This is a genomic window from Thauera butanivorans NBRC 103042, from assembly GCF_001591165.1.
GTDB lineage: Bacteria > Pseudomonadota > Gammaproteobacteria > Burkholderiales > Rhodocyclaceae > Thauera > Thauera butanivorans.
The window spans coordinates 1-40,577 of the sequence record NZ_BCUG01000049.1 but is presented as its reverse complement, the minus strand read 5'-3'; the positions used below and the strand labels follow the sequence as shown (position 1 = coordinate 40,577).

47 protein-coding genes and 1 pseudogene are annotated in these 40,577 nt (G+C 66.0%); 10 read left to right on the top strand and 38 right to left on the bottom strand.

The genetic code is table 11. The annotated features are described in order from the left end of the window. From TBU01S_RS17460 to TBU01S_RS17440, 5 genes are all read right to left on the bottom strand, one after another. Positions 1 to 1,008, bottom strand: a 1,008-nt coding sequence (locus TBU01S_RS17460; protein WP_068638461.1) for an XrtA/PEP-CTERM system-associated ATPase, incomplete at its 3' end; no start/stop codon positions are given. 11 nt (positions 1,009 to 1,019) lie between these two features. After that, positions 1,020 to 2,504, bottom strand: a complete 1,485-nt coding sequence (locus TBU01S_RS17455; RefSeq protein ID WP_245650965.1) for a TIGR03016 family PEP-CTERM system-associated outer membrane protein — start codon at positions 2,502 to 2,504, stop codon at positions 1,020 to 1,022. A gap of 7 nt (positions 2,505 to 2,511) precedes the next feature. Further along, positions 2,512 to 3,450 carry an XrtA-associated tyrosine autokinase gene (locus tag TBU01S_RS17450; RefSeq protein WP_068638457.1) on the bottom strand — a complete coding sequence of 313 codons (939 nt, stop codon included), beginning with the start codon at positions 3,448 to 3,450 and terminating at the stop codon, positions 2,512 to 2,514. 14 nt (positions 3,451 to 3,464) lie between these two features. Then, on the bottom strand, positions 3,465 to 5,012 hold the full coding sequence (locus TBU01S_RS17445) for an XrtA system polysaccharide chain length determinant (protein ID WP_068638455.1): 1,548 nt from the start codon (positions 5,010 to 5,012) through the stop codon (positions 3,465 to 3,467). 79 nt (positions 5,013 to 5,091) lie between these two features. Next, complete coding sequence (locus TBU01S_RS17440) at positions 5,092 to 5,670, bottom strand: XrtA/PEP-CTERM system exopolysaccharide export protein (RefSeq protein WP_245650966.1); 579 nt, start codon at positions 5,668 to 5,670, stop codon at positions 5,092 to 5,094. A 290-nt stretch (positions 5,671 to 5,960) separates the two neighbouring features. On the opposite strand from TBU01S_RS17440, the gene TBU01S_RS17435 reads away from it, so the two are divergent. Continuing rightward, the gene (locus TBU01S_RS17435; RefSeq protein WP_068638454.1) at positions 5,961 to 6,782 is read left to right on the top strand and encodes an N-acyl amino acid synthase FeeM domain-containing protein; all 822 of its coding nucleotides are present in this window, start codon (positions 5,961 to 5,963) and stop codon (positions 6,780 to 6,782) included. Here TBU01S_RS17435 and TBU01S_RS17430 read toward each other — a convergent pair. Together TBU01S_RS17430 and TBU01S_RS17425 are read right to left on the bottom strand one after the other, a co-directional pair. Next, positions 6,755 to 8,080, bottom strand: a complete 1,326-nt coding sequence (locus TBU01S_RS17430) for a DUF1302 family protein (RefSeq protein WP_068638452.1) — start codon at positions 8,078 to 8,080, stop codon at positions 6,755 to 6,757. The two genes, TBU01S_RS17435 and TBU01S_RS17430, sit on opposite strands and share 28 nt — an antisense overlap. A gap of 8 nt (positions 8,081 to 8,088) precedes the next feature. Next, entirely contained in the window at positions 8,089 to 8,838 is a 750-nt protein-coding gene (locus TBU01S_RS17425) for an ABC transporter ATP-binding protein (RefSeq protein ID WP_068638450.1), read from the bottom strand. Positions 8,839 to 8,883: 45 nt separating this feature from the next. Here TBU01S_RS17425 and TBU01S_RS17420 point away from each other — a divergent pair, with 45 nt between their 5' ends. Next, positions 8,884 to 9,699, top strand: a complete 816-nt coding sequence (locus TBU01S_RS17420; protein WP_245650964.1) for an outer membrane lipoprotein-sorting protein — start codon at positions 8,884 to 8,886, stop codon at positions 9,697 to 9,699. A 67-nt stretch (positions 9,700 to 9,766) separates the two neighbouring features. Continuing rightward, positions 9,767 to 11,176: an MBL fold metallo-hydrolase gene (locus TBU01S_RS17415; RefSeq protein WP_068638446.1), complete on the top strand. Its 1,410-nt coding sequence runs from the start codon at positions 9,767 to 9,769 to the stop codon at positions 11,174 to 11,176. 3 nt (positions 11,177 to 11,179) lie between these two features. Here TBU01S_RS17415 and TBU01S_RS17410 read toward each other — a convergent pair whose 3' ends face one another. The 3 genes from TBU01S_RS17410 to TBU01S_RS17400 are packed head-to-tail and all read right to left on the bottom strand — an operon-like array spanning position 11,180 to position 14,500. Further along, complete coding sequence (locus tag TBU01S_RS17410; protein WP_068638444.1) at positions 11,180 to 12,586, bottom strand: sigma-54-dependent transcriptional regulator; 1,407 nt, start codon at positions 12,584 to 12,586, stop codon at positions 11,180 to 11,182. Continuing rightward, entirely contained in the window at positions 12,583 to 14,151 is a 1,569-nt protein-coding gene (locus tag TBU01S_RS17405; protein WP_068638467.1) for a sensor histidine kinase, read from the bottom strand. The genes TBU01S_RS17410 and TBU01S_RS17405 overlap by 4 nt, the downstream gene beginning before the upstream one ends. A gap of 1 nt (position 14,152) precedes the next feature. After that, positions 14,153 to 14,500, bottom strand: a complete 348-nt coding sequence (locus TBU01S_RS17400) for a PP0621 family protein (protein WP_245650963.1) — start codon at positions 14,498 to 14,500, stop codon at positions 14,153 to 14,155. Between the two features lie 113 nt (positions 14,501 to 14,613). Between TBU01S_RS17400 and TBU01S_RS17395 the strand changes: the two genes are divergently transcribed. The 3 genes from TBU01S_RS17395 to TBU01S_RS17385 are packed head-to-tail and all read left to right on the top strand — an operon-like array spanning position 14,614 to position 17,561. Further along, complete coding sequence (locus TBU01S_RS17395; protein WP_068638442.1) at positions 14,614 to 15,783, top strand: pyridoxal phosphate-dependent aminotransferase; 1,170 nt, start codon at positions 14,614 to 14,616, stop codon at positions 15,781 to 15,783. A 24-nt stretch (positions 15,784 to 15,807) separates the two neighbouring features. Further along, entirely contained in the window at positions 15,808 to 16,875 is a 1,068-nt protein-coding gene (gene mtnA / locus TBU01S_RS17390) for an S-methyl-5-thioribose-1-phosphate isomerase (protein WP_068638440.1), read from the top strand. Continuing rightward, a complete protein-coding gene (locus TBU01S_RS17385) occupies positions 16,872 to 17,561 on the top strand; it encodes a class II aldolase/adducin family protein (protein WP_068638438.1) in 690 nt (229 codons plus the stop codon). Before mtnA ends, TBU01S_RS17385 begins: the two co-directional genes overlap by 4 nt. Positions 17,562 to 17,692: 131 nt before the next feature. Here TBU01S_RS17385 and TBU01S_RS17380 read toward each other — a convergent pair whose 3' ends face one another. Next, positions 17,693 to 18,553, bottom strand: coding sequence for an NAD(P)-dependent oxidoreductase (locus TBU01S_RS17380; RefSeq protein WP_068638436.1), 861 nt, complete (start codon positions 18,551 to 18,553; stop codon positions 17,693 to 17,695). A 10-nt stretch (positions 18,554 to 18,563) separates the two neighbouring features. Next, on the bottom strand, positions 18,564 to 19,445 hold the full coding sequence (locus TBU01S_RS17375; RefSeq protein ID WP_068638434.1) for an NAD(P)-dependent oxidoreductase: 882 nt from the start codon (positions 19,443 to 19,445) through the stop codon (positions 18,564 to 18,566). Between the two features lie 78 nt (positions 19,446 to 19,523). Here TBU01S_RS17375 and ybiB point away from each other — a divergent pair, with 78 nt between their 5' ends. Further along, positions 19,524 to 20,447: a DNA-binding protein YbiB gene (gene ybiB, locus TBU01S_RS17370; protein WP_068638433.1), complete on the top strand. Its 924-nt coding sequence runs from the start codon at positions 19,524 to 19,526 to the stop codon at positions 20,445 to 20,447. A gap of 75 nt (positions 20,448 to 20,522) precedes the next feature. Here the strand turns inward: ybiB and TBU01S_RS17365 are convergent, their stop codons facing one another. Further along, on the bottom strand, positions 20,523 to 21,398 hold the full coding sequence (locus TBU01S_RS17365; RefSeq protein WP_068638431.1) for a pirin family protein: 876 nt from the start codon (positions 21,396 to 21,398) through the stop codon (positions 20,523 to 20,525). A gap of 122 nt (positions 21,399 to 21,520) precedes the next feature. Continuing rightward, a complete protein-coding gene (locus tag TBU01S_RS17360) occupies positions 21,521 to 22,120 on the bottom strand; it encodes an FMN-dependent NADH-azoreductase (protein ID WP_068638429.1) in 600 nt (199 codons plus the stop codon). 171 nt (positions 22,121 to 22,291) lie between these two features. Between TBU01S_RS17360 and TBU01S_RS17355 the strand changes: the two genes are divergently transcribed. Both TBU01S_RS17355 and TBU01S_RS17350 read left to right on the top strand, forming a co-directional pair. Further along, on the top strand, positions 22,292 to 23,188 hold the full coding sequence (locus tag TBU01S_RS17355) for a LysR family transcriptional regulator (protein WP_068638427.1): 897 nt from the start codon (positions 22,292 to 22,294) through the stop codon (positions 23,186 to 23,188). A 69-nt stretch (positions 23,189 to 23,257) separates the two neighbouring features. Continuing rightward, complete coding sequence (locus TBU01S_RS17350; protein ID WP_068638425.1) at positions 23,258 to 23,773, top strand: disulfide bond formation protein B; 516 nt, start codon at positions 23,258 to 23,260, stop codon at positions 23,771 to 23,773. A gap of 36 nt (positions 23,774 to 23,809) precedes the next feature. On the opposite strand, the gene TBU01S_RS17345 is transcribed toward TBU01S_RS17350, so the two are convergent. From TBU01S_RS17345 to TBU01S_RS17320, 6 genes are all read right to left on the bottom strand, one after another. Next, a complete protein-coding gene (locus TBU01S_RS17345; protein WP_068638424.1) occupies positions 23,810 to 24,124 on the bottom strand; it encodes a hypothetical protein in 315 nt (104 codons plus the stop codon). Positions 24,125 to 24,260: 136 nt separating this feature from the next. Then, positions 24,261 to 24,632, bottom strand: coding sequence for a sirohydrochlorin chelatase (locus tag TBU01S_RS17340; RefSeq protein ID WP_068638422.1), 372 nt, complete (start codon positions 24,630 to 24,632; stop codon positions 24,261 to 24,263). Further along, positions 24,629 to 25,504 carry a tRNA threonylcarbamoyladenosine dehydratase gene (locus TBU01S_RS17335; RefSeq protein WP_068638420.1) on the bottom strand — a complete coding sequence of 292 codons (876 nt, stop codon included), beginning with the start codon at positions 25,502 to 25,504 and terminating at the stop codon, positions 24,629 to 24,631. Before TBU01S_RS17335 ends, TBU01S_RS17340 begins: the two co-directional genes overlap by 4 nt. A 10-nt stretch (positions 25,505 to 25,514) precedes the next feature. Beyond that, positions 25,515 to 26,480, bottom strand: coding sequence for an MBL fold metallo-hydrolase (locus tag TBU01S_RS17330; protein WP_068638418.1), 966 nt, complete (start codon positions 26,478 to 26,480; stop codon positions 25,515 to 25,517). Between the two features lie 115 nt (positions 26,481 to 26,595). Then, entirely contained in the window at positions 26,596 to 27,087 is a 492-nt protein-coding gene (ssb, locus tag TBU01S_RS17325) for a single-stranded DNA-binding protein (RefSeq protein WP_068638416.1), read from the bottom strand. Between the two features lie 47 nt (positions 27,088 to 27,134). After that, positions 27,135 to 28,337, bottom strand: coding sequence for an MFS transporter (locus TBU01S_RS17320; protein WP_245650962.1), 1,203 nt, complete (start codon positions 28,335 to 28,337; stop codon positions 27,135 to 27,137). 128 nt (positions 28,338 to 28,465) lie between these two features. Between TBU01S_RS17320 and uvrA the strand changes: the two are divergent. Then, positions 28,466 to 31,302, top strand: a pseudogene (gene uvrA / locus TBU01S_RS17315) (excinuclease ABC subunit UvrA). Between the two features lie 39 nt (positions 31,303 to 31,341). Here the strand turns inward: uvrA and galE are convergent. From galE to rplX, 18 genes are all read right to left on the bottom strand, one after another. Further along, positions 31,342 to 32,361: a UDP-glucose 4-epimerase GalE gene (galE, locus tag TBU01S_RS17310; protein ID WP_068638414.1), complete on the bottom strand. Its 1,020-nt coding sequence runs from the start codon at positions 32,359 to 32,361 to the stop codon at positions 31,342 to 31,344. Between the two features lie 79 nt (positions 32,362 to 32,440). Further along, on the bottom strand, positions 32,441 to 32,833 hold the full coding sequence (gene rplQ / locus TBU01S_RS17305; RefSeq protein WP_068638413.1) for a 50S ribosomal protein L17: 393 nt from the start codon (positions 32,831 to 32,833) through the stop codon (positions 32,441 to 32,443). 25 nt (positions 32,834 to 32,858) lie between these two features. Then, positions 32,859 to 33,839: a DNA-directed RNA polymerase subunit alpha gene (locus TBU01S_RS17300; RefSeq protein WP_068638463.1), complete on the bottom strand. Its 981-nt coding sequence runs from the start codon at positions 33,837 to 33,839 to the stop codon at positions 32,859 to 32,861. Between the two features lie 39 nt (positions 33,840 to 33,878). Beyond that, a complete protein-coding gene (gene rpsD, locus TBU01S_RS17295; RefSeq protein WP_068638412.1) occupies positions 33,879 to 34,508 on the bottom strand; it encodes a 30S ribosomal protein S4 in 630 nt (209 codons plus the stop codon). Between the two features lie 14 nt (positions 34,509 to 34,522). Continuing rightward, on the bottom strand, positions 34,523 to 34,912 hold the full coding sequence (gene rpsK / locus TBU01S_RS17290) for a 30S ribosomal protein S11 (protein WP_068638411.1): 390 nt from the start codon (positions 34,910 to 34,912) through the stop codon (positions 34,523 to 34,525). A 12-nt stretch (positions 34,913 to 34,924) separates the two neighbouring features. Further along, positions 34,925 to 35,287, bottom strand: a complete 363-nt coding sequence (gene rpsM / locus TBU01S_RS17285; RefSeq protein ID WP_068638410.1) for a 30S ribosomal protein S13 — start codon at positions 35,285 to 35,287, stop codon at positions 34,925 to 34,927. 53 nt (positions 35,288 to 35,340) lie between these two features. Continuing rightward, on the bottom strand, positions 35,341 to 35,454 hold the full coding sequence (rpmJ, locus tag TBU01S_RS23220; protein WP_004258276.1) for a 50S ribosomal protein L36: 114 nt from the start codon (positions 35,452 to 35,454) through the stop codon (positions 35,341 to 35,343). Between the two features lie 24 nt (positions 35,455 to 35,478). Next, positions 35,479 to 35,697: a translation initiation factor IF-1 gene (gene infA, locus TBU01S_RS17280; protein ID WP_004298457.1), complete on the bottom strand. Its 219-nt coding sequence runs from the start codon at positions 35,695 to 35,697 to the stop codon at positions 35,479 to 35,481. A 1-nt stretch (position 35,698) separates the two neighbouring features. After that, a complete protein-coding gene (gene secY / locus TBU01S_RS17275) occupies positions 35,699 to 37,024 on the bottom strand; it encodes a preprotein translocase subunit SecY (RefSeq protein ID WP_068638409.1) in 1,326 nt (441 codons plus the stop codon). Positions 37,025 to 37,038: 14 nt separating this feature from the next. Then, positions 37,039 to 37,476: a 50S ribosomal protein L15 gene (gene rplO, locus TBU01S_RS17270; RefSeq protein WP_068638408.1), complete on the bottom strand. Its 438-nt coding sequence runs from the start codon at positions 37,474 to 37,476 to the stop codon at positions 37,039 to 37,041. Position 37,477: 1 nt separating this feature from the next. Continuing rightward, complete coding sequence (rpmD, locus tag TBU01S_RS17265; protein WP_004332362.1) at positions 37,478 to 37,660, bottom strand: 50S ribosomal protein L30; 183 nt, start codon at positions 37,658 to 37,660, stop codon at positions 37,478 to 37,480. 3 nt (positions 37,661 to 37,663) lie between these two features. Then, a complete protein-coding gene (rpsE, locus tag TBU01S_RS17260; RefSeq protein ID WP_068638407.1) occupies positions 37,664 to 38,188 on the bottom strand; it encodes a 30S ribosomal protein S5 in 525 nt (174 codons plus the stop codon). 12 nt (positions 38,189 to 38,200) lie between these two features. Next, positions 38,201 to 38,554, bottom strand: coding sequence for a 50S ribosomal protein L18 (gene rplR, locus TBU01S_RS17255; RefSeq protein WP_004258249.1), 354 nt, complete (start codon positions 38,552 to 38,554; stop codon positions 38,201 to 38,203). Positions 38,555 to 38,565: 11 nt separating this feature from the next. Then, positions 38,566 to 39,099: a 50S ribosomal protein L6 gene (gene rplF / locus TBU01S_RS17250; RefSeq protein WP_068638406.1), complete on the bottom strand. Its 534-nt coding sequence runs from the start codon at positions 39,097 to 39,099 to the stop codon at positions 38,566 to 38,568. An 11-nt stretch (positions 39,100 to 39,110) separates the two neighbouring features. Next, entirely contained in the window at positions 39,111 to 39,506 is a 396-nt protein-coding gene (gene rpsH, locus TBU01S_RS17245; protein WP_068638405.1) for a 30S ribosomal protein S8, read from the bottom strand. A gap of 13 nt (positions 39,507 to 39,519) precedes the next feature. Next, on the bottom strand, positions 39,520 to 39,825 hold the full coding sequence (rpsN, locus tag TBU01S_RS17240; RefSeq protein ID WP_068638404.1) for a 30S ribosomal protein S14: 306 nt from the start codon (positions 39,823 to 39,825) through the stop codon (positions 39,520 to 39,522). A gap of 7 nt (positions 39,826 to 39,832) precedes the next feature. Beyond that, positions 39,833 to 40,372 carry a 50S ribosomal protein L5 gene (gene rplE, locus TBU01S_RS17235; RefSeq protein WP_068638403.1) on the bottom strand — a complete coding sequence of 180 codons (540 nt, stop codon included), beginning with the start codon at positions 40,370 to 40,372 and terminating at the stop codon, positions 39,833 to 39,835. A 9-nt stretch (positions 40,373 to 40,381) separates the two neighbouring features. After that, positions 40,382 to 40,577, bottom strand: a 196-nt coding sequence (rplX, locus tag TBU01S_RS17230) for a 50S ribosomal protein L24 (RefSeq protein ID WP_083953693.1), incomplete at its 5' end; no start/stop codon positions are given.

Sequence of the window (40,577 nt, the reverse complement as noted above, 5' to 3'; positions counted from 1 at the left end):
AACTGATTTGAGTACGTTCAGAGTGGCGGACACCGAATGTTCCAGACTGGTCAGGCGCGCCTCGATGCGCTGGATATCGGTGTTGGCGGCCATCTCCGCGACCTGGTTCACGAGTTCGGGCGATACCTGCAGCCGCTCGAGCGCAAGGCCCTGGGGCAGTTGCACAGGCGTTGCGGCATCCGACGGGCGCGAGGCGGCGAACTCCTCTTTCAGTTCATCGATGGTTTCGCGCACGTCGGCCTCGCTGACCGTATGGCGGTCCGCCAGATAGGCACCGAGCAGCAGCCTGTCGCACAAGGTATTGATCTTGCGCGGAATGCCTCCCGTATAGCCGTAGATTGCGGTGTAGGCGCCGGACTCGAAGATGGGGTCGCCGCTCCAGCCGACATGGCGGAGGCGATGCTCGATATAGCCCGTGGTTTCCTGCGAATCGAGTGGCCCGAGGTGGTATGAGGCAATCACACGCTGGCGCAGTTGCTGCATCCGGCCGCTTTGCATGATTTCGCGGAACTCGGGCTGGCCGATCAGAAAACTCTGCAGCAGGGCGTGGTCTTCGAGCTGGAAGTTGGACAGCATGCGCAGCTCTTCCACCGCGGCCGGCGTCAGGTTCTGCGCTTCATCGACGATCAGCAGCGCACGCTTGCCGGCTGCAGCGACCGATACCAGAAAGGTCTCGAGCGCAAGCAGCAGCCCGGCCTTGTCCAGATTGCCGGCCGGCACGCCAAAAGCCGCTGCGACCATGCGCAGCATGTCGCTGGCATCGATCTGGGTGCTGACGAGGTTGGCCGCGACGACCTGCGCCGGGTCGAGCTGTTCGAGCAGGCTGCGCACGATGGTAGTCTTGCCCGCACCGATCTCGCCGGTGATGACGATGAAGCCTTCGCTCTGGTGCAGACCATATTCCAGGTAGGCCATCGCACGCTTGTGGCCGCGGCTGCCATAAAAGAAGGTCGGATCCGGGTTGAGCTGGAAAGGCTTGCCCTTGAGCTTGAAGAATGATTCGTACATCTGCGATCCGCTCAGAAACTCATTCCGAGAGTGGCTCTGATGGAGTTCTCGGTGTAGTCGTTCGTGCCTGTTGTCTTGCTGTGACGATAATTGAGGCCGGCCGTCGTATCCGGGCTGAGCTGGCGTGTGATGCCGATATTGAAGAGCAGGCGATCGACATCGCGATTGCTGCTCCCCTGGCCTTCGGTCTTGGAGCGGGTGATCGAGCCATTCAGGTTCGACGTGCCCGTCAAGCGGTGCAGCAACATGACCGACACCGAGCGCGTATCGGTGTAATCAAACTCGGCAAAATCGTCGGTAGCGAGGAAGCCTGCCAGAGTACTCAGGCGCTCGCGTTCGGCACGCCGAACGGAGAACGACAGGGTATTGCGCGCACCACTGAAAGACACGCCGGCAGCGATCGCACGTTGCAGGAAGTAAGCATTGGTACGGATGCCGACACCGCCCGCACGCTCATAAGCGGCGCGAGCCAGCCGCATGCGCTCGGCTTCGGGCAGGCTCGGATCGGTGAGGAGATAGAAAAGCTGGAACACCGGATCCAGCACTTCTCCCCCCGCCAATTCGTCGAGAGTGGACGAGATGTCGCGACTAGCCGAGAAATTCCACGTAGACCGGGCCATGCGGTGCTGGAGTTGAACGTCGTAGCCAGTACCGAAGATCCGATCCTCGGCAATGGCGGAAATGCTGGTGCGCTCGGTCGGATACCAGTCGAAACCCGCCCCCCAGATGGAGCCTTCTTCTCCCTCGACCAGATCATAGTCGTTGGACTCATAGCCACCGATCAGCCGCAGCCTGAATTGCGGATCGATATTGACGAACAAGGTGGCGCGACCGATTTCCTGGGTGACGTCCCGGCCTGAACCTTGTTCGAAGGTCGTGTCGGTGCGCGCCAGGTCGATACCCCAGCCGAAAAGGCGTAGGGCACTTGGATCGGATACCGCCAGTGTCCAGCGCTCCTGCCGAGTATCTGCCAGGGTCCCGCTGCCGCCCTGCAGCCAGCGGGATTCATAGCCCAGGCGCCCGATGCCCGCATCACCGAACCTGAACTGGTAGCGCGGTGCGATCGACCACATGCGCGTTTCGTCAGCCTTGTCGGCACTGAGCGAATCGCCGGCACCTCGACGGCTAAATGCCGAAGTATCGGTACGGCTGATCGAGCCCGCCAGCGCGATGAACACCGCATTCTCGATGGCCTCGAATTCACCGTTGCCGCGGAAGGCTAGATAAGTCTTGTTCTTGTCGGTTTCCTGGGCGTAAACCAGATTGCGCAGGCTGGCATTCAGGTAACCGCGAAAACGCCCTGATGCACGGGATATACCGATGCCTGGCGATATCTCGGCGATCCAGTCCTGCTGGGCATCGTCCGAGGTATCGACATTGTCCGTCCATGTCAGACGGGTATCCAGACGAGGAGTGATGGTCACCGTCTGCGCCGCCACTGGCGCCGCCATGAACATGGCGAGCGCAAGTATCGACAGCGCAGGCGTCGTCCGCATACGCATCTCAGGCCGCCTGCTCACGCGGTGCTTCGCCATATCCGTAACCATAGCCATAACCATAGATCGAACCAGCCCCTTGCCCCCGGGACTTGTTCAGCACCATCAGCTTGATGGGGCAGTTCTCGATGGTGGAAAGCGCCTGCTTGACCGTGGCATGCGTGGTACGTTCGGCTTCCACCACCACGACGATCTGCCCCATGTGCGTGGCCAGTACACGTGACTCGGTGGTTACCAGCAAAGGCGGCGAATCGAACACGATGATCCGGTCCGGATAGCGGCTCGCCATCTGCTCGAGCAGGCGCGTCATGGCATCGGATGCAAGCAGCTCGGTCGCACGCTGATGCGGCATGCCCGCGGGCAGAATCGAGAGCTTCTCGATGTTGGTGCGCATCAGGACTTCGCTGAGGTCGGTGACGTCCCCGGCCAGCACGTCCATCAGGCCCTTCTCCGGCGGCAGCCCGAGTTGCCTGAGCACCGAAGGGCGCGACACGTCCGCATCGACGAGCAGGACCGTGTAGTCGAGCTCCATCGCCATGCTGATGGCGAGGTTGACCGCATTGAAGGTCTTGCCCTCGCCCGGCAAGGCGCTGGTCACCATGATCAAGTTGCCGTCGTCGATCTTGGCCGCACCGGTTGCCGTGGCATTGCGCAACAAGGGGCGCTTGATGACCCGATACTCTTCGGCGATGCTGCTGCGAGGATGATCCGGCGTCACCAGACCGAGGGAATGCAAGCGCTGCAGGTCGATCTGCGCAACCCGCGACACGACGCGGCTGAATGCATGGCCAGCAGCTGCCTTGGGCACTTCGGACGACCGGATGGCAGCCGTTTCGGCTTCGGGCTTGTCGATCGCAGGGGGTTGGGCCAGCAACTCGCTTGCGGACTCGCCCGAGGCCTGCTTCAACTGGTCAAGGCGTTGTGCCGCTTTTTCGATAAGACTCATCGTGTCGTTTCCATTCAACCCTGGATCAAGTTCAGCACTGCGACGGCAATGGCAAAGCTCGTGGCATACGCGACGACCCCCCCTCCGAACGCCGCCAGCCCACGCCGCCGCTTGTTCCTGCGCTCAGTGGTCTGCAGCATCGATACCGCCCCCAGGACCGGAAGCCCGGTGATCTCGCGCAGGCTGCGTCCGTCGGCAAATGCGGGACGCAACTGGCTGACCAGGAAAGTCAGCGCAAACCCCGCAGCCAGGCCGGCCAGTGCCGCCAGCGGCAGCAGCAGGACGCGGTTCGGCGCCGATGGCTTGGTGGGCAGCGTGGGTGGATCGATCACGCGGAAATCGGCGACCCCGCCCTGGGCATCCATCTCGACCGACATCGTGGCCGACTCACGCCGTGCCACGAGACTGTCGTAATTGGTCTTATGCACGGCGTAGTCGCGGTTGAGCTGTGCCAGTTCGGCCTCGATCTCGGGCACGCGCTTGGCAAGCTCGCGCAACTGATCCAGGCGGGCCTGGTACTCCCCGACGCGCGCGCGCATCGAGGCGACGCGGGATTCGGATTCGGCCAGGGCCAGCTTCATCTGCTGGAAAACCGGATTGGAGTTCAGCGCCCCGAACTGGGAGCCGCCGCCAAGTGCGCGCATCTCCTCGATCTGCTTGCGCTTCTGCCCTTCGAGCTCTTCGATGACGCGGCGTGCTCCGATCACATCGGGATGCTGTTCGGTGTAGCGCTGCAGCAGATCATCGAGATTGCGCTGCAGCGCATCGATACGACCATCGATCTCCGGAATCGAGACTGCAGAGCTGGGCGGCGTCTGCGGCAGCAGGACAGGCTCCTCACCCACCAGTTGGCGCTGCATCGCATCACGTGCATTTTCCGCCTCGCGCAATTCGAGCTGGGCCTGCTGAAGCTGCCCAGTGATCATGGCGATTTGCGTGACGTAATCCCTGGCACCATCGCCGAGCAACGTCATATTGCGCAGACGGAACTCCTTGACGCGATTTTCCGCCTCGACCAGTTTCTGCTCGTAGTTGCGAATCTGCTCTTCGATGAAGCGACGCGCGGCATCTGAATCCTGGCGCTTGCCACCCAGCCCTGACTCGACGAACAGTGAAACCAGGGACTGAACGACGCGCTGGGCACGTTCCGGCCGCGTATCCGAATAGGCGAGCATGAAGAGGTTGGTGCTGGCCGCCGAGCGAATCTGCAGATCCTTCATGAGCCTGCCGATCAGCGCCTCGCGCTGCTCGGGCGTACGCACGTCGAGATCCAGATCCGCCATCGTGATCAGCTTCTCGACGTTGGGCCGGCTGATCAATGTCCGGCTCAGCATGGCAATCTGCTGGTCGATGTTGGGCTGGACGGCAAGCCCGGACATCAGTGGCCTCAGCACCGACTGCGTATCGACGTGGATACGTGCTGTCGACTCGTACCTGTCGGGCATGAAATAAACAATGGCACCCGCGGCGACCCCCACGACCCATGCGAATGCCAGCCCCCACCAGCGAAAGCGCCACATACCGCGCAGGTAGCCGACGATTTGAGTTACGAGTTCTTCCATCAGACTTCTTCATCGACACGAAATCCGCCACCGAGCGCAGGCGCGCCGAGCGGACTCCGGAGGTTGGCGGACTGGCGAATCAGAACCAGCTTTGCGGGATGATCAGGACGTCGCCCGGACGCATCTCGACGTTTGCCGAGACATCGCCGCGCTTGACCAGGTCACGGATGCGGACGCTGTACTGCTTGTTGCCCTCGGCGGTACGCAGGATGGTCGCGTTGTTGCCATCGGCAAACTCCGTCATGCCGCCGACGGCGATCATGACGTCGAGAAGCGTCATCTTCTGGTTATAAGGCAGGATCTTGGGCTCGGCCGCTTCGCCGATCACCCGGATCTGCTCGCTGTAGGGGCCGACGAAACCGGTGACGATCACGGTCACCACCGGATCGCGAATGAACTTGGCGAGCTCCTGTTCGATGTCTCGTGCCAGCGTGGAGGCATCCTTGCCCATTGCAGGCAGATCCTCGACCAGCGGCGTGGTGATCTTGCCATCAGGCCGCACAGGAACCGACATCGACAGCTCGGGGTTGCGCCAGACGACGATGTTGACGTTGTCGCCCGGCCCGATCACGTAGTTGTACTCCGAGTCGGCAGCGGCAGCCGGCGCCGGCGGATACGAACTTGCGCAGGCGGAAAGCAGCGCCCCTGCAGCCAGCATGAACACAGCGCGCCACACCCAGGCGAGCACACTCGAAGACTTCCGGATCATGTTCTAGTTCCTCCCAGGATTCATAGCCCGCTATGATACGACGACAAGCCTCAGCAAAATGCTACAAAGCTGTGTAATATGTTCCGAGGAACAAATGCACACAATCCCTTACACTGCTGTGTGCGTCTGCTGGCTAGAGTGCCGGGGTTTTCGAAGAAGCAAGTCGACACCGAACATGCGCCAACCTAGGACAAGGGCGTAATCGAACGAACGAACGAACGCGAAGGATCGCACTACCCATGGACGCTTCCTCTCAGCGCCGCGCCGTTGACCTGGCGACCCGCTCACATCATGCACTCGCCCTCTTTCCCGGCACCACCCTGAATCCGGCACCGGCCTGGAAATCACAGCACCCAGCAGACTCCTTTCGCCTGAACCCCGATTTCAGGCTGATCCGGGATGGCTACGAACTCCGCATCGCCAACGGCACGGAGGCACTCAAGCGCAACACGGCTCGGCTCATCGAGCGAATGTACTCCTCACGCGGCCTTTTCCCCTACGGCCAGGGTGAAAGCCTGGACGAGCGGGACATCACGGTCGCAGCCTGCAAGGGCGATCACGCCGTCGCCACTTTGACTTTATGCCTTGACGCAGGCAGAGGTCTCCTAGCAGACACACTTTATCGCGCCGAAATCGACGCGGCACGCAAAAACGGCGGCCAAGTGTGCGAAATCACACGCTTGGCGATGGATCCCGAGCACAGTTCGCATGAAGCCCTGGCAGGCATGATGCAGATCCTGTACATCATCGCCCGCTTGACCTACCGCGTCACCGACGTGTTCATCGAGGTCCATCCGCGCCATGCCGGCTTTTATCGGCGCCTGCTGGGTTATCAGATGGTCGGCCCGGAGAAGATCTGCCCGCGAGTCGGCGCCCCTGCAGTGCTGATGCATCTCTGCCAGCAACGGCTGGATCATCTGATCGACACGCATGCCGGCCGCTCCGATGACGATTCGCGCAGCTTCTACCGGATGTTCCAGAGGCGCGCCGAACTCGAAGCACTTCAGCGCGCGCTGGTGACATCCAGCCCGATTCAGAACCAGCGCCGGACTTCCATATAAACGCGGTCCCGCTCGTCGAAGCGGCCGAACATACCCTGCTGGGGTCCGTGGAAGATGTCCATGCCCGCAGTGGCGCGCCATTCAGGCGCGAATTTCCAGCTCAGCTTGGGACGCAGCATGTAATCGCTGCGATTGAGGCTGGCTGCGGCAAGAAGCTCGAGTTCGACGGTGCTGCCGATTTCGCGCACGACCTGGAAAGTCACGCCGCGCTCCTCGCGATCGAGTTCCATCCGCTCGTCGTGCCTGTCGAGCCAGCGGGCAAAGTATTGCAGATTGAAGCGCCACACATCCCGGTACGGAACATCCACACCGAAGGCGTAGTCGAGCATGTCGGTCTTCTCCAGACCGATCCTCCCATCCTCCAGGAAGGTGTTGAGGCTGCGGCCGCTGGTATGCACGGCTTCGCCCTTGAGGACGAAGCTGCCCATGTCCTTGCTGAACGTGCCGCCGATCTGGCGAATCCGCTCATGCGTCAGTTCGAGCCCCGTCGTGGCGGGGTTCAGGCCCAGCGTGGGCGTGATGTCGCTGCTGCGATAGTAGAACGCGCTCATGTCCCAGCCGCCGATCAGCCTTGAGATCCGCAGGCCCCAATTGCTGTTCGAAAGGCTGTCCGAGGGCTCCCGTTCCTTCACCCGGGTACCGGCAGGCAGACGTGGATACATGTAGAAATCCGAACCCGGCTTGCCGATGTCGTCGTAGCTCGGACTCGGAATCCAGATCATCTCGAAATGCGTCTCCCCGCCGAAGTACTCCGCCCTCGCAGCCCATTGGGCGATGCGCATGGCCTCGAGCTCGGGCAGCAGGAAATCACGCATGTCGCGGGCGGACACCACGTCGGCAAAGAAGAAGCCGACCATCTCACCCCAGATGATGTGCTGGCGGCCGAGCCGGAACTCCCAGTCGCCCGCGCCGAAATCGACCCAGGCTTCACGCAGGATGGCATCGCGGCGCTGATCCCTGCGGACGGCGGACGGATAGTAGTCATCCTCGAGATCGAAAGCACCGTCAGCATCGGCCCGTGCGGACAGCTTCCAGCGCGCCCGCTCCCCCAGCCTGCCGCTGGCGGCCAGCTCGAGCCGGGCGCGCAGCCGCGACCAGCGCTCGTCGTCGGCATAGGTATAGGCAGCACCCAGTTCGCCGTAGCCCGATAAACGGATGCCGGAGCCGCTTTCGCTGGCGGCCCCGAGATCCAGCAAGGCATCGAGTTCGGCATCCTCCACCGCCTGCTCGGCGGCGAATCCGGACAGGGCGAAGGAGGCACAGGCGAGCGCCAGCGCGGCGCGTCGAATCACAGACATGAATACTCCTAGACTTCAGGCTCGACTTCGCCCTTGGGGCGCTGATCCTGGACGAACATCCACTGGTCGTCCGATCGCATGCCCAGCGCGGTGATTTCACCGTCCGCGATGCGCACCAGGCGGTCCGCCATGTTCATGACCTTTCGATCGTGGGTGGAAAAGACGAAGGTGGTGCCCGATTCGCGATTGATCCGCTGCATCAGCTTCAGGATGCTCGTCCCCGTCTTGCTGTCGAGGTTGGCGGTCGGCTCGTCGGCCAGCACGATCTTGGAATGCGTCGCCAGCGCGCGCGCGATCGCCACGCGCTGGCGCTGCCCGCCCGACAGCTGGTTGGGGCGGTGCGAGGCGTACTTGCTCAGGCCGACGACCTCGAGATAATGCTTCACCCGCTCCTGCCGCTCGGCCTTCGACAGCTCCTTGAGCTGCAGCAAGGGGTATTCGACGTTTTCCGCCGCCGACAGCACCGGCAGCAGATTGAAGGTCTGGAAGATGAAGCCGATGGTCCGCGCCCGCACGTCGGCAAGCTGGTCCGGCGTCCTTCCCGATACGTCGTGGCCGTCGATGATGACGCGCCCCGAAGTCGGCGTATCGATGCAACCGATGATGTTCAGCAGTGTAGACTTGCCGCTGCCGGACGGACCGGCGATGGCCAGAAAGACGCCGGGCTCGATCGCGAGCGACACATTGGTCAGCGCCTTCACGTCCTGATCACCCAGACGATAGTGTTTGCTGACGTTTTCGACCCGAACAATAGCCATCTGGATGGTGACGAATTGATGAAAACCGCCAAGAGGATAGCATCCATGAGCCAAGCGATGAATCATGAACGCCGACTGCGCCGCAGCATGCTCGGCCTGCTGGCCGGCGCCGTGCTGCTGCCTGCCTGGATGCAGGCGCATGCCCAGGATCCGGACGCACGATCGGCGGCGGCCCCCGCGGCGACGCCCGAAGCCATCGAAATGGTCAAGCATGCCGACGAAATCCGCTTCCCGCGCGAAAGCTTCCAGACCGAAATCACCATCCGCAACCTGAGCGACGGTCAGCAGACGGATCAGCGCAAGTTCCGCATCCTGTCGCGCGGCAACGAAAACACCATCGTGTTGACCACCGAGCCTGCCTCCGAGCGCGGCCAGGCGCTGCTGATGCGGGGCCGCGATCTGTGGATCTTCATGCCCAGCGTCTCCCAGCCCGTGCGCCTGTCGCTGGCTCAGCGCCTCACCGGCCAGGTGGCCAACGGCGACCTGGCCCGTGCCAACTTCGCCGGCGACTACACGCCCAGCATCATCGGCGAGGAAACGCTGGACGGGCAGCCGGCGATCGTGCTCGACCTCGTCGCGGTGGATCGCAGCGTCACCTATTCGAGGGTCAAATACTGGATCGCCGAGCAGGACAAGCGCCCGCTGAAGGCCGAGTTCTATGCGCTCTCCGGACGCCTGCTGAAGACTGCCCTCTACGAGGACTTCAAGGAGCTGGCCGGCCGCCTGCGCCCCACCCGCCTGGTGATGGAAGACGCCCTCAAGCGCGGTGAAGTCTCCATCCTCACCTACGAAACGATGAACGTCCGCGACCTGCCCGAGCGCATGTTCACACGCGAATACCTGCGCCGCCTCGAACAATGACGCCGGCGAGGCGCCGAGGGGGCCATCCCGGTGGCAAGCCGGGATTCATGACAGATGGAATCGCCGCATGAACCCCCGCATCCTCCATCACGGCGCACGGCACGGTGTCACCGGGTCCTGCCACCAGCTCTTCATCGACGGCGACCAGAGCGTCCTGATCGACTGCGGCCTCTTCCAGGGCGCGGAAACCTCTCCCGACGGCAGTGCCGGCGCAGACCGGCTCGACATTCCCTTTCCGGTGTCGAACATCGGCGCACTGGTCCTGACGCACGTCCATATCGACCACTGCGGCCGCCTGCCGTGGTTGCTGGCCGCCGGCTTCCGCGGACCGATCTTCTGCAGCGAACCCTCTGCGCGCCTGCTGCCGACCGTTCTTGCCGACGCCTTCCAGGTCGGCGTGACCCGCGACAGGGCACTGGTCGAGCGCTACCTGCAGATGGTCGAGGCGCGCATCCGCCCCCTGCCCTACCGCCAATGGCACACGCTCTACCGCGGTGCGGACACCACCTGCAGGGTCCGGCTGCAGCGTGCCGGCCACATCCTGGGTTCGGCCTACGTCGAATTCGACCTCTCCGGCAAAGCCTGGCCGCAACGGCGCCGGGTGCTGTTCTCGGGCGATCTCGGCGCGCCCCATGCGCCACTGCTGCCCGCGCCGCGCCCACCCTGGCAGGCGGATCTCGTCGTGCTCGAAAGCACGTACGGCGACCGCATCCACGAGGACAGGCGGCATCGCCGCGAACGCCTGTGCCGCGTGGTCGAACGCGCCCTGGAAGATGGCGGCACGGTGATCATCCCGGCCTTCAGCATCGGCCGCACCCAGGAACTGCTGTACGAGTTCGAGGACATCCTGCACCGCCAGCGCCGCAAGCCCGGGCGCCATGCCGCACGCTGGGAAGCGCTGAAGATCCATCTCGACTCGCCACTGGCCAGCCGTTTCACCCAGCTCTATCGCGAACTCCAGCCTTTCTGGGACGCCGAGGCGAAAGCGCGGCTACGCGCCGGGCGCCAGCCGCTGAGCTACGCACAGCTGGTGGCGATCGACGGCCACGACGCCCATCTCGCCAACGTCCAGCGCCTCGCCCGCAGCGGCGAACCTGCCGTTGTCATCGCCGCCAGCGGCATGTGCGCGGGCGGACGGGTGATGAACTACCTCAAGGCCATGCTCGGCGACGCCCGCCACAACGTCGTCTTCGTCGGCTACCAGGCGCGCGGCACGCCGGGCCACGCCATCCAGGCTTTCGGCCCGCGCGGCGGCTACGTCGATATCGACGGCCAGCGCATCGGCATCCGTGCCGGCATCGACACGCTGTCGGGCTACTCGGCGCATGCCGACCGGGACGATCTGACCCGCTTCATCACCCGCATGCGCCATCTCCCGGCCGAAGTGCGGCTGGTGCATGGCGAAGACGAAGTCCGCGCCGCCTTCGCCGCGCACCTCATCCACGCGACCGACGGCAAGGTCCGTGTACGGGCCTGAACATCACTCCATGCCCCACTTCTGCAGCCGGTAGCGCAACTGGCGCAGCGTCATGCCGAGCTTGCGCGCCGCCGCGCTGCGGTTCCAGCGTGTCTGCTCCAGCGCCTGCAGCACGCGCAGACGCTCGATCTCGCCATCAGCCTCGGGATCGTAGCCACCGACGTCAGCCATGCCCGGCTCCACTGCTGCACCAGGCCCGGACATCGCTGCAGGTACGGCCGCCACCGGCGACGCAAACTCTACCTGCAACAGGTCGATGTCCTCGACACCGATCTCGTCCCCTTCACACAAGGCGCAGGCGCGTTCGAGCAGGTTCTCCAGCTCACGCACGTTGCCCGGGAAGGAATGGCGCTGCAGCGCCGCCTGCGCCGCAGGCGACAGGCGGCGCGGTGTCGTACCCTCGCGCTCGGCGACGCGGGCGAGGATGTGTTCGGCCAGCGCGGGAATGTCCTCGCTGCGCTCGCGCAGCGGCGGAACACGCAGCGTGATCACGTTGATGCGGAAGAACAGATCCTGGCGAAAGCGGCCTTCGGCCACCAGCCGCGCCAGATCCTGGTGGGAAGCCGACAGGATGCGCACATCCACCGCCTCCTCGGCATGCGCACCAACCGGGCGCACGGCCCGCTCCTGCAGCGCGCGCAACAGCTTGACCTGCATCGACAGCGGCAGCTCGCCGATCTCGTCGAGAAACAGGGTGCCGCCGCGAGCAGCCTGGAACAGGCCTTCCTTGTCGCTGGCCGCGCCGGTGAAGCTGCCCTTGCGATGGCCGAAGAACTCGCTTTCCATCAGCTCGGGTGAGATCGCACCACAATTGACCGGCACGAACGGCCCGTTGGCGCGCGCACCGAGCGCGTGGATCAGGCGGGCGATGACTTCCTTGCCGGTACCCGACTCGCCGTGGATGAACACCGGCGCCTGGTTGCGCGCCAGCTTCTCGGCCTGGCTGCGCAGTTGCTGGAAAGCCGGCGAAGCGCCGATCAGCCTGCGTCCATCCGGCGTATCCGCCCCGGCGCCCGGTTCGAGCTTGAGCGCATGGCTGACGAGTTCGCGCAGCACCTTGAGCGCGATCGGCTTGGTGACGAAATCGAAGGCGCCGAGCTTGAGCGCGCGGATCGCGGTGTCGATGCTGCCGAACGCCGTGATCACCGCCACCGGCAGGCCGGGCAGATGCTGCTGGATGTACTCGACCAGCTCGAAGCCTTCGCCATCGGGCAGGCGCATATCGGTCAGGCACAGGCGGTAGCGCCGCTGCTCCAGGCAGGCACGCGCCTCGGCCACCGAACCGGCCGTGTCGCAGCCCAGCCCCATGCGCAGCAGCGACAGCTCCAGCAGTTCGCGGATGTCGTCCTCGTCATCGACGACGAGGACGTCGACGGATGCAGGACGGTGGCGGCGTTCGTGGATGCTCATGGTTTCTGGCGCCCTTCAAGGACGAAATCCGCACCCGGGCCGTTCGCCGCAAGTTCGAGGGTGGCGTCGTTGGCCTCGGCCAGCTCGCGTGCGATGTACAGCCCCAGGCCGGTGCCCTTGGCATGGGTCGTGAAGAAAGGTTCGAACAGATGCAGGCGCGTAGCCTCGTCGAGCCCGGGGCCATCGTCGCGCACATGCAGCGCAACGCGCTCGCCCGCCAAGGCCATCGCATGCAGGCGTACGGCCGCAGGCTTGCCCGAGCAGTAGCGCCGCGCATTCGCCAGCAGGTTGTCGAGGATCTGGTGCAGATGTGCCCGGTCGATGGCGAAACTGAGCGAGGGCTCGATCTCGATCGCATACAGATCGCGCTCGGCGGGATCGCTGAACGCCCGCGCCTCGATCACTTCGGCGGCGAACTGCGCCAGCGGCAGCGCTTCGGGCAGCGCCTGCTCGCGCCGGCCGAGCGCCAGCACGTCGCGGATCATGCGCTCGATGCGATGCGCGTTGTCGTTGATGATGCGCACCAGCCGCCCCTGCATCTCGCCGCGCTTCTCGTCGCGCAGCAACTCGGCCGCCTGGGTCACGGCCGACAGCGGGTTGCGGATCTCGTGCGCCATGCTGGCAGTCAGGCGCCCCAGCGCCGCCAGCTTGGTCTGCTGCAGCCCGCGCTGGATATCCTCGAAATCGGTCAGGTAGATCAGGAAGCCGCTCCCTTCGGCGCCCTGCTGCTCGCCATACACCACGCGGCAGCGCATCAGGCGTCCGCCCGGGCCGATGCGCAGCAGGCGGCCATCCGGATGGCGTCCGCACATCAGTTCGTCGAACACCGGATCGACGTCCAGCAGCTGCAGCCCTTCGAGCGAGCCCGCAGCGGACGCAGTCATGCCGAGCAGCACGGCCGCCTGCGGGTTCGACTGCAGCACGCGACCCTTTGCGTCGGCGACGATCACGCCATCCTGCATGTCGCGGATGATGCGTTCGTTGACCGCCTGCTGCTTGGCCAGCGCCTCGCCGCGCTCCGCCGCGAGCGAGGCATTGGCCTGCGCCCGCGAGGCGAGCAGACGGGCGATCAAGGCAATGCCGAAGAAACCGGTGCAGAAGATGCCGACCTTGAGGAAATCGACCGGCTGGTCCCCGACTGCCAGGCGCCATGCGTTCTCGATCAGCACCGCGATGGTCGCCAGCGCAGCGAAGAACAGCACCATGCGCCCTTCCGCCACCAGGCCGACGCCGGCCAGCATCACCATCATCAGCACCGGCAGGCCGCTGCCGTAGCCGCCGCTCGCCCACATCATCAGCGACAGCGCTGCGACGTCGATCACGGCCTGCAGCGCGATCGCGTGCGATTCGCCCAGATAGCCGGCCACTTCGCGGAAACCGAGCACCAGGGCGCTCGCCACGTAACCGTACGCAACGACGCGAAACACCGCCGGCATCTCGCTTCCCAACCCCAGCTCCTCGCCCGCGACGACGAACAGCCCCGCCAGCACCAGCCGGAACAGGTTGAGAAAATGCAGCGAGACGAGGCGCGAACGCTCGATGGCGATCGACGCAGCCGCGCTCATTTCACTCCCGCGGCCCGGCGAGCCGATGCGCATCGGAGCAGTAGAAGCGGCCGTGCTCGCGCACGCCTTCGGACTCGGGCACGTTGAGGCCGCAATGCGCGCACTCCAGCACGCGCTCGGCCGCGGCATCCGCCTGGCCATTCCTGCTCTTGGCCGGCTTTTTCCCGATCCGCGCCATCGCCCGCCGAATCCACCAGATGCCGGCAATGACGAGAACGAGGATCAGCAGATTGCGCACGGTAGGCAGGGCGAAAAAGGCATCGCCGGACAGGATGAAGACGCGCCGGATTCTAGCACGCCGCTCCTCGCCACCCTGCGGCGACGGCTTGCCGCCCTGGCGCTCCGGCATGGCCTGCCGGCAAGGCTCGTCGCCATGCCGGCCGTTGCAGTCTGCCGCCGCTGTGCTGCCATCCCCGTGCGCTCTTTGCGACAATGGCGGCTCCATCCGCTCTCCTGCCCACCATGCCGCACTTTCCCGCTCCGCTCGGTTCGCGCCTGCCCGCCGTCGGCACCACGATCTTCACCATCATGTCGCGCCTGGCGCAGGAATGCCGGGCGATCAACCTGTCGCAGGGCTTCCCTGACTTCAACGCCGAAGACGTCCTGTTCAAGCGCGTCGCGCACTGGATGCGTGCCGGCCACAACCAGTATCCGCCGATGGCCGGCTGCCTGCCGCTGCGCGAAGCCGTCGCCGCCAAGATCGAAACGCTGTACGGCACGCGCTACGACGTCGAGGCGGAGATCACCGTCACCGCCGGCGCCACCCAGGCATTGTTTACCGCCGTGGCGGCCTGCGTGCATCCCGGCGACGAAGTGATCGTGTTCGAGCCGGTCTATGACTCCTACGTGCCGTCGATCGAACTGGCCGGCGGCAAGGTCGTGCGGCTGCGGCTGGCCGCACCCGACTACCGTCCGGACTGGACGGCGGTGGCGGCGGCGATCACGCCGCGCACCCGCATGATCATGATCAACACGCCGCACAACCCGACCGCGACCGTCTGGCAGCGCACCGACCTCGACCGCCTTGCCGAGCTGGTTCGCGGCACCGGCATCATCATCGTCGCCGACGAAGTCTACGAACACATCGTTTTCGACGGCGTCGCCCACGCCAGCTGCGCCGCCCACGCCGAACTCGCCGAGCGCAGCTTCGTGGTCTCGAGCTTCGGCAAGACCTACCACATCACCGGCTGGAAAGTCGGCTACGTGGTGGCGCCGCGCGAACTGATGGCGGAATTCCGCAAGGTGCATCAGTTCAACGTCTTCACGGTGAATACACCGGTGCAGCTCGCACTTGCCGACTACATGGCCGACGCTTCGCGCCACGCCGGCCTGGCCGCCTTCTACCAGGCCAAGCGCGACTTCTTCCGCAGTGCGCTGGCCGGCTCGCGCTTCGAGCTGCTGCCCTCGCGCGGCACCTACTTCCAGCTCGCCCGCTACGACGCGATCTCCGACCTGGGCGACACCGCCTTCTGCGAATACCTGACCCGCGAAGTCGGCGTCGCCGCAATCCCGGTGTCCGCCTTCTTCGCCGACGGCCACGACGACAAGGTGGTGCGCTTCTGCTTCGCCAAGAACGAAGCGACGCTGGCCGCCGCCTGCGAAAAGCTCGACGCCGCCTTCGGCACAGCCTGACTCCGGCGCAAACGGGATCCCAGAATGTTCGAACAGCCCATTCCCACGCTGCGCCGCGACGGCGACGCGGCCCTCATCCTCGACCAGACGGCGCTGCCCTTTCGCAGCGAGACCCTGCGCCTCGCCACGCTGGCCGACGCCACCCGCGCCATCCGCGACATGCAGGTGCGCGGCGCGCCGCTGATCGGCGCCACCGCCGCCCACGGCGTCGCCCTCGCGCTGTTGCACGACAGCAGCGACCCGGCGCTCGAGCATGCCCTGCAGGCGCTGGCCGCCACCCGGCCGACTGCGGTCAACCTGCACTGGGCGCTGGCGCGCATGGCGACGCTGCTGCGGCCGCTACCCGCCGCCGACCGCCTGGCCGCTGCCTGGGCCGAAGCCGAAGCGATCCGCGCCGACGACGCCGCGACCTGCGACGCCATCGGCCGCCACGGCCTGACACTCATCGAAACGATCGCCGCCCGCCGCCCCGGCCCGGTGCGGCTGATGACCCATTGCAACGCCGGCTGGCTCGCGACCTGCGGCGCCGGCACCGCGCTGGCGCCAGTCTATGCCGCGCAGGCCGCAGGCATTGCCGTGGAAGTCTTCGTCAGCGAAACCCGGCCGCGCAACCAGGGTCTGCTGACTGCCTGGGAACTGGCTGCCGCCGGTGTGCCGCACACGCTGATCGCCGACAACGCCGCCGGCCTGCTGCTGATGCGCGGCGAAGTCGACCTGGTGATCACCGGCGCCGACCGCATCGCCGCCAACGGCGACACCGCCAACAAGGTCGGCACCTGGCTGAAGGCGCTCGCCGCACGGGCAAGCGGCGTGCCCTTCTACATCGCCGCGCCGCATTCGACGCTGGATTTCGGCTGCGCGGACGGGCCGTCCATTCCGATCGAAGACCGTGGCGCGGCAGAGCTCTGCGTGCTGCGCGGCATCGACGCCAGCGGCGGCCTCGCCGAACTGCGCCAGGCAGCGCCCGGCACCCGTGCCGCAAACCCCGCATTCGACATCACGCCGGCATCGCTGATCACTGCGATCATCACCGAGCGCGGCATCGCCGTACCCGGTCGACTCGCCGGCCTCTACCCCGAGGCAGCACGATGAGTGCCGCAGCTGCCGCGCAGCCGACCCCGCCGGACGCCGATGCCAGCCCGGAACTGCGCGCCGCCCTGCTCGACACCATGCGCGCGATGGGCGCCGCACGCCTGAACGTCGGCACCGCGGGCAATGCCAGCATGCGCCTGCCGTCGCCGGCCTGCATGCTGATCACGCCGAGCGGGCTGCCTGCCGAACACGGCCGGCCGGAAGACATGGCCGTCGTCGGCACCGACGGCAACTGGCGCGGCCTGTTCGCGCCTTCGTCCGAATGGCAGCTGCACCGCGACATCTACGCCGCCTTTCCCGATGCCGGCGCGATCCTGCACGCCCATGCGCCCTTTGCCACCGCGCTCGCCTGCCAGCGCATCGACATCCCGCCTTTCCACTACATGATCGCGCGCTTCGGCGGCAGCACCGTGCGCTGCGCGCGCTACGCCACCTTCGGCACCCAGGCGCTGTCGGATGCCGCCATCGCCGCCCTGCACGGGCGCAACGCCTGCCTGCTGGCGAACCACGGCATGGTGGTGTTCGGCCGCGACCTGCAGCACGCGCTGGCACTGGCAATCGAGTTCGAAACCCTGTGCGAGCAGTACTGGCGCACGCTGCAGCTCGGCCCGCCGGTGCTGCTGTCCACCGAGGAAATGGCGGAAGTCATCGAGCGCTTCCGCTGGTACGGCAAGCCGCAGGCTTAGCTTCGATACCGTTCCGTTCAAGCAGGCGTATCTTTCACCGTAGGAGCGGCTTCAGCCGCGAACAAGCGCCTTTCGCGGCTGAAGCCGCTCCTACATCAAGAGGGAAATCTCCCAAGCGAAGAGCATTGGGCTCAGCTTTCGAGCACCCGCAGCAGGCTGGCGGTGTCGTCCTGCCCCCAGCCTGCTTTCATCAGCGCATTGAGCTGCTGCCAGACCTGAGCGGCCACCGGCAGCGGCGCGCCGAGCCGGGCCGCCTCGTCCATCAGCAGGGCGAAATCCTTGTGGTGCAGCCGTGCCTCGACGCCCGCGGCGAAGTCGCGCTCGACCATCTTCGCTCCCATCACCTCCAGCACGCGCGACGCCGCCGACCCGCCCATCAGCGCGCTGCGCACCGCCGCCGCGTCCACGCCGTGCGCATTGGCCAGGCTGACGGCCTCGGCGCAGGCCTGGATGGCGGAGACCATGATCATCTGGTTGCAGGCCTTGGCCACCTGGCCGGCTCCCGGCGGGCCGATGTGCACGATGCGCTTGCCCATCGCCTCGAGCAGCGGCCGCACGCGCGCCAGCACGGCCTCGTCGGCGCCGGCCATGATCGCCAGTGTCGCCTCGCGCGCGCCCTGGCCGCCGCCGGACACCGGTGCATCGACGAAGCCGATGCCGCGCGCGGCGTAGCGCTCGGCCAGCGAACGCGCCATCGCCGGCGCGATCGTGCTCATGTCGACGTGGACGGCGCCGGGCGCGAAGCCGGCGGCCAGGCCCTGCTCGCCGAAAGCCAGCGCATCCACGTCCGCGCTGGCGGTGACGATGGTGATCACCGCTTCGCTGCGCGCCGCCAGTTCGGCAGGCGTGGCGCACACCGGCACGCCTTCGGCTGCCAGTGCTGCCGCCGACTCCGGCCGGCGCGCCCACACCGCCAGATCATGCCCCGCCGTACGCAGATGGCGCGCCATCGGCTCACCCATCACCCCCAGTCCGACGAAACCGACTTTCATGTCCGCCCCCTCACTTGCCGCTGCCGCCGCTCATGCCTTCGAGCAGCTTCAGCATCGCCACCGAGTCGTCTTCGCCCAGGCCGCTGCCGACCATGGCGTTGAACATCTGCGCCGTCGCCGCCGACGACGGCAGCGCCAGGCCGAGGCGGTGCGCCTCTTCCATGACGATGCGCATGTCCTTCTGGTGCATCCAGGCCTTGAAGCCCGGCTTGAAGTTGCGCTCGAGCATGCGCTGGCCGTGATTCTCGAGCACGCGCGAATAGGCGAAGCCGCCGAGCAGCGCCTCGCGCACCCTGGCGGCGTCGACGCCGCTCTTGTTGGCGAAGTTCAGCGCCTCGGCCACCGCCGCCACGCCGACGCCGGTCAGGATCTGGTTGCAGGCCTTGGCGACCTGGCCCGCGCCGCTGTCACCGATGCGGGTGACGGACTTGCCCATGGCCTGGAACAGCGGCAGCGCGCGTTCGAACGCCGCCGCGTCGCCGCCGGCCATGATCGTCAGCGTCGCAGCGATGGCGCCGACTTCGCCGCCGGACACCGGCGCATCGATCATGCTCACGCCGCGCTCGGCCAGGCGCGCCGCGATCGACTGCGCCGCCGCCGGCGCGATCGTGCTCATGTCGATGTGGATGTGGCCGGCAGAAGCGCCGTCGGCCACGCCATCGGCGCCGAGCGTGACCTGCTCGACATCGGGAGCATCGGCGACGATGCTGATCGTGATCTCCGCACGGCGGGCGACTTCGGCCGCACTGGCGGCGTCATTCGCGCCGGCGTCGAGCAGCGGCTGCATCGATTCGCGCCTTCTGCTCCAGACATGCACCGTGTGGCCGGCCTTGATCAGGTTCAATGCCATGGGCCGGCCCATGAGGCCGAGTCCGATGAATCCGACTTCCATTCCGTATTCGCTCCGTATTCGGGGTTGGGGCACAGGGCGGGCTGGTGAGCGGTTGCAAACATGCCCATAATCGCCGCCATGAACTACGGCCCAATCATCAAGGAAATCGGACGAGGCGCCAAGGGCGCGCGTTCACTCGACACTGCCACGGCGGCAAGCCTGTTCGGCGACATCCTCGACGGCAAGGTAGCGGACATCGAGCTCGGCGCCATCCTGATCGCCTTCCGCATCAAGAGCGAATCGCTCGAGGAACTGATCGGCTTCAAGCAGGCGATGGATGCGCGGACGGTGCAGCTGACGGTGCCCGACGGCCCGCGCTGCGTGGTGCTGCCCACCTACAACGGCGCCCGCCGCCAGTCCAACCTGATGCCGCTGGTGGCGATGCTGCTGGCGCGCGAAGGCGTGCCGGTGCTGATCCAGGGCCGGCACGATTTCGACACCCGGGTGAGCCCTTTCGAACTGCTCGCCGCCCTCGGCCTGCAGCCCGCCGCCGGTGCCGAAGATGCATCGCGGCAATTGGCGGCCGATCGCCTGGCCTGTATCGGCGCCGACAGGCTGCTGCCCGGCCTCGAGCCGCTGCTGGCGCTGCGCACGCGCATGGGCGTGCGTGCCAGCGGCCACATCGTCGCCAAGCTGCTCGACCCCTGCCGAGGCCGCAGCGTGCGGGTGGTCGCCGTCACCCATCCCGAATATCTCGAGCGCATGGACGCTTTTCTTCGCGCCGATACCAGCCCGAGCGGCCGCGCCATGCTGCTGCGCGGCACCGAAGGCGAAATCCACGCCAACCCGCGGCGCTGCCCGGAAATGAAGGTCTACCGGGACGGCATCGCGTCGATCGGCGTGGCGGGCGAGGAAGGCGGTGCGCCGCCGCTCGGCACTTTGCCGGATGCGCCGTCGGTGGCGGACAACGCGGCGCAGATCCGCGCCATGCTGGCCGGCGAAATGCCGATTCCCGCGCCGATCAGCGCCCAGGTGGCGGCGCTGAAGGCGCTCGCCGGCTGAGGCCTGGCAGCCCGCATCGCTCCTCCCCTTCTCCCTCGGCGGGAAAGCGCATTGCCGGCCCGGACACAGCCGGCTTCAGGCGCCGGCCAGCGTGCCGGCACGGTAATCGGCCAGCGCCTGGTAGATCTCCTGCTCGCTGTTCATGACGAACGGCCCGTACTGCGCGATCGGTTCGCCCAACGGACGGCCGGCAATCAGTAACGCACGCGTTCCCAGGCCGGCCGCCTCGATGACGACACCGTCGCTGCCCGCGTCATTGGCCAGGATGGCCATGCGCCCGGCGGGCACCGCCGTGCCGGCGACTGCCAGTTCCCCGCGATAGACATACAGGAAAGCGTTGTGCCCTTCGGGCAGTGCCTGGCTGAAGGGCGCACCGGCCGGCAGTTGCAGGTCGAGATACAATGGCGCAGTCGCCTCGCGCGTCACCGCGCCAGCCACACCATGGCTTTCGCCCGCGATCACCGTCACCCGCACACCGGCATCGGTGTTGAAGCACGGCAGTTCGCCACCGCTGAAATCGCGATACCAGGGCGTGCAAAGCTTGTCTCGCGCCGGCAGGTTCAGCCACAGCTGAAAACCTTCCATCCGGCCTTCCTGCTGCTGCGGAATCTCGGAATGGATCACGCCGCGGCCTGCCGTCATCCATTGCACGCCGCCGTTTTCCAGCAGACCCTCATGGCCGGCGCTGTCGCGATGCCGCATGCGGCCGGCGATCATGTAGGTGATGGTCTCGAAGCCGCGGTGCGGATGATCGGGAAAACCGGCGATGTAGTCGTCGGCCTCGTCGCTGCCGAAGGCATCCAGCATCAGGAAGGGGTCGAGCCGGCGCTGCAGCGGCTGGGTCAGTACGCGGGTGAGCTTGACGCCGGCACCGTCGGATGTGGCCTGGCCGACGACCAGGCGCTCGACGCTGCGCGGACGGAGAACGGTTTCGGCGGCACGGATGGTCATGGCGGTACTCCTGCAGAAAGGCACGCGGAATGTGGAGCGGGTGAAGACAGGGCGAAACAGGACGAAATGGCACGAAACGAGGCGAAGCTGACCGGCGGGCATGCTCGCCGGTCAGCAGGCGCTCAGCCCAGCACGGCGTCCATGTCGGCTTCGGCCTGGGCAAAACCCTGCTGCGCGGCTTCTTCGCCCATGTTCAGGCCTTCGGCATAGACGAAGCGGACGTCGGTGAGGCCGACGAAACCGAGCACGGTCTGCAGGTACGGCGTCTGCGTGTCGGCCGGCGTACCGCGGTAGCGGCCGCCGCGGGCGAAGGCGACGAACACCTTCTTGCCCTTCAGCAGCCCTTCTGGGCCGTTCTCGGTGTAGCGGAAGGTCACACCGGCGCGGGCAATGGCGTCGATCCAGTTCTTGAGCTGGGACGGAATGCCGAAGTTGTACATCGGCACGCCAAGCACGATGACGTCGGCGGCCTGCACTTCGGCGATCAGCGCATCGCTTGCGGCGACGCGGGCAGCCTGCTCCGGCGTGCGCTGCTCGACCGGGGAAAACAGCGCGCCGAGCGCAGCTTCGTCGATGATCGGCGCGGGATCGCGCGCCAGGTCGCGCAACACGACACGGGCCTGGGGGCCGGCCGCCAGCAGGCGGGCGACGATGCCGTTGGCGACGCGGGTGGAGTTCGCGCCTTCGCTGCGGGCGCTGCCGTTGATCTGCAGAATGTTCATAGTATGTTCTCCGTGGGGTCGGGATGTGGCTGGCTTCTGTCCGGAATCCGTCCAAGGCGATGCCGGGACCATGGTGTTCGAGGTCGCAGCCTTGTTCGAAGACGACGATCGGAGTTTAATCATGTCTCCGATCTTCATTAATCCCTTGAAACGAACAACATTGTCCTTTTCATGGAACAGTACAACCCCAACGATCTGCTGATCTTTGCCCGCGTGGCCGAAAGCGGCAGCTTCACCGCCGCAGCCGACCGGCTGGGCCTGCCCAAGTCCACGGTTTCGCGCCGCATCTCGCAACTGGAAGAGCAGTTGGGCGAGCGGCTGATGCTGCGCACTACGCGGCGGCTGACGCTGACCGAGTTCGGCACGGCGCTGCTGGAGCATGCGCGGCAGATGGTCGACGAGATCGAGGCGGTGAAGGCATTGGCCGAAAGCCGCCGGGCCAGGCCCAGCGGCCGCCTGCGGGTGTCGATGCCGAGCGATTTCGCCAACCTGCTGCTGGTCGACATGCTGTCGGCCTTCACCGCGATGCATCCGGCGGTGTCGCTGGAGCTGGATCTGTCGCCGCGCCGGGTGGACCTGCTGGGCGAGAGCTTCGACGTCGCCATCCGCATGGGCGAACTGCCCGACGATGCCCTCCTCGCCGCACGCCGCCTGGCGGTCTTTCCCAGCGGGCTGTATGCCTCGCCCGGCTATCTCGCCGAGCACGGCGAACCCGGGCATCCCGAGGCGCTGAACACGCACCGCGCGCTGCGTCTGCTGACGCGCAGCGGCGAAGCACTCGGCTGGACACTGATGCGGGACGATGCCCGCTGGCAGGGCACGCCGCCCGGCAGCATCACGGCCAATTCACCCGAGTTGCTGATCCGCTTTGCCCGCGCCGGCGCCGGCATCGCCGCAGTACCCGATTATTTCGCTGCACCCTATGTGCGCCAGGGTGAGCTCCGCCGCGTGATGGCGGACTGGTGCCTGCCTGCCAACACCGCCTGGGCGGTGTTTCCCGGCCGCCGGCTGATGCCGGCCAAGACGCGGGCCTTCCTCGACATGCTGCAGGCGGCGCTGGGAACCTGAAGCCGTCCGCCGCACTCCGAGGGAACATCCCCTATACAATGGGCGCCCGCCCAGCAACACCAGATCGAGATGTCCCTGTTCCAGATCCTGCTGCGCCTGCCGGCGCGCACGCTTTACCTCGCCCTGTTCGCCACCGCCATCGGCCTGCTCGGCTTCGGCCTCTACCTGCAGCATGTGAAAGGCCTCGAACCCTGCCCGATGTGCGTGATGCAGCGCTACGTCTTCCTCGCCGTGGCCTTGATCGCCCTGGTCGGCGGCCTCCATGGGCCAGCCCGCACGGGTAGCCGGATCTATGCCGCGCTGATCGGCCTGGGGGCACTGGTCGGCGGCGGCATCGCCGCACGCCAGACCTGGATGCAGCTCAATCCCCCCGCGATTCCCGAATGCGGCCCGGGGCTGGAGTTCATGCTGGAGAGCTTCCCGCTCGGCGAAGCGTTGCCGATGATCTTCCGCGGTGCGGGCGACTGCGCAGCGGTGGATTGGACTTTCCTCGGCCTGTCGATCGCCAACTGGTCGCTGCTGAGCTTTGCGGCGACGGCGGTGTTCGCGCTGTGGATGCTGCTGCGCCGGGAAGGCCCGCGCTGAGCCAGGCCCGCCGGGCAGCCCGGCGGCCATTGCGCGTCAGTCGACCACGCGCATCATGCGGCCGCCGATCTCGTAGCGGCCGTCACCCAGCGCATTGCAGCGCGTGACTTCGAGCTTGCCGACCAGCGGCGGGCGATCGGATACGGGCGAACCCTGAGGCCCGAGCACCGCGACGTCGAGGACTTCGTTCTGCTCCGGCACGTAGGCAGCATGCAGGGTCATGCCGCCGACGCCGATCTCGATGCACACCGCCTCGATACGCTGACCGCTGCGCAGGGCGATGAAAGCCGGGCAGCCGAGCGGCAGGCGCCGGTCGAGGCGCCGGTTCTGATGGGGCGGAATGTCCTTCATGTCGATAGATGTCCAAGGCTGACGGTGCGGATCGCCCGATTCTAGCCCTGCGGCTGCGCCAGGCAGCGCCGGCACCCATGCCGGACGTGTATCAGGTCACACTCCGGTGACGGTCCCGACCCGCGCCGGCACGCCTTCAGGCCGCGCAGCTGCGGGCGTATTCGGCCATCGCCGCGATCACGCCTTCGGCTTCGCCCGCAGCGACGGCGAGCGTGATCTCGCACTCCGGGTGTGCGGCGCGTGCCGCATCGAGCAGCACGGGAAGGTCGCGCTTCAGATGCCCGTTCTGGGCCAGGAAGACCGGCACGATGGCAATGCGCCGCATCCCGGCTCCGGCCAGCGCAGCGATGGCGTCGGCCAGGGTCGGCTGCATGAACTCGAGAAAGGCCAGCTCCACGCGCGGCGCGCCGGGCTGGGCCAGCATGTGCTCGCGGATCCGCTTCATCGGCCCGGCCCATCCGGGATCGCGCGCGCCGTGGCCGAACAGGATCACCGCCACGTCGCTCATGCCCCGGCTCCGATCATGGCTTCGGCCCGTTCCGCTGCACCCGCCGCACGTGTCCGGCCGGCGCTCAGCAGGTGAAGCAGCGCGCGCGAAGCACAGAACAGTCCGACGCTGGCGGTCATCGCCATGCTCGAACCGTAGCCGGCGCAGGCCAGGCCCTGCGGCCCGCGGCTCTGCCCCCCCTCTGCCTCGCAGGCCGGCGCGGGCGGATGGCGCAGTGCTTCGGTGGAAAACACCGCCTCGATGCCGAACTTCTTTTTCGGGTCGCGCGGAAAGCCGTGCTCCTTGCGCAGGCGGGCACGCACCTTGGACAGCAGCGGATCCTGCAGCGTACGGGCCAGATCGTCGATGCCGATCTGCGCCGGATCGAGCTTGCCGCCCGCGCCACCCGCCATCACCAGCGGCATCTGCCGCGTCCGGCAGAGCGCGGCGATCGCCACCTTGGCCCGCACGTTGTCGATGGCGTCGATGACGACGTCGAAACCCTGCAGCAGGCTTGCGGCATTTTCCGGCGTGAGGAAATCCTCGACCGTGTCGACCCGGCATTGCGGACTGAAGGCGGCGATGCGATCCGCCATCGCCTGCACTTTCGCCTGCCCGAGCGTGGCATCGAGCGCATGGGCCTGGCGGTTGATGTTGGACTCGGCGACGTGGTCGAGGTCGATCAGCGTCAACCTGCCCACGCCGCTGCGCGCCAGCGCCTCGACGGCCCAGGAGCCGACACCGCCGATGCCGATCACGCAGGCATGGGCGGCCGCCAGCGCATCCGCGGCCCCCCTGCCGTAAAGGCGGTCGATGCCGCCGAAGCGGCGGGCGCGGTCCACGTCCTCCACCCCCTCGTCGGCCCCGCCGCCATCCACCCGGCTCGCGTCCATCGTCCTTCCGTCAGGCCGGCTGCGGCTCGGCCACGCGCTGGCTGTCGAGCCAGATGCCCAGGCCTTGCGCGTTGAGCTCGAGGTCCATGCGCAGCAGTTCCAGCGTCTGCTCCTCGTCCAGCGCCCAGCCCTGGCGCCCAGCTTCCTCGCGGATGACCTGCTCCAGACCGGCGAGGATCTCGACGTGGCGCGCCACCTCGTCGCCCCGCGCCGCCCGAGCCACCGCGACCATGGCGTCGATCAGGCGGTGGAGGTCGGCGCCGAGCCGCGGCACGTCGGTCACGCGGCCGTAGTGGGTCAGGTACATCGCCTGCGGCTGCATGGACAGCATGCGGTCGATCGACTCGTGCATCGCCTCCGGGTCGAACTGCGTCGGCGTGGTGGTCGGCAGCACGAAGACCCGGCCATCGACGTCGAGTTCGCGGTAGGACAGGCCGAAGGTGTCGCCGGTGAAGAAGGCATGCGCGCTGTCGTCCCAGATGCAAATATGGTGGCGGGCATGCCCCGGCGTGTCGAACACGCGGAACAAGCGCTTGCCCATGCGCAGCTCCAGCCCGTCGGTCGCCGGCACGATGCGCTCGGGCGGAACCGGCACCAGCCGGCCATAGAGCTGGTAGGCGCGCTCGGCGCCATAGACGGCGGCAGTGCCTTCCCACAGCTTCGAGGGGTCGATCATGTGGCGCAGGCCGCGCGGATGCACCAGCAGGCGGGCCTTGGGCAATGCGCACATCAGGCTGCCCGCCCCGCCCGCATGGTCCAGATGGATGTGGGTCAGCATCACCCATTCCACGTTGCCGGGCTCGATGCCGAGCATCGCCAGCGCGCTCAGCACGCGGGGCACGGAATCATTGCTGCCGGTATCGACGATCGCGGCACGCCCCTCGTCGACCACGATGTGAATCGCCGCCAATTGCGGCCGGCCGTAGCCGGACTCCAGCGCATGGATGCCATCCGGATAGCTGATGAGCTCGTTCATGGAAGTCCCCTCCTCTCGTTGCTTCTTCGGGTCGAACGCCCGATCTCATGTTAGCGGTGATCCGCAGCCGCAACCCGGACGCAAGTCACGCCGCAAGAAGCGCCTGCCCCCGCCTTCAGAACGGGATGTCGTCGTCGAAGTCGCCGAAGCCGGACGAGGACGCCGCCGGAGCCTGTGACTGCGGGCGCGGCGCGGCCGCCGGTGCCGGACGCGATGCCGGCGCCGGCGCGTCGTAGCCGCTGTCCGGCGCACGCATCGGCGCGTCGCCGCCTTCGCGCCGGCCGAGCATCTTCATCTCGTCGCCGCGGATTTCGGTGGTGTAGCGATCCTGGCCGTTCTGGTCCTGCCACTTGCGCGTCTGCAGGCGGCCTTCGACGTAGATCTGGCTGCCCTTGCGCAGGTACTGGGCGGCGACTTCGGCAACGCGGCCGAAGAACACCACGCGGTGCCACTCGGTGGCCTCGCGGCGTTCGCCGCTGGTCCGGTCCTTCCAGACTTCGGTGGTCGCCAGCGTCAGGTTGCAGATCGCGTCGCCGCTGGGCGCGTAGCGCGTCTCGGGATCGCGGCCGAGATTGCCGATGAGAATCACTTTGTTCAGGGATGCCATCCCGTTCTCCTTTCAAATGAATGCCGTGCGGTGATTCATGCCCTGGTTCAGGTGCTTTCGGGCGCCGGCACCGCACGTACCGGAGGTGGGGTCATGCTCGATGCCAGCAGCAGCCAGAGAAGCGCCAGCGCGCCACAGACCAGACTGACCGCGCCGGCCCCGAAACGTTGCCCGAGCCAGCCGCCGAGCAGCCCCCCCAGGAACAGGCCGACCGACTGCAGGGTGTTGTAGACGCCCAGCGCCGTTCCCTTCGAATGTGCGGGCGCGATGCGCGAAATCCAGGACGGCTGCGTCGCCTCCAGCACGTTGAAGGAAACGAAGAACAGGGTCAGCAGCAAGGCCAGCGGCAGCAGGCCGTCGCCGAACAGCCACAGGCCGAACTGCACCAGGGCCAGCAAGCATATCGCGGCATTGAACACCGGCTTCATCAGGTTGCGCCGCTCGGCGACGATCACCGCGGGCACCATGACGACGAAGGACAGCAGCACCGCGGGCAGATAGACTTTCCAGTGTTCGGGCATCGGCAGCCCTGCGGCGACCAGCCCCACCGGCACCATGACCCACATCGTGGTCTGGATGAGGTGCAGCGCAAAGACGCCGAAATTCAAGCGCATCAACTGGCCGTCGCGCAGCACGTCGATGAAGCGGCCGCCGTTGGCGCGCGGCACCGGCGGCGCGGCCGGCACCACCCACAGCACGACGGCGATCGCCGCACAGGCCAGCGCCGCGGTCAGCCAGAAGATGCCGCTCATGCCGATCGCCGCATACAGCAGCGGTGCCGCCACCATCGACAAGGCGAACACCAGCCCGATGGACGAACCGATCATCGCCATGACCTTGGTCCGGTGCTGGTCGCGCGTCAGGTCGGCCGCCAGCGCGGTGACCGCCGCCGAGATGGCACCCGCACCCTGCAGCACGCGGCCGGCGATGATCATGTGGATGTCGGCCGCGAGCGCCGCGACCGCGCTGCCAGCGACGAACAGCAGCAGGCCGAAGACGATCACCGGCTTGCGGCCGAAGCGATCGGAGGCCGCGCCATAGGCGATCTGCAGGCAGGCCTGGGTCAGGCCGTAGGCGCCGATCGCCAGGCCGACCAGGGTCAGGTCGTCGCCCCCGGGGATGCCTTCGGCGTAGACCGCGAACACCGGCAGGATCAGGAACAAGCCCAGCATGCGCAATGCAAAGATCGCCGCCAGGCTCATGCCAGCCCGGCGTTCGGCGGAAGTCATCGGATCGTGCGGTGCGGACATGCGGGAAGATGGGCTTCGATAAAGCGATGAATTCTAGCATCGCACCGCCTCTTCCCGGCCGTTCCGGATTGGCTCGCGCCGGCGTTCTCTCTTATAGTTTCGGGTTCCCTACCGCAAGCCGTGCAGCCATGGACGAAATCCGCATCCGCGGTGCCAGGACCCATAACCTGAAGAACATCAACATCGATCTGCCGCGCAACCGGCTGACGGTGATCACCGGGCTGTCGGGATCGGGCAAGTCCTCGCTGGCTTTCGACACGCTGTACGCCGAAGGCCAGCGCCGCTACGTCGAATCGCTGTCGGCCTACGCCCGCCAGTTCCTGCAACTGATGGAAAAGCCCGACGTGGACCTGATCGAGGGGCTGTCGCCGGCGATCTCGATCGAGCAGAAAGCCACCAGCCACAACCCGCGCTCCACGGTCGGCACCGTCACCGAGATCCACGACTACCTGCGCCTGCTGTACGCCCGCGCCGGCACCCCTCACTGCCCCGACCATCCCGAGCACGCACTGGCGGCGCAGAGCGTGGCGCAGATGGTGGACCACGTACTGGCCCTGCCCGCCGAGACGCGGCTGATGATCCTGGCTCCCGTCGTCGCCGGCAGGAAGGGCGAGCAGGCCGACCTGTTCGCCGACCTGCGCGCCCAGGGTTTCGTGCGCGTGCGCGTGGACGGCGAAGTCATGGAGCTGGACGCGATGCCTCCGCTGGAAAAGGGCCGGCGGCACGACGTCGAAGTGGTGATCGACCGCCTGAAGATCCGCGACGACCTGCGCGGCCGGCTGGCGGAATCCTTCGAGACCGCGCTGACCCATGCCGACGGCCGCGCGATCGCGGTGGAGATGGATGGCGGCCGGGAACACCTGTTCTCCGCCCGCTTCGCCTGCCCGGTGTGCAGCTTCGCGCTGGCCGAACTCGAGCCCCGGCTGTTTTCCTTCAACAATCCGGCTGGCGCCTGCCCGAAATGCGACGGCCTGGGCCAGGTCGAGTTCTTCGATCCGGCGCGCGTCGTCGCCCACCCGGAGCTGTCGCTGGCCGCCGGCGCCATCCGCGGCTGGGACAGGCGCAACCAGTTCTATTTCCAGATGCTGACGAGCCTGGCCGAACACTACGGCTTCGACGCCGAGGCCGCCTACGAAACGCTGCCGGCGAAAATGCGCGACATCGTCCTGCACGGCTCGGGCAAGGAAAAGATCGCTTTCCGCTACATGGCGGACAACGGCCGCATGGTGCTGAAGGAGCACCCCTTCGAAGGCATCATCCCCAACCTCGAACGGCGTTTCAGGGAAACCGATTCGATCGCCGTGCGCGAGGAGCTGACCAAGTACCGCGCCACCCAGCCCTGCCCGAGCTGCAAGGGCAGCCGGCTGCGCAGCGAAGCGCGCCACGTGCTGATCGGCGGACGGGCACTGCACGAGATCGGCCACCTGCCGCTGGGCGAGTGCCGCGACTTCTTCGCCGGCCTCAAGCTCGAAGGCGCGCGCGGACAGGTCGCCGACAAGATCGTCAAGGAAATCGCCGACCGCCTGAGCTTCCTGATCAACGTCGGCCTCGACTACCTGTCGCTGGACCGCTCGGCCGACACCCTGTCCGGCGGCGAGGCCCAGCGCATCCGCCTGGCGAGCCAGATCGGCTCTGGCCTGACCGGTGTGCTCTACGTGCTCGACGAACCTTCGATCGGCCTGCACCAGCGCGACAACGACCGCCTGCTGGCCACGCTCGGCCAGTTGCGCGACCTCGGCAACACGGTGATCGTCGTCGAGCACGACGAAGACGCGATCCGCCATGCGGACTACCTGGTGGACATGGGCCCCGGTGCCGGCGAGCACGGCGGCCGCATCGTCGCCCACGGCACGCCGGCCGAAGTCATCGCCGACCCGGCCTCGGTGACCGGCGACTACCTGTCGGGCCGGCGCGCGATCGCCGTCCCCGGCCGCCGCACACCCCCCGACGAAACACGCATGCTGCGCATCGCCGGCGCCCGCGGCAACAACCTGAAGAATGTGGACGTCGCCCTGCCGCTCGGCCTGCTGACCTGCGTCACCGGCCTGTCCGGTTCGGGCAAATCCACCCTGATCAACGACACGCTCGCTGCCGCGGCCAGCCGCCACCTCTACAAGTCGGCCACCGAACCCGCGCCCCATGACGCGATCGAGGGCCTGGACGCCTTCGACAAGGTCATCAACGTCGACCAGTCGCCGATCGGGCGCACGCCGCGCTCGAACCCCGCGACCTACACCGGCATGCTGACGCCGATCCGCGAACTCTTCGCCGGCGTCCCCGAAGCGCGCGCACGCGGCTACGGCCCGGGCCGCTTCTCCTTCAACGTCCGCGGCGGGCGTTGCGAGGCCTGCCAGGGCGACGGCCTGGTCAAGGTCGAGATGCACTTCCTGCCCGACATGTACGTGCCTTGCGACATCTGCCACGGCAAAAGCGCTACAAACCGCGAGACGCTCGAAAATCCGCTACAAAGGGCCGCAGCATCCAGGAAGTGCTGGAAATGACGGTCGAACAGGCGCTGGCCTTCTTCGCGCCGGTGCCGGCCGTCGCGCGCAAGCTCGAGACGCTGATGGACGTCGGCCTGGGCTACATCCGCCTGGGCCAGAGCGCGACGACGCTGTCCGGCGGCGAGGCCCAGCGGGTGAAACTGGCCCTGGAACTGTCGAAGCGGGACACCGGCCGCACCCTGTACATCCTCGACGAGCCGACGACCGGCCTCCATTTCCAGGACATCGAGCTGCTGCTGAAAGTGCTGCACCGCCTGCGCGACCAGGGCAACACGATCGTGATCATCGAGCACAACCTCGACGTCATCAAGACTGCCGACTGGATCGTGGACATGGGCCCCGAAGGCGGCGCCGGTGGCGGCACGGTGGTGGCCTGCGGCAGCCCGGAAACCGTGGCGGCGAACCCCGCCAGCCACACCGGACGCTACCTGCAGAAGGCGCTTGCCGCAGCGGCACGCTGAAACGATCCGTAGGAAGCGGCTTCAGCGGGGGCGTCCGCCTCAGCTCCGATAACCCTGCGGGTTGCTGCTCTGCCAGCGCCAGGCATCTTCACACATCGCCGCGAGATCACGCTCGGCCCGCCAACCCAGCACCTCCGCCGCGCGGTTTGGATCAGCCCAGCAGGCGGCGACGTCGCCGGGGCGCCGATCGACGATGTCGAATGGCACTGCGCGCCCCGAGGCCTGCTCGAAAGCCCGCACCATCTCCAGCACGCTGTAGCCGCGCCCGGTGCCGAGGTTCAGCGTCGTCACCCCGGGCAGCGCCTCGATGCGCTCCAGCGCCTTCAGGTGGCCGAGCGCCAGATCGACGACGTGGATGTAGTCGCGCACGCCGGTTCCGTCCGGTGTCGGATAATCGTTGCCGAAGACCCTGAGGCGCTGGAGGCGGCCGACCGCCACCTGGCTGACGTAGGGCATCAGATTGTTGGGCAGCCCATCCGGATCCTCGCCGATGCGTCCGCTCGCATGCGCCCCCACCGGGTTGAAATAGCGCAGCAGCACGATGTTCCAGCGCGGATCGGACACGGCGAGATCGCGCAGGATCTGCTCGCCCATCAGCTTGGTCCAGCCGTAGGGGTTGGTCGCCATCGTCGGAAAGCTCTCGTCGATCGGCACGCTGGCCGGATCGCCGTAGACGGTCGCCGACGAACTGAACACGATCCGCCGGCACGCCGCGGCGTCCATCGCCTGCAGCAGGCGCATCAGGCCGAGCAGGTTGTTGTCGTAGTAGGCCAGCGGCTGCTCGACGGATTCGCCGACCGCCTTCTTGGCGGCGAAATGGATGACGGCTTCGACCGGATGGGTACCGAACACCGTCTCGAGCAGCGCGGCGTCCCGCACGTCGCCCTGGATGAAGGCGCGAAGCGGGCGCCCCGCCAGCGCCTCGATCCGGCGCACCGCTTCGGGAGAAGCATTCGACAGATCATCCAGGACGACGACATCGCCCCCCGCGGACAACAGTTCGACGCAGGTGTGAGAGCCGATGTAGCCGGCCCCACCTGTCACCAGGGTCACGCTCATGAATCGCTTCCTCCAGGTAGCGGAGCTGGACGAAAAAAAACCGGGCAGAGCCCGGCTTTTTTCACCGAAGCCAGCCCGATCAGGCTGCCTCGTCGACTTCCACGGCTTCGCCCTCTGGGCGGTCGAGCAGCTCGACGAAAGCCATCGGCGCATTGTCGCCGTCACGGAAGCCGCACTTCAGGATGCGCAGGTAGCCACCGTTGCGGGTAGCGTAGCGCGGACCCAGCTCGTCGAACAGCTTGACGACCATCTCGCGGTCGCGCAGGCGGTTGAAAGCCAGACGGCGGTTGGACAGATTGGGCTTCTTGCCCAGCGTGATCATCGGCTCGACGACGCGGCGCAGTTCCTTCGCCTTCGGCAGGGTCGTCTTGATCACTTCGTGGCGCAGCAGCGAGTTGGCCATGTTGCGGAACATCGCCTGGCGGTGGCTGCTGGTACGATTCAACTTGCGAAGACCATTGCGGTGACGCATTTCAATTCCTCACTTGCCCGGCGTCTCAACCGAGCTTTTCAAGCCCGGCCGGCGGCCAGTTTTCCAGTTTCATGCCAAGGGTCAGGCCGCGGGAGGCCAATACTTCCTTGATTTCGTTCAGCGACTTGCGGCCCAGGTTCGGGGTCTTCAGCAGCTCGGTTTCGGTCCGCTGGATCAGGTCGCCGATGTAGTAGATGTTCTCGGCCTTCAGGCAGTTGGCCGAGCGCACGGTCAACTCGAGATCATCGACCGGGCGCAGCAGCACCGGATCGATCGTCATCTGCTTCTCGATCGGCGCCGACACCGGCGTCCCTTCGAGTTCGGCGAACACCGACAGCTGGTCCATCAGCACGCGGGCGGCGTAGCGGATGGCCTGCTCGGGGTCGACCGCGCCGTTGGTCTCGATATCGACCACCAGGCGGTCCAGGTCGGTGCGCTGCTCGACGCGGGCGCTCTCGACCAGGTAGCTGACGCGGCGCACCGGCCCGAACGAAGCGTCCAGCACGATACGGCCGATCGTCTTGCTCTCAGCGTTGACCGGACGAACGTTGCCCGGCACGTAGCCACGGCCTTCCTCGACCTTGATCTGCATGTCGAGCTTGCCGCCCGGCGCGATATGGGCGATGACGTGATCGGGGTTGATGATCTCGACGTCGTGACCGACTTCGATGTCACCTGCCCGCACCACGCCTTCACCCGACTTCGCCAGGCGGAGCGTGACCTCGCTGCGGTTGTGCAGCTTGAACACGACGCCTTTCAGGTTCAGCAGAAGGTCGACCATGTCCTCGCGCACGCCGTCGAGCGTGGAGTACTCATGGAGCACGCCTTCGATCGACACTTCGGTCGCTGCATGACCGGGCAGCGACGACAGGAGGATGCGCCGCAGCGCATTCCCCAGCGTATGGCCGAAGCCACGCTCGAACGGCTCCATCGTCACGCGCGCCTGGACCGGCGAGCTGCTCTGGACGTCGATGATGCGTGGTTTCAGCAGTGCATTGCTTTGCATCAGCATTCCCTCGGAACTAGAAGAGGATCAGCCTCCCGATCAGCGGGAGTACAGTTCCACCACCAGGCCTTCGTTGATCGTGGGGGGCAGTTCGGCGCGCGCCGGGTAGGCCTTGAAGACACCCTTGCCGGCCTTGACATCCACTTCCAGCCACTCGGGGAAGCCACGCGACGAGGCGGCTTCCAGCGCGGCCTTGACGCGGAGGTGGGCGCGAGCACGTTCGCTCAGCTCGACCACGTCGCCCGGACGCACGACATACGACGGAATATTGACGCGCTTGCCATTGACCAGCACGCCATTGTGGCGGACGACCTGGCGAGCTTCGGCACGCGAACCGCCGAAGCCCATGCGATAGGCGACGGAGTCCAGACGGCCTTCGAGCAGTTGCAGCAGGTTCTCGCCGGTCTGGCCGCGGCGGCGGTCCGCCTCGGCATAGACCTTGCGGAACTGGCGTTCGAGCACACCGTACAGGCGGCGGATCTTCTGCTTTTCGCGCAGTTGCACGCCATAACCCGACAGACGCTGGCCCGAGCGCTGGCCGTGCTGGCCAGGCGCATAGGCGCGGCGCTCGATGGCGCACTTGTCGGTGAAACACTTTTCAGCCTTCAGGAACAGCTTTTCGCCTTCGCGACGGCACTGACGGCACTTGGGATCGAGATTACGAGCCACTTATCAACTCCTTGTCAGATACGGCGCTTTTTCGGCGGACGGCAGCCGTTGTGCGGGATGGGGGTGATGTCCGTGATGCTGGAAATCTTGATCCCCAGCGCGTTCAGCGCGCGCACGGAAGACTCGCGGCCAGGACCGGGGCCCTTGATGCGCACTTCCAGGTTCTTGATGCCGCACTCCTGCGCCACCTTGCCGGCAGCCTCGGCAGCCACCTGGGCAGCGAACGGCGTGCTCTTGCGCGAGCCCTTGAAGCCGGCGCCGCCGGAGGTCGCCCACGACAGCGCATTGCCCTGACGGTCGGTGATGGTGATGATCGTATTGTTGAAGCTCGCGTGAATGTGGGCGATGCCTTCGGCCACATTCTTCTTGATCTTCTTACGAACCTTCGTTCCAGTCTTAGCCATTATCGGTTCCTATTACTTCTTGCCGGCGATCGCCTTGCGGGGACCTTTGCGGGTACGCGCATTCGTACGGGTACGCTGACCCCGCAGCGGCAGGCCGCGACGATGGCGGACGCCGCGGTAGCAGCCCAGGTCCATCAGTCGCTTGATGTTCATCGTCACTTCGCGGCGCAGATCGCCTTCGACGACGAACTTGCCCACTTCGTCGCGCAGCTTTTCCATGTCCGACTCGGTCAGATCCTTGATCTTGATCGAGCGCACGATGCCCGCGGCGTCGCAGATTTTCTGAGCACGCGTACGGCCGATCCCAAAGATTGCGGTCAACGCGATCTCGGCGTGCTTGTGATTGGGAATGTTTACCCCAGCAATACGGGCCATCCGTCTACCCCAAAACGCTAAACATTAAATTTTAATAGCTAGAGTTGACTTAATCAACCCTGGCGCTGCTTATGCCGCGGATCGGTGCAGATGACGCGCACGACACCCTTGCGGCGAATGATCTTGCAATTGCGGCAAAGCCGCTTGACTGACGCCTGGACTCGCATGTTCTTGCTCCTGTTTCTCTATTCTCACTTGGTCCGGAAGACGATCCGGCCCTTTGTCAGGTCGTAAGGGGTGAGCTGCACCGTCACCTTGTCACCAGGAAGGATGCGGATGTAGTGCATCCGCATTTTTCCGGAGATGTGGCCGAGAACCATGTGGCCGTTCTCGAGCCTCACACGAAACGTTGCGTTGGGCAGGTTTTCCGTGACCTCGCCCTGCATCTCGATGACATCTTCCTTCGTCATGTTACCTGGTCGGGAAACCCGCCCCTTTGAAGTTCGCCTTCTTCAGCAGACTCTCGTACTGGTGCGACATCACCGCCGCCTGAACCTGCGCCATGAAATCCATCGTGACAACCACGATGATCAGCAGCGAAGTGCCGCCGAAGTAGAACGGAACGTTCCATTTCAGGATCAGGAACTCGGGCAGCAGGCAGACCAGGGTGATATACACCGCGCCAGCCAGCGTCAGCCGCATGAGAATCTTGTCGATGTAACGCGCGGTCTGATCGCCCGGCCGGATACCCGGGACGAATGCACCGCTTTTCTTCAGGTTGTCTGCCGTCTCCCGCGCATTGAACACCAGCGCGGTATAGAAGAAGCAGAAGAACACGATCGCCAGCGCATACAGCATCACGTAGATCGGCTGGCCGGGAGACAGCGTGGAAGCGATGTCACGCAGCCAGTACATCCCTTCCGACGAACCGAACCACTGCCCCAGCGTCGCCGGGAACAGGATGATGCTCGAGGCGAAGATCGGCGGAATTACCCCCGACATGTTCAGCTTCAGCGGCAGATGGGAACTTTGCCCGCCATAGATCTTGTTGCCGACCTGGCGCTTGGCGTAGTTCACCAGGATCTTGCGCTGGCCGCGCTCGACGAACACCACGAAACCCGTCACCAGCACCACCAGCACGCAGATGAACAGCGCCGTGAAGGGGTGCATCGAACCCGTGCGCACCAGCTCGAACAGTCCGCCGATGGCACTCGGGAGGCCCGCGACGATACCGGCGAAGATGATGATCGAGATGCCGTTGCCGATCCCGCGCTCGGTGATCTGCTCGCCCAGCCACATCAGGAACATCGTCCCGGTGACGAGCGTGGCGACGGTCACGAAGCGGAAGGTCAGACCCGGATCGAGCACCAGCCCCGGCTGGCCTTCGAGCGCGATCGCCATGCCCAGCGACTGGGCGAAGGCAAGCACCAGCGTACCGTAGCGCGTGTACTGCGTGATCTTCCTGCGCCCTGCTTCGCCTTCCTTCTTCAGCGCCTCGAGACTCGGCACCGCCACGGTCATCAACTGCATGATGATCGAGGCCGAAATGTAGGGCATGATGCCCAGCGCAAAGATGGTGAAGCGCGACAGCGCCCCGCCGGAGAACAGGTTGAAGACCCCGAGGATGCCGCCGGCCTGAGACTGGAACAGCTCGGCCAGTTGATCCGGATCGATGCCGGGGACGGGAATGTGAGCGCCCAAGCGATAGACGATCAGCGCGCCCAGCAGGAACAGCAGGCGACGCTTGAGGTCGCCGAACCGTCCCGGATTGCCCAGCGTGGCGGAAGGATTGGCCACAGCTCGTCCCTTTATTACTCAGCCGACACCGAACCGCCGGCAGCTTCAATCGCCGCCTTGGCACCCTTGGTCGCACCGACGCCACGCAGAACGACCTTGCGGTCGATCGCGCCGGACAGCACCACCTTGGCCGACAGCGCATCGCCCGGCACCACGCCCGCCTGCTTCAGCGTCAGCAGATCGATTTCCTCGACCGGCACGGCCGCCAGTTCGGACAGGCGCACTTCGACGTTGCGGGCGCGCGTCAGCGAGACGAAGCCGCGCTTCGGCAGACGACGCTGCAGGGGCATCTGACCGCCCTCGAAACCCGTCTTGTGGAAACCGCCTGCACGCGACTTCTGGCCCTTGTGGCCGCGGCCGCAGGTCTTGCCCAGGCCACTGCCGATGCCACGGCCGACGCGCTTGGCGGCCGACTTGGAGCCGGCACCCGGCTTGATGTTATTCAGGCGCATATCAACCCTCACGCTTGAGCAGGTAGGACACCTTGTTGATCATGCCGCGCACTTCGGGCGTATCCGCCAGCTCGACCGTGTGGTTGAGGCGGCGCAGGCCCAGACCGCGAACGGTGGCGCGGTGCGACTGCTTGGTGCCGATCACGCTCTTGACGAGCGTCACCTTGATTTTCTTGTCCGACATCGCTTACCCCAGGATCTCTTCGACGGTCTTGCCGCGCTTGGCCGCAATTTCCGCCGGGGTGTTGATCGCCATCAGGCCGTTGATGGTGGCACGCACGACGTTGTAAGGATTGGCCGAGCCAATGCACTTGCAGATCACGTCGGTGACGCCCATCACTTCGAACACGGCGCGCATCGGGCCACCGGCGATGATGCCGGTACCGGCCGGTGCGGGCTGCATCAGCACCGAAGCGGCGCCGTGCTTGCCGATCACCGTGTGCTGCAGGGTGCCGTTCTTCAGCGAGACCTTGCGCATCTTGCGACGCGCTTCGTCCATCGCCTTCTGCACCGCCACCGGCACTTCGCGCGACTTGCCCTTGCCCATGCCGATCGCGCCGTCGCCGTCGCCGACCACGGTCAGCGCGGCAAAGCCGAGGATCCGGCCGCCCTTGACGACCTTGGTCACGCGATTGATCGCGACCATCTTCTCCCGCAGGCCGTCATCGCGCTCGTCGGAGGCTTGCGCACGTTTGGTTTGCTGCTTAGCCATTCGATTCCTCGCTTAGAACTTGAGGCCGCCTTCGCGGGCAGCCTCGGCCAGCGCCTTGACGCGGCCGTGATACAGGAAACCCGAGCGGTCGAACGCGACCTGCTCGATGCCGGCAGCCTTCGCACGCTCGGCGATCAGCTTGCCGACGAGCTCCGCGGCAGCCTTGTTGCCGCCGTTCGGCACCTGGGCGCGGACATCGGCTTCGACCGTCGACGCTGCGGCGAGCACCTTGGAGCCGCAACCCGAGATGACCTGGGCGTAGATGTGGCAGTTGGACCGGAACACCGCGAGGCGAACCGCCTTGAGCTCCGCGAGTTTGGCGCGAGTTTTGCGCGCACGGCGAAGACGAGTTTCTTTCTTGTTCATGACGAACCGCCTTACTTCTTCTTGGTTTCCTTGAGAACCACCACTTCATCCGCGTAGCGGACGCCCTTGCCCTTGTAGGGTTCGGGAGCGCGGTAAGCTCTCACCTCGGCCGCAACCTGGCCAACCTTCTGCTTGTCGCTGCCCTTGATCAGGATCTCGGTCTGCGAAGGCGTTTCGACCTTCACGCCTTCCGGCATCTGGTGCACCACCGGATGCGAGAAACCGAGCGACAGGTTGAGCTTGTCGCCTTGAGCCTGGGCACGGTAGCCCACGCCGACCAGGGTCAGCTTGCGCTCGAAGCCCTTGGTCACGCCGGTCACCATGTTGTTCACCAGCGCACGGACGGTACCCGACATCGCGCGGGAGTTTTCCACGCCTTCGCGCGCCTTGCAGACGAGCTCATTGCCTTCGCGCTCGATGCTGACCTGGCCGGTCAGCGGCTGGCGCAGCGTGCCCAGGGGGCCCTTGACGGCGATTTCGGCATCGGAGATCACGACCTCCACACCACTCGGAATCGCCACCGGATTCTTAGCTACACGAGACATTGCTTCTCCCCTCAAGCGACCAGGCAGAGAACTTCGCCGCCGACGCGGTTGGCCCGCGCGCTGCGGTCGGTCATCACGCCGCGCGGCGTGGACACGATCGCGACGCCGAGACCGTTCATCACGCGCGGCAGCTCGTCGCTACCCTTGTAGATACGGAGACCGGGGCGGCTGACACGCTCGATGCGCTCGATCACCGGACGGCCCGCGTAGTACTTCAGCGCCACATCCAGGGTCGGCTTGCCGGCTTCGTCGTTGACGGCGAAGCCGTCGATATAACCTTCGTCCTGCAGCACTTTCGCGATCGCGACCTTCAGCTTCGACGACGGCATCGACACCGATGCCTTCTGAGCCTGCTGGCCGTTGCGGATGCGCGTCAGCATGTCGGCGATGGGATCGGACATACTCATCTTCGAATTCTCCTTACCAGCTCGCCTTGGTCATGCCAGGCACTTCGCCGCGGAAAGCGATCTCGCGCAGCTTGTTGCGGCACAGACCGAACTTGCGGAACACACCGCGCGGACGACCGGTCAGCGCGCAACGATTGCGCTGGCGCGTCGGGTTCGCATTGCGCGGCAGCTGCTGCAGCGCAAGACGGGCCGCCATGCGTTCTTCTTCGGACAGCTTGGTGTCCTGGACCTGCGCAACCAGCGCGGCACGCTTAGAGGCAAACTTGGCCACCAGCTTCGCACGCTTGGCTTCGCGGTTGATCAGAGCGAGTTTCGCCATATCACCCTCAATTCTTGAACGGGAACTTGAACGCACCCAGAAGCGCGCGCGCCTCTTCGTCCGTCTTCGCCGTCGTCGTGATGCTGATGTTCATCCCGCGCAGAGCATCGATCTTGTCGTACTCGATTTCCGGGAAAATGATCTGTTCCTTGACGCCGAGGTTGTAGTTGCCACGGCCATCGAAGCCCTTGGCACCGATACCACGGAAGTCGCGAACACGCGGCAGCGCGATCGTCACCAGGCGATCGAGGAATTCGAACATGCGCGGACCACGCAGCGTCACCATGCAGCCGATCGGATAGCCGTCGCGGATCTTGAAGCCGGCGATCGACTTGCGCGCCTTGGTGGCGACCGGCTTCTGACCGGCGATCTTGGTCATGTCGCCGATGGCGTGTTCCAGAATCTTCTTGTCGCCGACGGCTTCACCGACACCCATGTTCAGGGTGATCTTGGTGATGCGCGGCACTTCCATCACGGACTTGTAGCCGAACTGCTTCTGCAGCGCCGGCGCGACTTCGTCCCTATAAACCTGTTGCAAGCGAGCCATCGTCACTCCTTAGGCGTTCACCAGCTCGCCGTTCGACTTGAAGAAGCGGACCTTCCGGCCGTCTTCAAGCGTCTTGATCCCGATGCGATCACCCTTCTGGGTGGCGGGATTGAACAGCGCGACGTTCGAGACATGGATGGGCATTTCCTTTTCGACGATGCCACCCACTTCACCCTTCAGGGGATTCGGGCGCACATGCTTCTTG

Bases quoted from the DNA above. Each gene is read 5' to 3' on its own strand.
- TBU01S_RS17455 (WP_245650965.1), bottom strand. From the start codon at position 2,504: ATGCGGACGACGCCTGCGCTGTCGATACTTGCGCTCGCCATGTTCATG.
- TBU01S_RS17450 (WP_068638457.1), bottom strand. From the start codon at position 3,450: ATGAGTCTTATCGAAAAAGCGGCACAACGCCTTGACCAGTTGAAGCAG.
- TBU01S_RS17445 (WP_068638455.1), bottom strand. From the start codon at position 5,012: ATGGAAGAACTCGTAACTCAAATCGTCGGCTACCTGCGCGGTATGTGG.
- TBU01S_RS17440 (WP_245650966.1), bottom strand. From the start codon at position 5,670: ATGCTGGCTGCAGGGGCGCTGCTTTCCGCCTGCGCAAGTTCGTATCCG.
- TBU01S_RS17435 (WP_068638454.1), top strand. From the start codon at position 5,961: ATGGACGCTTCCTCTCAGCGCCGCGCCGTTGACCTGGCGACCCGCTCA.
- TBU01S_RS17430 (WP_068638452.1), bottom strand. From the start codon at position 8,080: ATGTCTGTGATTCGACGCGCCGCGCTGGCGCTCGCCTGTGCCTCCTTC.
- TBU01S_RS17425 (WP_068638450.1), bottom strand. From the start codon at position 8,838: ATGGCTATTGTTCGGGTCGAAAACGTCAGCAAACACTATCGTCTGGGT.
- TBU01S_RS17420 (WP_245650964.1), top strand. From the start codon at position 8,884: ATGAGCCAAGCGATGAATCATGAACGCCGACTGCGCCGCAGCATGCTC.
- TBU01S_RS17415 (WP_068638446.1), top strand. From the start codon at position 9,767: ATGAACCCCCGCATCCTCCATCACGGCGCACGGCACGGTGTCACCGGG.
- TBU01S_RS17410 (WP_068638444.1), bottom strand. From the start codon at position 12,586: ATGAGCATCCACGAACGCCGCCACCGTCCTGCATCCGTCGACGTCCTC.
- TBU01S_RS17405 (WP_068638467.1), bottom strand. From the start codon at position 14,151: ATGAGCGCGGCTGCGTCGATCGCCATCGAGCGTTCGCGCCTCGTCTCG.
- TBU01S_RS17400 (WP_245650963.1), bottom strand. From the start codon at position 14,500: ATGCCGGAGCGCCAGGGCGGCAAGCCGTCGCCGCAGGGTGGCGAGGAG.
- TBU01S_RS17395 (WP_068638442.1), top strand. From the start codon at position 14,614: ATGCCGCACTTTCCCGCTCCGCTCGGTTCGCGCCTGCCCGCCGTCGGC.
- mtnA (WP_068638440.1), top strand. From the start codon at position 15,808: ATGTTCGAACAGCCCATTCCCACGCTGCGCCGCGACGGCGACGCGGCC.
- TBU01S_RS17385 (WP_068638438.1), top strand. From the start codon at position 16,872: ATGAGTGCCGCAGCTGCCGCGCAGCCGACCCCGCCGGACGCCGATGCC.
- TBU01S_RS17380 (WP_068638436.1), bottom strand. From the start codon at position 18,553: ATGAAAGTCGGTTTCGTCGGACTGGGGGTGATGGGTGAGCCGATGGCG.
- TBU01S_RS17375 (WP_068638434.1), bottom strand. From the start codon at position 19,445: ATGGAAGTCGGATTCATCGGACTCGGCCTCATGGGCCGGCCCATGGCA.
- ybiB (WP_068638433.1), top strand. From the start codon at position 19,524: ATGAACTACGGCCCAATCATCAAGGAAATCGGACGAGGCGCCAAGGGC.
- TBU01S_RS17365 (WP_068638431.1), bottom strand. From the start codon at position 21,398: ATGACCATCCGTGCCGCCGAAACCGTTCTCCGTCCGCGCAGCGTCGAG.
- TBU01S_RS17360 (WP_068638429.1), bottom strand. From the start codon at position 22,120: ATGAACATTCTGCAGATCAACGGCAGCGCCCGCAGCGAAGGCGCGAAC.
- TBU01S_RS17355 (WP_068638427.1), top strand. From the start codon at position 22,292: ATGGAACAGTACAACCCCAACGATCTGCTGATCTTTGCCCGCGTGGCC.
- TBU01S_RS17350 (WP_068638425.1), top strand. From the start codon at position 23,258: ATGTCCCTGTTCCAGATCCTGCTGCGCCTGCCGGCGCGCACGCTTTAC.
- TBU01S_RS17345 (WP_068638424.1), bottom strand. From the start codon at position 24,124: ATGAAGGACATTCCGCCCCATCAGAACCGGCGCCTCGACCGGCGCCTG.
- TBU01S_RS17340 (WP_068638422.1), bottom strand. From the start codon at position 24,632: ATGAGCGACGTGGCGGTGATCCTGTTCGGCCACGGCGCGCGCGATCCC.
- TBU01S_RS17335 (WP_068638420.1), bottom strand. From the start codon at position 25,504: ATGGACGCGAGCCGGGTGGATGGCGGCGGGGCCGACGAGGGGGTGGAG.
- TBU01S_RS17330 (WP_068638418.1), bottom strand. From the start codon at position 26,480: ATGAACGAGCTCATCAGCTATCCGGATGGCATCCATGCGCTGGAGTCC.
- ssb (WP_068638416.1), bottom strand. From the start codon at position 27,087: ATGGCATCCCTGAACAAAGTGATTCTCATCGGCAATCTCGGCCGCGAT.
- TBU01S_RS17320 (WP_245650962.1), bottom strand. From the start codon at position 28,337: ATGTCCGCACCGCACGATCCGATGACTTCCGCCGAACGCCGGGCTGGC.
- galE (WP_068638414.1), bottom strand. From the start codon at position 32,361: ATGAGCGTGACCCTGGTGACAGGTGGGGCCGGCTACATCGGCTCTCAC.
- rplQ (WP_068638413.1), bottom strand. From the start codon at position 32,833: ATGCGTCACCGCAATGGTCTTCGCAAGTTGAATCGTACCAGCAGCCAC.
- TBU01S_RS17300 (WP_068638463.1), bottom strand. From the start codon at position 33,839: ATGCAAAGCAATGCACTGCTGAAACCACGCATCATCGACGTCCAGAGC.
- rpsK (WP_068638411.1), bottom strand. From the start codon at position 34,912: ATGGCTAAGACTGGAACGAAGGTTCGTAAGAAGATCAAGAAGAATGTG.
- rpsM (WP_068638410.1), bottom strand. From the start codon at position 35,287: ATGGCCCGTATTGCTGGGGTAAACATTCCCAATCACAAGCACGCCGAG.
- rpmJ (WP_004258276.1), bottom strand. From the start codon at position 35,454: ATGCGAGTCCAGGCGTCAGTCAAGCGGCTTTGCCGCAATTGCAAGATC.
- infA (WP_004298457.1), bottom strand. From the start codon at position 35,697: ATGACGAAGGAAGATGTCATCGAGATGCAGGGCGAGGTCACGGAAAAC.
- rplO (WP_068638408.1), bottom strand. From the start codon at position 37,476: ATGCGCCTGAATAACATCAAGCCGGGTGCCGGCTCCAAGTCGGCCGCC.
- rpmD (WP_004332362.1), bottom strand. From the start codon at position 37,660: ATGTCGGACAAGAAAATCAAGGTGACGCTCGTCAAGAGCGTGATCGGC.
- rpsE (WP_068638407.1), bottom strand. From the start codon at position 38,188: ATGGCTAAGCAGCAAACCAAACGTGCGCAAGCCTCCGACGAGCGCGAT.
- rplR (WP_004258249.1), bottom strand. From the start codon at position 38,554: ATGAACAAGAAAGAAACTCGTCTTCGCCGTGCGCGCAAAACTCGCGCC.
- rplF (WP_068638406.1), bottom strand. From the start codon at position 39,099: ATGTCTCGTGTAGCTAAGAATCCGGTGGCGATTCCGAGTGGTGTGGAG.
- rpsH (WP_068638405.1), bottom strand. From the start codon at position 39,506: ATGAGTATGTCCGATCCCATCGCCGACATGCTGACGCGCATCCGCAAC.
- rpsN (WP_068638404.1), bottom strand. From the start codon at position 39,825: ATGGCGAAACTCGCTCTGATCAACCGCGAAGCCAAGCGTGCGAAGCTG.
- rplE (WP_068638403.1), bottom strand. From the start codon at position 40,372: ATGGCTCGCTTGCAACAGGTTTATAGGGACGAAGTCGCGCCGGCGCTG.